Source organism: Pantoea vagans (assembly GCF_001506165.1).
GTDB classification, from domain to species: Bacteria; Pseudomonadota; Gammaproteobacteria; order Enterobacterales; family Enterobacteriaceae; genus Pantoea; species Pantoea vagans_C.
On record NZ_CP011427.1, the window covers coordinates 3390742 to 3448412 of the forward strand.

51 protein-coding genes, 3 tRNA genes and 1 other annotated feature (2 of these 55 only partly in view) are annotated in these 57671 nt (G+C 55.4%); of the genes, 21 read left to right on the forward strand and 33 right to left on the reverse strand.

Annotation, left to right across the window (positions count from 1 at the left end; translation table 11 throughout):
• The 12 genes from tssH to LK04_RS15820 form a co-directional block, all read right to left on the reverse strand.
• Nucleotides 1-559, reverse strand: partial view of a type VI secretion system ATPase TssH gene (gene tssH / locus LK04_RS15770; protein ID WP_039329460.1) — the beginning only. 2087 nt of this gene lie to the left of the window's left edge; the window shows 559 of its 2646 coding nt (coding positions 1-559); it begins with the start codon at nt 557-559; its stop codon lies off the left edge, out of view.
• 198 nt (nt 560-757) lie between these two features.
• Nucleotides 758-1249: an Hcp family type VI secretion system effector gene (locus LK04_RS15775; RefSeq protein ID WP_039329461.1), complete on the reverse strand. Its 492-nt coding sequence runs from the start codon at nt 1247-1249 to the stop codon at nt 758-760.
• Between the two features lie 16 nt (nt 1250-1265).
• A complete protein-coding gene (locus LK04_RS15780) occupies nt 1266-2963 on the reverse strand; it encodes an OmpA family protein (RefSeq protein ID WP_039329462.1) in 1698 nt (565 codons plus the stop codon).
• 10 nt (nt 2964-2973) lie between these two features.
• Nucleotides 2974-3636 carry a type VI secretion system protein TssL, short form gene (gene tssL, locus LK04_RS15785; protein ID WP_039329464.1) on the reverse strand — a complete coding sequence of 221 codons (663 nt, stop codon included), beginning with the start codon at nt 3634-3636 and terminating at the stop codon, nt 2974-2976.
• Nucleotides 3633-4982 (reverse strand): type VI secretion system baseplate subunit TssK, encoded by a 1350-nt coding sequence (gene tssK / locus LK04_RS15790; RefSeq protein ID WP_039329466.1) that lies wholly within the window; start codon nt 4980-4982, stop codon nt 3633-3635. The genes tssL and tssK overlap by 4 nt, the downstream gene beginning before the upstream one ends.
• Before the next feature lie 14 nt (nt 4983-4996).
• On the reverse strand, nt 4997-6529 hold the full coding sequence (gene tssC / locus LK04_RS15795; RefSeq protein WP_039329468.1) for a type VI secretion system contractile sheath large subunit: 1533 nt from the start codon (nt 6527-6529) through the stop codon (nt 4997-4999).
• Nucleotides 6530-6556: 27 nt separating this feature from the next.
• On the reverse strand, nt 6557-7051 hold the full coding sequence (gene tssB / locus LK04_RS15800) for a type VI secretion system contractile sheath small subunit (RefSeq protein WP_039329469.1): 495 nt from the start codon (nt 7049-7051) through the stop codon (nt 6557-6559).
• A gap of 769 nt (nt 7052-7820) precedes the next feature.
• Nucleotides 7821-9107, reverse strand: a complete 1287-nt coding sequence (thrC, locus tag LK04_RS15805; protein ID WP_039329471.1) for a threonine synthase — start codon at nt 9105-9107, stop codon at nt 7821-7823.
• Nucleotides 9108-9110: 3 nt separating this feature from the next.
• Nucleotides 9111-10040 carry a homoserine kinase gene (gene thrB, locus LK04_RS15810; RefSeq protein ID WP_039329582.1) on the reverse strand — a complete coding sequence of 310 codons (930 nt, stop codon included), beginning with the start codon at nt 10038-10040 and terminating at the stop codon, nt 9111-9113.
• Between the two features lie 2 nt (nt 10041-10042).
• Complete coding sequence (gene thrA / locus LK04_RS15815) at nt 10043-12505, reverse strand: bifunctional aspartate kinase/homoserine dehydrogenase I (RefSeq protein ID WP_039329473.1); 2463 nt, start codon at nt 12503-12505, stop codon at nt 10043-10045.
• Nucleotides 12506-12531: 26 nt separating this feature from the next.
• Nucleotides 12532-12654, reverse strand: a sequence feature (Thr leader region).
• A complete protein-coding gene (gene thrL / locus LK04_RS20805) occupies nt 12590-12661 on the reverse strand; it encodes a thr operon leader peptide (RefSeq protein ID WP_128601299.1) in 72 nt (23 codons plus the stop codon). (Overlaps the previous feature by 65 nt.)
• Before the next feature lie 202 nt (nt 12662-12863).
• On the reverse strand, nt 12864-13553 hold the full coding sequence (locus LK04_RS15820; RefSeq protein ID WP_039329474.1) for a tRNA/rRNA methyltransferase: 690 nt from the start codon (nt 13551-13553) through the stop codon (nt 12864-12866).
• A gap of 608 nt (nt 13554-14161) precedes the next feature.
• Between LK04_RS15820 and arcA the strand changes: the two genes are divergently transcribed.
• The gene (arcA, locus tag LK04_RS15825) at nt 14162-14878 is read left to right on the forward strand and encodes a two-component system response regulator ArcA (RefSeq protein WP_039329476.1); all 717 of its coding nucleotides are present in this window, start codon (nt 14162-14164) and stop codon (nt 14876-14878) included.
• Nucleotides 14879-14926: 48 nt separating this feature from the next.
• On the opposite strand, the gene creA is transcribed toward arcA, so the two are convergent.
• On the reverse strand, nt 14927-15400 hold the full coding sequence (creA, locus tag LK04_RS15830) for a protein CreA (RefSeq protein WP_039329478.1): 474 nt from the start codon (nt 15398-15400) through the stop codon (nt 14927-14929).
• Between the two features lie 194 nt (nt 15401-15594).
• On the opposite strand from creA, the gene robA reads away from it, so the two are divergent.
• Nucleotides 15595-16476, forward strand: coding sequence for an MDR efflux pump AcrAB transcriptional activator RobA (gene robA, locus LK04_RS15835; protein WP_039329480.1), 882 nt, complete (start codon nt 15595-15597; stop codon nt 16474-16476).
• Nucleotides 16477-16608: 132 nt separating this feature from the next.
• Here the strand turns inward: robA and gpmB are convergent, their stop codons facing one another.
• The gene (gene gpmB, locus LK04_RS15840; RefSeq protein WP_039329482.1) at nt 16609-17256 is read right to left on the reverse strand and encodes a 2,3-diphosphoglycerate-dependent phosphoglycerate mutase GpmB; all 648 of its coding nucleotides are present in this window, start codon (nt 17254-17256) and stop codon (nt 16609-16611) included.
• A gap of 51 nt (nt 17257-17307) precedes the next feature.
• On the opposite strand from gpmB, the gene yjjX reads away from it, so the two are divergent.
• Nucleotides 17308-17826 (forward strand): inosine/xanthosine triphosphatase, encoded by a 519-nt coding sequence (yjjX, locus tag LK04_RS15845; RefSeq protein WP_039329483.1) that lies wholly within the window; start codon nt 17308-17310, stop codon nt 17824-17826.
• 1 nt (nt 17827) lies between these two features.
• Here yjjX and trpR read toward each other — a convergent pair whose 3' ends face one another.
• The 3 genes from trpR to LK04_RS20575 all read right to left on the reverse strand — a co-directional run bounded on the left by trpR (nt 17828) and on the right by LK04_RS20575 (nt 21548).
• Nucleotides 17828-18151, reverse strand: coding sequence for a trp operon repressor (gene trpR / locus LK04_RS15850; RefSeq protein ID WP_039329485.1), 324 nt, complete (start codon nt 18149-18151; stop codon nt 17828-17830).
• Between the two features lie 44 nt (nt 18152-18195).
• The gene (gene sltY / locus LK04_RS15855) at nt 18196-20115 is read right to left on the reverse strand and encodes a murein transglycosylase (RefSeq protein ID WP_039329486.1); all 1920 of its coding nucleotides are present in this window, start codon (nt 20113-20115) and stop codon (nt 18196-18198) included.
• Between the two features lie 60 nt (nt 20116-20175).
• A protein-coding gene (locus LK04_RS20575) for an IS3 family transposase (RefSeq protein ID WP_102136018.1) occupies nt 20176-21548 on the reverse strand; the annotation gives its coding sequence in 2 pieces (ribosomal slippage) (nt 20176-21047 and nt 21047-21548; 1374 coding nt in all).
• A gap of 277 nt (nt 21549-21825) precedes the next feature.
• Between LK04_RS20575 and atzF the strand changes: the two genes are divergently transcribed.
• The 8 genes from atzF (at nt 21826) to urtE (ending at nt 33482) form a co-directional block, all read left to right on the forward strand.
• Nucleotides 21826-23622: an allophanate hydrolase gene (gene atzF, locus LK04_RS15870; RefSeq protein ID WP_039329489.1), complete on the forward strand. Its 1797-nt coding sequence runs from the start codon at nt 21826-21828 to the stop codon at nt 23620-23622.
• Nucleotides 23623-23624: 2 nt separating this feature from the next.
• The gene (gene uca, locus LK04_RS15875; protein WP_039329491.1) at nt 23625-27242 is read left to right on the forward strand and encodes an urea carboxylase; all 3618 of its coding nucleotides are present in this window, start codon (nt 23625-23627) and stop codon (nt 27240-27242) included.
• A 9-nt stretch (nt 27243-27251) separates the two neighbouring features.
• Nucleotides 27252-27950, forward strand: a complete 699-nt coding sequence (locus tag LK04_RS15880; protein ID WP_039329493.1) for a GntR family transcriptional regulator — start codon at nt 27252-27254, stop codon at nt 27948-27950.
• Nucleotides 27951-27978: 28 nt separating this feature from the next.
• Complete coding sequence (urtA, locus tag LK04_RS15885) at nt 27979-29247, forward strand: urea ABC transporter substrate-binding protein (protein ID WP_039329495.1); 1269 nt, start codon at nt 27979-27981, stop codon at nt 29245-29247.
• Between the two features lie 109 nt (nt 29248-29356).
• Complete coding sequence (urtB, locus tag LK04_RS15890) at nt 29357-30922, forward strand: urea ABC transporter permease subunit UrtB (protein ID WP_039329497.1); 1566 nt, start codon at nt 29357-29359, stop codon at nt 30920-30922.
• Nucleotides 30922-31998: an urea ABC transporter permease subunit UrtC gene (urtC, locus tag LK04_RS15895; protein WP_039329499.1), complete on the forward strand. Its 1077-nt coding sequence runs from the start codon at nt 30922-30924 to the stop codon at nt 31996-31998. Before urtB ends, urtC begins: the two co-directional genes overlap by 1 nt.
• Nucleotides 31991-32782 carry an urea ABC transporter ATP-binding protein UrtD gene (urtD, locus tag LK04_RS15900; protein WP_039329501.1) on the forward strand — a complete coding sequence of 264 codons (792 nt, stop codon included), beginning with the start codon at nt 31991-31993 and terminating at the stop codon, nt 32780-32782. Before urtC ends, urtD begins: the two co-directional genes overlap by 8 nt.
• A gap of 1 nt (nt 32783) precedes the next feature.
• Entirely contained in the window at nt 32784-33482 is a 699-nt protein-coding gene (gene urtE / locus LK04_RS15905; RefSeq protein ID WP_039329503.1) for an urea ABC transporter ATP-binding subunit UrtE, read from the forward strand.
• Between the two features lie 70 nt (nt 33483-33552).
• Here urtE and LK04_RS15910 read toward each other — a convergent pair whose 3' ends face one another.
• From LK04_RS15910 to rbsK, 4 genes are all read right to left on the reverse strand, one after another.
• Nucleotides 33553-35139 (reverse strand): methyl-accepting chemotaxis protein, encoded by a 1587-nt coding sequence (locus LK04_RS15910; RefSeq protein ID WP_039329505.1) that lies wholly within the window; start codon nt 35137-35139, stop codon nt 33553-33555.
• 209 nt (nt 35140-35348) lie between these two features.
• Nucleotides 35349-36362 carry an aldose 1-epimerase family protein gene (locus LK04_RS15915; RefSeq protein ID WP_039329507.1) on the reverse strand — a complete coding sequence of 338 codons (1014 nt, stop codon included), beginning with the start codon at nt 36360-36362 and terminating at the stop codon, nt 35349-35351.
• Complete coding sequence (gene fucP, locus LK04_RS15920; protein ID WP_039329509.1) at nt 36359-37684, reverse strand: L-fucose:H+ symporter permease; 1326 nt, start codon at nt 37682-37684, stop codon at nt 36359-36361. Before fucP ends, LK04_RS15915 begins: the two co-directional genes overlap by 4 nt.
• A 9-nt stretch (nt 37685-37693) precedes the next feature.
• Nucleotides 37694-38611 carry a ribokinase gene (rbsK, locus tag LK04_RS15925; RefSeq protein ID WP_039329511.1) on the reverse strand — a complete coding sequence of 306 codons (918 nt, stop codon included), beginning with the start codon at nt 38609-38611 and terminating at the stop codon, nt 37694-37696.
• 362 nt (nt 38612-38973) lie between these two features.
• On the opposite strand from rbsK, the gene deoR reads away from it, so the two are divergent.
• On the forward strand, nt 38974-39738 hold the full coding sequence (deoR, locus tag LK04_RS15930) for a DNA-binding transcriptional repressor DeoR (RefSeq protein ID WP_039329513.1): 765 nt from the start codon (nt 38974-38976) through the stop codon (nt 39736-39738).
• Nucleotides 39739-39740: 2 nt separating this feature from the next.
• Here deoR and LK04_RS15935 read toward each other — a convergent pair whose 3' ends face one another.
• Nucleotides 39741-40688, reverse strand: a complete 948-nt coding sequence (locus LK04_RS15935; protein WP_039329515.1) for a 2-hydroxyacid dehydrogenase — start codon at nt 40686-40688, stop codon at nt 39741-39743.
• A gap of 184 nt (nt 40689-40872) precedes the next feature.
• Between LK04_RS15935 and ettA the strand changes: the two genes are divergently transcribed.
• A complete protein-coding gene (gene ettA / locus LK04_RS15940; protein WP_071885751.1) occupies nt 40873-42540 on the forward strand; it encodes an energy-dependent translational throttle protein EttA in 1668 nt (555 codons plus the stop codon).
• Nucleotides 42541-42593: 53 nt separating this feature from the next.
• Here ettA and nadR read toward each other — a convergent pair whose 3' ends face one another.
• The 3 genes from nadR to serB form a co-directional block, all read right to left on the reverse strand.
• On the reverse strand, nt 42594-43820 hold the full coding sequence (gene nadR / locus LK04_RS15945) for a multifunctional transcriptional regulator/nicotinamide-nucleotide adenylyltransferase/ribosylnicotinamide kinase NadR (RefSeq protein WP_039329519.1): 1227 nt from the start codon (nt 43818-43820) through the stop codon (nt 42594-42596).
• Nucleotides 43821-44010: 190 nt separating this feature from the next.
• Nucleotides 44011-45393 (reverse strand): DNA repair protein RadA, encoded by a 1383-nt coding sequence (radA, locus tag LK04_RS15950; RefSeq protein WP_039329521.1) that lies wholly within the window; start codon nt 45391-45393, stop codon nt 44011-44013.
• Between the two features lie 13 nt (nt 45394-45406).
• Nucleotides 45407-46384, reverse strand: a complete 978-nt coding sequence (serB, locus tag LK04_RS15955) for a phosphoserine phosphatase (RefSeq protein ID WP_039329523.1) — start codon at nt 46382-46384, stop codon at nt 45407-45409.
• Between the two features lie 107 nt (nt 46385-46491).
• Between serB and LK04_RS15960 the strand changes: the two genes are divergently transcribed.
• Complete coding sequence (locus tag LK04_RS15960) at nt 46492-47163, forward strand: YtjB family periplasmic protein (protein WP_039329525.1); 672 nt, start codon at nt 46492-46494, stop codon at nt 47161-47163.
• Here LK04_RS15960 and yjjJ read toward each other — a convergent pair.
• From yjjJ to LK04_RS15980, 4 genes are all read right to left on the reverse strand, one after another.
• Nucleotides 47160-48482, reverse strand: a complete 1323-nt coding sequence (yjjJ, locus tag LK04_RS15965; protein WP_039329586.1) for a type II toxin-antitoxin system HipA family toxin YjjJ — start codon at nt 48480-48482, stop codon at nt 47160-47162. The two genes, LK04_RS15960 and yjjJ, sit on opposite strands and share 4 nt — an antisense overlap.
• A gap of 115 nt (nt 48483-48597) precedes the next feature.
• Nucleotides 48598-49281, reverse strand: coding sequence for a pyrimidine 5'-nucleotidase (gene yjjG / locus LK04_RS15970; RefSeq protein WP_039329526.1), 684 nt, complete (start codon nt 49279-49281; stop codon nt 48598-48600).
• 11 nt (nt 49282-49292) lie between these two features.
• Nucleotides 49293-49733 (reverse strand): ribosomal protein S18-alanine N-acetyltransferase, encoded by a 441-nt coding sequence (gene rimI, locus LK04_RS15975; protein ID WP_039329528.1) that lies wholly within the window; start codon nt 49731-49733, stop codon nt 49293-49295.
• Nucleotides 49705-50115 (reverse strand): DNA polymerase III subunit psi, encoded by a 411-nt coding sequence (locus tag LK04_RS15980; RefSeq protein WP_039329530.1) that lies wholly within the window; start codon nt 50113-50115, stop codon nt 49705-49707. Before LK04_RS15980 ends, rimI begins: the two co-directional genes overlap by 29 nt.
• 254 nt (nt 50116-50369) lie before the next feature.
• Here LK04_RS15980 and rsmC point away from each other — a divergent pair, with 254 nt between their 5' ends.
• The 4 genes from rsmC to LK04_RS16000 all read left to right on the forward strand — a co-directional run bounded on the left by rsmC (nt 50370) and on the right by LK04_RS16000 (nt 51870).
• Nucleotides 50370-51401: a 16S rRNA (guanine(1207)-N(2))-methyltransferase RsmC gene (gene rsmC, locus LK04_RS15985; RefSeq protein WP_039329532.1), complete on the forward strand. Its 1032-nt coding sequence runs from the start codon at nt 50370-50372 to the stop codon at nt 51399-51401.
• Nucleotides 51402-51545: 144 nt separating this feature from the next.
• A tRNA-Leu gene (locus tag LK04_RS15990) sits at nt 51546-51632 on the forward strand.
• A gap of 30 nt (nt 51633-51662) precedes the next feature.
• A tRNA-Leu gene (locus LK04_RS15995) sits at nt 51663-51749 on the forward strand.
• A 34-nt stretch (nt 51750-51783) separates the two neighbouring features.
• Nucleotides 51784-51870: transfer RNA gene (locus LK04_RS16000), tRNA-Leu, on the forward strand.
• 98 nt (nt 51871-51968) lie between these two features.
• Here LK04_RS16000 and LK04_RS16005 read toward each other — a convergent pair.
• Nucleotides 51969-52253: a DUF1435 domain-containing protein gene (locus LK04_RS16005; protein ID WP_039329534.1), complete on the reverse strand. Its 285-nt coding sequence runs from the start codon at nt 52251-52253 to the stop codon at nt 51969-51971.
• A gap of 229 nt (nt 52254-52482) precedes the next feature.
• Here LK04_RS16005 and LK04_RS16010 point away from each other — a divergent pair, with 229 nt between their 5' ends.
• The 3 genes from LK04_RS16010 to LK04_RS16025 all read left to right on the forward strand — a co-directional run bounded on the left by LK04_RS16010 (nt 52483) and on the right by LK04_RS16025 (nt 55101).
• Nucleotides 52483-53577, forward strand: a complete 1095-nt coding sequence (locus LK04_RS16010; RefSeq protein ID WP_039329536.1) for a GGDEF domain-containing protein — start codon at nt 52483-52485, stop codon at nt 53575-53577.
• Between the two features lie 169 nt (nt 53578-53746).
• Nucleotides 53747-54541, forward strand: coding sequence for a siderophore-iron reductase FhuF (fhuF, locus tag LK04_RS16020; RefSeq protein WP_039329539.1), 795 nt, complete (start codon nt 53747-53749; stop codon nt 54539-54541).
• A 95-nt stretch (nt 54542-54636) separates the two neighbouring features.
• Complete coding sequence (locus tag LK04_RS16025) at nt 54637-55101, forward strand: YbaK/EbsC family protein (protein WP_039329541.1); 465 nt, start codon at nt 54637-54639, stop codon at nt 55099-55101.
• Here LK04_RS16025 and LK04_RS16030 read toward each other — a convergent pair.
• The 3 genes from LK04_RS16030 to LK04_RS16040 form a co-directional block, all read right to left on the reverse strand.
• Complete coding sequence (locus tag LK04_RS16030) at nt 55098-56318, reverse strand: MFS transporter (protein WP_039329544.1); 1221 nt, start codon at nt 56316-56318, stop codon at nt 55098-55100. The genes LK04_RS16025 and LK04_RS16030 overlap by 4 nt on opposite strands.
• A gap of 226 nt (nt 56319-56544) precedes the next feature.
• Entirely contained in the window at nt 56545-57528 is a 984-nt protein-coding gene (locus LK04_RS16035) for a nucleoside hydrolase (protein ID WP_039329546.1), read from the reverse strand.
• Between the two features lie 12 nt (nt 57529-57540).
• Nucleotides 57541-57671, reverse strand: the 3' portion of a protein-coding gene (locus LK04_RS16040; RefSeq protein ID WP_039329547.1) for a LacI family DNA-binding transcriptional regulator. Its footprint extends 892 nt past the window's final position; the window shows 131 of its 1023 coding nt (coding positions 893-1023); its start codon lies beyond the right edge, outside the window — the gene reads right to left on this strand; the stop codon is at nt 57541-57543.

Here is a 57671-nt window from a genome sequence, read left to right on the forward strand (position 1 = left end):
CAGACAAGGTCTGTTTGCCGTTCAATGCGGGTGGCGCGTTGTCATCCGCCAGCACCGTTGCACTCTCCGCCAGCGCCTGCTGTTCGGGACGCTCTTCTGACTGAGCGTCCAGCAGCGGACGCAGTCGTTGCAGTTGGGTAGCGCTCAAACTCAGTAGCGGCCAGGCCTGTTGCGCGTGCAGCCAGGCCGGTTGGGTGATCAACGCCTGCAACAGATGTGCAGAGCGAATCGATGTCGCATTCTCTTCCAGCGAGGCCACCAGCCAGGCGGATTGCAGCAGGCCACTGAGCGCGGAAGAGAGCTGAGGACGCTGGGTGACGCTGTGCGGCAAGGTCTCAAGATGGCTGAGCAGCGATTGCCACAGCCCATCCAGATCCCACTCATAGCGGCGGGCTACGGTGACGATATCGCCTTCACCGCTTTCCAGCAGTTTCAACAGCCAGTGCTCCACGGTAATTTCCCGGTGTGCGCGGGTTTGGCAGAGCGCGGCGGCGGCGTCCAGCGCCCGAGCGCAAAAGGGGTTTAGTCGGCGAAGTAAAGCAGGTGAAGAGATGTCCATAATAGTCCCGTCCTATGGCAAAAAATCGGGGCATTCATCGTGTTGCGCCATGGCTACCGCACGACCGAGGATCGTTCGTTGGGTAGAACAGCAAGTTGTGCGATGAATCCAGTCACTGACGCATCGATGTCAATGAGGTACGTAACAGCAGAACAGGCGCCCCACACGGGGCGCACTGAGATTACTCACGCAGCGGCATTACGCCTGTGCGCGCTCATTCCAGGAATCGGAGTGAATGATGTTGCCGTCTTTGTAGGTCCAGATAACTTTTTCATAGCGCAGCTCAACCACTTCCAGGTGGTTGTGCTTCTCTTTGGCGGGATCTTTGATGTCATGCATCAGCGGAGCCACTTTCACCACCTTCACGTTTTCCAGCTTGGTGTTGAAATACTCTTTTTCCTGACCGGCATCGTCGATTTTGTACCATTTGAATTCAGCTGATTTCAGGGTCTGGCCTGAAGTCACCGCCTTATAGAGATACGGGGTTGAAGAATCGACTTCTTTAGTAAACACTAACGGCGCGTGCACGCGGGTTCCGGTCAGCTTGCCAGTGTTGTTGTCCGTTGGGATGTACAGCGCATGGTCCAGTGCCACGACTTCGATGCTGCCTTCACGGTTCTGTACAGTAACGGAACCTTTGATATCAGCACCGCCGTCGTCCTTCAGCCAAAGGTATGCTGGAATAGCCATGATTAACTCCTGTTGTTTATGGGTTTTTGTCACCTGATGGCGACGAGAGTGATAAGTCTGATTGCCGTGCAGCTGGCTGGCAGGCCGCTGCGTTCGGTACCAGACTGATCTCAACCCTGCGGTTAGCAGCCCGCCCCGCAGAGGTTGTATTGGTGGCGACCGGCCGCGTTGCACCATATCCCTGAATCGCAAAACAGGTTTCAGGGATATCGCTGGTGGCGATCATCCAGTCGCGCACGGCGGCCGCACGAGCCAGCGAAAGTTGCTGGTTCGCGTGCGTATCGCCGGTACTGTCGGTATGCCCGGTGACTAACACCATCCAACCGGGCTTGGCTTTGATATCTATCAGGGCATCCACCAGCACTTTGGTCGATCCCGTTTTCAATGCGGATTTCCCCACCTCGAACAGCGACATGCTGTCCAGACGGACCAGACGTGGCACCCCTTTTTCAGGCGGTTTCGCCGGAGGAACGTAGCCGCGAATCTCTGCCATAACCGGCGGATAGAGCTGCTCTCCCGGATAGAGCCCCAGCGCTAAATGCACGGGCGCGCCGTTGCGCTGATACTTCTCCAGCAGTCGCGCATCGCTCTGTAACTGGTTTAATGCCGGGACTTTTAGCGCCGTGTTGGTCATCGCAATCGCACGATAGCGTGCGACATCACTGGCGATAGCGCGCAGCAGACGATGGTTGTTCCACGATGAGCACGCCAGCGCGATCACGCTAAATAGCGTCACCAGCGCCAGGGCATACACGGCGGCACGTTGGGGGGGAGAGTAGCCACGACGTACCGGCAACTGAGCCAGAAGAAAGTCGGGGAAGCGGCCATGGCTGGAAACTGTATCGGTTGCCAGCGACCGCAGCGTGGTGCGTTGCTGCAACCACTGCTGCCACAGGTTACGCGGAACTGATGCCACCTCGGGCTGCCAGCTCATCGCCATCGCGTGCAGATGCAGTGGCGCACTGGCTTGCTCAGTGCCACTGAACTGCGGCAGAACCTGCTCACGCAGCCAGGCAATCTGGCTGCTTAGCATCACGCCCTGCGCCAGTCGCGAGGCTTTTTCACTGTCATCCGCATTCGCTACCCAGCGACTCAGCGGCGTGCCCTGTTGCTGTTCATCCCACACGCGCACGCCGGCCTGTGCGGCCTCCACGCTAAACCACGGCGAAGGCGCGCCCTGTAGCAGACAAGCCAACATTGCGGGTAGCACATGGCCGCTGTGTTGTGCACAGCGCTGTACCTGAAAACGAAATTCGCGCAGCTGTGCCGCCAGTACCGGCTGGTCATGGTGCTGCTCGGGTTGCAGCACCAGCAGCGCACTCAGTTGTGTGCTCCAGCCGGGACGTATCGCCAGCAGCATCTCGCTGTAATGTGCCAGTTGATCCGGCTGAGGAATGAGGATGTAGCATCCCTGCGCGGTTTCACGCACCGCTTCGCCAGCAAACAGCGCCTCTGCACATTCGCCCACGGTCAACACTACCGGCAGACGATAGTCCACGTCCGGCAGGGCGGCGACCAGTTGTTCACCTAAAGGCGCATGGCGTAAGGCCTGTGCGGCGCGACCTGTGCGCCACCAGGCAACGGCAGCGACCAGCACGGCAGCTACCGCACCTGCCCAGGCCGCACTGCGGCTCACAGGCAGGAAAACCACGCAGATGATCAACGCAGCGAGGCAGCTCATCAGCCATAGCGTGCGTTTCAAGAGGATACTCAACGGCTGCTCCTTAGCCCTGTGATTCCTGTAACCAGTCACTCAGTGACTGTTGAAGCTGGTAATGCAGGCCAAACCACACCACGGCAACGATGACTACCGCGCTCGCTGCCCAGAACCACAGCGAACGGCCGCGCCACAGTCCGGTTGAACGGCGGCCGACATGGGCGAGAATTGGCGTCTCTTCTGCAACATCAAACGGCGGCACCCGCGCAGCCAGTTCGGCGATCAACGCCTGGCGCTTCTGCTGCGGCTGATTCCGATAGCGCCCCTGGAAGCCGAGCATCAACACACGATGGAAGCAGCTCAGTACCAGTGGGTTTGGCGCGGGCTGCGCCAGCACCTGCTGCATACGCTGATAGAGCAACTCGCCACCTTGCAGCGTATTGAAGAAACGCGCCTGCAGTGGTGTACGCATCCAAAAGGCATAGCCGTTGTCATCTAGCGGGCGATTGAGCACTGTCTCATCCAGCAGCACACACTGCGCATAAGCAATGTGGTCGCTGTCTTCGCTGACAATCCCCTGCCCGGCCAAACGCTGGCGTGTCTGTTCAACCAGTTCAACGCCGCGCTGATAGAGCGCTTCGCCCTCTTCCGCCACATCGCCGTTGCGCAGGGCAACCACCAGCAGCCAAGTGTCGCGCAGCAGTTCATCAATGGAGAGTTGTTGTTTCATGAGCGCAGCACCGCATAGAGTTCTAATTTAATGCCCGGCAACACACCTGGAACGTAAATGGCACAGGTGCCTGCCGTGAGCATCGCGACCGCCGAGGGATGCGCCAGATCCAGCGCAAAGTATTGGTTCTCCAGCCGCAGTGGGATCGCTGCTGGCACGTGGCTCAGCGGAATGAGCGGCACGCCGTTCAGTGCGCCATTGATGATGTTGTTCACTTCATCTGGCGTACCGATTTTGCACAGCGGCGGGAACTGACTCTGCAGCTGATGCGCAGGCAAGTCGGAACGCACGGAGAGGTAGAAATCAGCCTCTTCACGCAGGCGGCTATCGGTCAACTGGGCGCGCCACTGGTTCTCACGCACCAACTCCAGCTCCACGGCCACCACGCGCGATGGCAGGCTCGCCTCCAGCAGCGTGCTGATCAGGGTAAACAGTGGGGGAAAGACGTCGGCTGGCCTGGCGTGGTCATAACGCGGGATGGCATCCATGTCGTGCTCCAGCGAGAAGGTCAACATGCTGCCCGCCAGCTTGACCAATTCGCGATAAACCAGTTCAGGATGAATCATCGGTGAGGTTTCAAAATCCAACAACACCGGTTCGTAAGTGTTAAGCGCATTCAACAGCCAGAACAGCGAAACATCCGCGACGGCAAAATCAGCCATGCGCTGATTATTCTCGCGGCGCATGCCCATCAAACGCATACGTTTGGCACGTAACTGCGCGACACGCAGGCTCAGTTGATCCTGCAATAACTCACTGCTACCAAACGCCAGCAGTGGCGGGATAAACGCGTTGTCGATCTGCCATCCGTTCTGCCCATCGCGCTGTAAGCGCACCAGCGGACAAGTGAAGTATTCGTCATTATTGTCGATGTCAAAACGCAGCGAGAGTGCGTACCGCTCAACGGCGATCGACTCTTGCTCGGTGCCGAACACATCCTGCACTGACACCCACTCCTGCTGATAACGCAGTGGGCGCTCGGAAGCTTGCGTACCGGTCTGGCAGTTGCCGCCGTTGGCGTGTTCCAGTGGCAGCGCCAGCAGCACCGTCACCTGATGACAGTCCGCGGGAATCGCCCGCTGCAGATCCACCGCCGCAGGCAGCGCGTCGGCACGGTCGCTGTCAATCAGGGTGCCATCCTGCAAACGCACCGCCAGATGTTGTGCATTCAGGCGATTGACGCGCAGCGCCTCCCCATCGAAGCGCGCGTTCAGCACGCCCCACGGGTGTGTCAGACTCAACTGTGCAATGCACTGGTTGGTGAGCGCTTCCCAGCGCGCCTGTTGCTGGAACTGATGCGGCGCAAGGAATGCGCCTTCAATCCACAGCGGGCGTGAAACCTTCATTGTTGCTCCCTGACTTACGCTTTCGCCTTCGGCATTTGAGAAACCAGCGACAGGTTGACATCCAATCCTTCAACCTGGAAATGCGGAACTGCATAGAGTTTGACGCGGAAGAAACCGGGGTTATCTTCGATATCTTCCACCGTCACACGGGCTTCACGCAGCGGATGCGAGGCTTGCAGATCGTCCGAGGGATCGGTCATCTCCGTGACCAGCGTGTTGATCCAGTTATTCAGCTCCAGCTCCAGCATGCGACGATCTTTGGTGGTGCCGATGTTTTCCCGTTGCAGCAGCTTGAGGTAGTGCGCGATGCGCGACAGCAGGAAAATGTAAGGCAGACGCGCATTGATGCGGCTGTTAGCCGTGGCTTCGTCGGTGTCATACAGCGCCGGTTTTTGTGCCGAGTTCGCTGAGAAGAAGCAGGCGTAATCACGATTTTTGTAATACGACAGCGGGATAAAGCCGAGGTTAGCGAACTCAAATTCGCGCGTTTCCGGAATCATCACTTCAGAAGGAATTTTTACCTGATTACCGGTGCCGAGATCGTAAAGATGAATCGGCAAATCCGTTACCGCACCACCCGCCTGTGGGCCGCGAATCTGTACGCACCAGCCGTTGTTCACAAAGCTTTTCACCATGTTAGCGGCGAACGCAAAAGAGGCGTTGCTCCACAGGTAGCTGTCGTGATCCGGGCCTTTGACCTCTTCGACGTAGTTGAAACTGCGCACGGGCACGGTATCGGGACCATAAGGCAGGCGCCCTAATACGCGCGGCAGCGTCAGACCGATGTAGCGCGCATCATCGCTGTCGCGGAATGACTTCCACTTGATGTATTCCGCGCGGTCAAAGTAGTTGGCGATATCTTTGATGCCCGCCACTTCTTCCATGGTTTCTTTGCCGAAGAAGGCTGGTCCCACGGAAGCCACAAACGGCATATGCGCCGACGCCGCCACTTTGGAGATGTTACGCAACAGCGCAATATCCTGTGGGCTACGATCAAACTCGTAGTTGGCGATGGTAGAACCAATCGGTTCGCCGCCCGGCGTGTCGTACTCTTGGGTATAGGTGTGGTGATAGAAACCGCTTTGCACGATTTCTGGCGCGTCTTCAAAATCCAGACGCAAGTCGTCTTTCGAGACATCCAGCACTTCAATCTTCACGTTCTGACGGAAGTCAGTACGGTCCACCAGGAATTTCAAACCGCGCCACGCAGACTCCACTTTCTGGAATTCTGGATGATGCATCACCGCATCCAACTGGCGGCTAATCTGATTATCCAGTTCGCTGATGTGATTATCGAGCAGCGTCTTATCCAGACGCTCGACTTTCTGCGATGATTGCTTGAGCAGATTGAGGAACACGCTGACGGCGGCGGTCACGCGCTCATCGGCAGAGGTATCTGCCAGTGCATCGTTATCCTGGAATGCATCAATGCCGTTTAATTGGCTGACCGGGTTGAGGTTGATCTTCTCGAAAAGCGACTGATAGACGCCACCCTCCAGCGTTGCATGGCCTGGGCTGGCGGTCGCCTGAGTTTCTCGTTGTGACATAGTTAGCTCCTTGCTGATAACGGACGTTTACGCTTGCGGTGCCAATGCGGCCAGCTCTGCGCGCAGCTCATCACTGAGTGCTTCGTCTTTGAGAATATTTTCCAGTTCGCGGCGGAACGTGGCGTTATCCAACAGGTTGGACTTCAAATCGCGTAGCAGATTGCGCATCGAGAGCAGTGCACGCAGTTGAGGAATTTGGCGGGCGACCTGCTCGGGTTCAAAATCAGCCATCTCTTTAAAATCCAGCTTCACTGCCGCTTCACTGCCATCCGCTGCCAGCGTATCGGCAACGGTGAGATTCACCTTTGGGTTGTACTCCGCCAGTACCTGGTTGAAGTTGTTTTTGTTAATCGAGATTTTTTCACGTTCTGAAACGGCGCGATCGTCCTGACCGTTGCTGTAATCCCCCACCACCATCAGCTTTAATGGCAATTCCACTTTTTTCTGCGCACCACCGGTGTGCAAATCGAGTTTGATATTGACGCGTGCTGCGGGTACTTCGTCCTGAAAGCTATTAGCCATGTGAATACCTGTTTTTTGTCTTTTGACCGAGCGCGTCCCTGACGGAATAAAGTCGCCATGTCATCGAAGAAAGAAAAAGTATCCGGCTCTACCGTGAGAGTGAGCAGGTAATGCTATTACCTGGCGGTGATAGCCGAAATTGTTGAGGGCTGAACTTTAACCAGATTGAAGAGTGCTGTCTGTGGTCGGAGGAGGACAACCTGTTACAAAATGTGAAAAAAAATAAGTGACAGGTTCTATTAATTAATTTGTCGTAGCGCCAACGATAATAAGAGATCCATAAGAAACGAAGCGACAAAATCACAGGAAATCAATTTTACATTTAGTAACACTCTCAGCATTTATGGAAAATATCCTTTAAAATGAGATCATTGCAATATTAGCTGATATATAATCACCACCAGAAAGCAATCTCACTTCAGTAAATATATTAAGATTTATCTGTATTCCATTGCAGAAAATGGCTTTAAAACACCTGGTTAATGGCCATGGCGTTAAGCTTTAATAAGCAAAATTTCACTTATCTCCTGCTTGGTTAGTGATTTCTTTAGTGACTAAAGTGCGTTTTTTCATGCGTTAGGACGTTTAGTAACATGAATTCATAACGATAGTTAAATTTAATTAATGTGATCATGCTAAGCCAATTTCCAGTCTGATAATGTAAATAAACATGTAACTACGCTATCTCCCGCTGTCGTCACGTGGAAAAAAGACAAAAAAAAACCTGCCGTAATATCCGGCAGGCTTTTTTTCAACGAACGGACGTGGATTAAGCTTTTAGCAAGAACTTACGCAGCTCTGCGAAATCCGCTTTCAAGTTGTGTGACAACAATGGCAGCTCAGCGCGCTCTGCCAGTTCTGGCGGCAGTGGCAGTTCCTGGCCCAGAATCTCATCCACGCTCTCTTTGAATTTGGCCGGATGCGCGGTGCCGAGGAACAGACCGAATTCGCCTTCCTGCAGGTTGTCGCGCAGCATGCGGTAAGCAATCGCCGCGTGCGGTTCTGAGATGTAGCCAATCTCCGCCAGCTCGCGCATGGTGGATTTGGTGGTCTCATCGGATACCGCGCCAGACACCAGATCGGTCAGACGCCAGGTTTTGCGGCGGAACAACTCTTCCACGCGCGGCCAGTTGTTTGGCTGGCTGACATCCATCGCATTCGACAAGGTTGCCACGGTCGCATTCGGCTGCCATTCACCGTTACCCAGGAAGCGCGGCACGGTATCGTTGGCGTTGGTGGCCGCGATAAAGCGCTTGATCGGCAAACCGAGTGATTTCGCCAGCAGGCCAGCCGTCAGGTCACCAAAGTTACCGCTTGGCACCGAAACCACCAGCTGATTACGTTGCTCTTGCGGCAACTGCGCCACGGCTTCAAAGTAGTAGCAGATCTGCGCTAACAGACGGCTGATGTTGATGGAGTTCGCCGAGTTCAGGCCAATCGCCTTCTTCAGCTCTTCATCATCAAACGCCTGTTTCACCAGCGCCTGGCAGGCATCGAAATCGCCTTCCACCGCGATGGTTTCAATGTTGCCACCCAGCGTACAGAACAGTTTCTCCTGCAGCGGGCTGATTTTGCCCTGCGGATACAGGATCACCACGCGCACGTTTTCCATGCCGTAGAACGCATGGGCCACCGCTGCGCCGGTATCACCGGAGGTCGCGGTCAGAATCGTGATCTGCTCATCGGCACCGGACACATAAGAGAGCATCTGCGCCATGAAACGGCCGCCGAAATCTTTGAATGCCAGCGTTGGGCCATGGAACAGTTCAAGGCAAGCCACATCGTCACTGACTTTCGCCACCGGTGCCGGGAAGGCAAAGGCGTTTTTCACGCGCTCAGCCAACTGGTGTGCGGCAATCTCATCGCCAATGTATGCAGAGAGAATTTTGCTGCTGCGGCTGACGAAATCCATCTCCAGCATCGCATCGATGTCGGTCAGTTCGAATTCCGGCAGTTCGAGCGGGAAGAACAGGCCTTGCTGCGAGCCGAGGCCCTGCTTAACGGCCTGAGCAAAGCTCACCTGCTCGTTGTGATCCTTAAGGTTGTAGAGTTTCATGCGTTATCCCAAGTTACGTGCGCCAGCCGTATCAAGACGGCAGATATGGACGAAGCCTTCATCATTTTGCAGATAGTGCTGGCTCAGCCAGTCTGCCATCCGCTGTGCCGTTGCCATCTCGTTGCAAACAGCGAAAAGTGTCGGGCCTGAGCCCGAAATACCGCAAGCCAGCGCGCCAATATCGGCTGCGGCTTGACGCGCCTCGGCAAAGCCTGGCAGCAGTTTGGTGCGGTAAGGTTCGGCAATCACATCCTGCATCAGTTTAGCCGCCAGCAGCGGCTGGCGGGTATGGCAGGCGTGAATAAAGCCCGCTAACAGGCGACCATGCTTGATGGCATCGTCTTTGCGATATTGCGCAGGCAGAATCGCACGCGCTTCCGCAGTTGAGACCTTGATGCCCGGATAGGCCATCACCCACAGCCAATCGTCAAAGCACGGCACCTCCTGACTGATGATGCCGTTCTCTTCAATCATCAACTGCACGCCGCCGAGGAAGCAAGGTGCGACGTTGTCGTAATGCACGCTACCCGAAATACGCCCTTCCAGCTCGCCCATCAGCGCCAGCAGTTCGGTATCATTCAGCGGCTTGCCGCAGAATTCGTTCATCGCCATCAAACCGGCCACCACGGAACAAGCGCTGGAACCCAGACCTGAACCGATCGGCATGTTCTTTTCCAGCGTCATCGCTACCGGCACTTCTTTGCCAATCGCCTGGCAGAAGCGCTCCCAGCACTGATACACGATGTTCTCATGCGGATTGGTCGGCAGCTTGCTGACAAAACGCCCGGTGTTGACCAGGCTAAAGCTCTCAGCCGCTTCTACTGATACGCAGTCACCCAACAGGGTGCCATCCACCGGCGAAACCGCCGCGCCCAGCACATCAAAGCCGACGCTGACGTTACCTATCGAGGCCGGTGCATAAATTTTTACCATCATCAAACTCCCAACTTCCACGACAGTGTACGCAGCAGATCGGCAAATACGCCGGCCGCTGTGACATCATTCCCCGCGCCATATCCACGCAGAACCAGCGGGATTGGCTGATAATAGCGGCTGTAAAACGCCAGCGCGTTCTCGCCGTTCTTCACTTTGTACAGTGGATCGTTACCGTCCACCGCATCGATTTTCACTTTGCAGACGCCACCTTCTTCAATCGCGCCGACGAAGCGTAACACTTTACCTTCATCACGCGCTTTGGCAACGCGGGCGGCAAAAGCATCATCCAGTTCCGGCAGGCGAGCCATAAATTGCTCAACGTCGGCGATGTCAGTCAGTTCGGCGGGCAGCAGCGGTTCGATCTCAATATCGCTCAGCTCTAACTGATGACCGGCTTCACGGGCCAGAATCAGCAGTTTACGCGCCACATCGGTGCCGGAAAGGTCGTCACGCGGATCCGGCTCAGTAAAGCCCATCTCACGCGCCATCTTGGTGGCTTCTGACAGCGAAACCCCCTCGTCCAGCTTACCGAAGATAAAGGAGAGCGAACCGGAGAGGATACCGGAGAATTTGATCAGCTCGTCTCCAGCGCTCATCAGATTTTGCAGGTTTTCGATCACCGGCAGACCGGCACCAACGTTGGTGTCATACAGGAACTTGCGGCGAGACTTGGCGGCGGCTGCACGCATCTGCTGATAGTAATTCCAGGATGCAGTGTTGGCCTTTTTGTTTGGCGTCACCACGTGGAAACCTTCTGCCAGGAAGTCAGCATATTGATCGGCCACGGCCTGGCTTGAAGTACAGTCCACAATCACCGGGTTAAGCAGGTGATACTCCTTCACCAGACGAATCAGGCGACCGAGATTAAACGGCTCTTTAGCCTCGCTCAGTGCAGATTTCCAGTTGCTGAGATCGATGCCGTGGACGTTAGTCAGCAAGGCACGTGAATTGGCGATACCGCACACGCGCAAATCAATGTGCTTCTCTTTCAGCCACGCCTGCTGACGGTGCAGCTGCTCCAGCAATGCGGCACCGACACCGCCCACGCCCACCACAAACACTTCGATCACCTGATCGGTGGCAAACAGCATCTGATGCACCACGCGCACGCCGGTAGTGACTTCATCGTTACTCACCACCACCGAAATGGAACGCTCGGAAGAGCCCTGTGCAATCGCCACGATATTGATGTTGGCACGGGCCAGCGCCGAGAAGAATTTCGCGGAGATACCGCGCAGGGTGCGCATACCATCACCGACCACCGAGATCACCGCCAACTGCTCCAGCACATCGAGCGGATCCAGCAGGCCATCTTTCAGTTCGAGGTAGAACTCCTCTTCCAGCACGCGACGCGCACGCGCCTGCTCGCTCTGCGGCACACAGAAGCTGATGCTGTATTCAGAAGAGGATTGGGTGATCAGTACGACAGAGATACCGGTGCGAGACATCGCGGCAAATACGCGCGCCGCCATGCCGACCATGCCTTTCATACCGGGACCCGAGACGTTAAACATCGCCATGTTGTTAAGGTTGGTGATGCCTTTCACCGGATTCTCATCCAGCTCGCCTTCACCACCGATTAAGGTGCCGGGCGCTTGCGGATTGGCGGTATTTTTAATCAGGCAAGGGATCTGGAACTGAGCAATCGGGGCGATGGTACGTGGATGCAGCACTTTCGCGCCGAAGTAGGAAAGCTCCATCGCTTCCTGATAGGACATCGACTTCAGCAGGCGAGCATCTGGCACCTGACGCGGGTCGCAGGTGTAAACGCCGTCTACGTCAGTCCAGATTTCGCAGCAGTCGGCGCGTAAGCACGCTGCCAGCACCGCCGCCGAGTAGTCGGAGCCATTACGGCCCAGCACCACCAGTTCGCCCTTCTCGTTACCGGCAGTGAAACCGGCCATCAGAATCATGTGATCGGCAGGGATTTGGCTTGCGGCGATACGGCGGGTGGATTCGGCGATATCAACAGTGGATTCGAGGTAGTGACCCACCGCCAGCAGTTTCTCAACCGGATCGATCACCGTCACTTTGTGGCCACGTGCCTGCAGCAGCGCTTCCATAATGGCGATAGATAGCTTTTCACCGCGGCAGATGATGGCAGCATTCACGGCATCCGGGCATTGACCGAGCAGGCTGATACCGTGGAGCACCTGTTTCAGCTGCGCGAATTCCAACTCGATACGGGTTTTCAGTCCATCGAAGTCAAAACCCGGCTGGGCTTCTGTCAGGCCTTGCAGCAGTTCGGCAAAAATACGTTCGGCATCGCTGATATTCGGCAGCGCGTCCTGGCCACTGATGGTTTTCTCAATCATCGCCACCAGATGATTGGTGATTTTCGCTGGCGCAGAGAGCACGGTGGCAACCTGTCCCTGTTGCGCGTTGCTTTCCAGAATATCTGCCACGCGAAGAAAACGTTCCGCATTGGCTACTGAGGTTCCGCCGAATTTCAGCACTCGCATGATTGAAGCTCTCCTGAATTTTTGCCGAAAAAAAAGCCCGCACTGTTTAGGTGCGGGCTTTTTTCTTTGTTTTTCCTGTATGCGTCAGCCCGCACCGTTACCTGTGGTAATGGTGGTGGTAATAATAATTGTGGTGTTCAGGCTGTGATTACGCATTGAGATTTTTTCTGTCTGTCTTTGTCTTGTCCGTCTGCCTTCCAGAAGTAAAGCAAAGCGCACGTTAAGTCAACGAATTTGTCTTAGCCGCGATTTTACGGCTGCTGCGCAGAGTTCGGTTTCTGCGCGCAAATCATATTGGGATCGTTCAACAGATCGCCTGGTTTCCCGATCTGTCACTAAGAACCCGCATATTCACCGATTATTTATCTATAAGTTTTTTTTCTACATCATGCAGCAACCGATGCAGCATGGCGCTATCACGCTGTTCCAGTAAGCCGATACGTTGATCGATCCAGTCCGCCATTTTCGCATCGTCACTCACCTCCAGCTTCACCAGCAGTTGATGGAAGCGTTCACGTAAAGCCTGCAACTGATGTTCATTTGCCGCTTCATTGCGTTCAACCGCAACCTGATTGAGCGCAGATAACTGATAGCAGTACACCATCACCGCCTGGCCGAGATTGAGCGAGGGATAATCATTGGCCATCGGAATACCGGTCAGCAGATCGACCTGCTCCAGCTCTTCATTGGTTAACCCGCTGTCTTCACGACCAAACACCAGCGCGATGCGACTCAGCCATTGGCGCTTCTCCTGCAGGATGGTTTCTACCTGGGTTGGCGTCGCGTAGTAGCGGAACTTCGCGCGGCTGCGTGCAGTGGTGGCGACAGAGAAATCCACGTCTGCCAGCGCTTCACTCAAGGTGCCGTAGGTTTTAACGTTATCAAGGATCTCACCGGCACCGTGCGCCACACGGCGCGCGGCGGGATCTTGCCAGGCATCGCTGGCCACAATGCGCAATTCGCTAAAGCCCATGGTTTTCATGGCGCGGGCTGCCGCGCCGATATTCTCTGGACGGGCGGGTGAGACAAGGATCAGGGGGAAATGCATGATTTTTCCATCGAACTGTTAACAACTCGCCCTATGTTGGCATGCAGTGGCAAAAATACCAACCACACGGGTGAGAGAAAATAAGATGTTAAGGATGTTAAAAGAGGATAAAAGCCATGGGGAGAAGAATACGTGGCATATAAGCGAAATTTCTACGTTTAATTAATATAAAATCATTGTTTTTCATATTATTGAAATATTATTTCCTGCAGGTTTTAGTTTTAATGTTATGCAGCCAAAATGTAGCAAAAATGCTGCTTTTTGTGAGCTAAGCTTGCATTCCTGGAGAAGTTTTTCATAAAAGTGTTAACGTGCTACACTTGCATTTGATATAAGTCAACGAAGCGTTGTTTTTATGCTTATCGGTTGTTGTTGGTGCTGTTAGGTTGCTGTTAATACGGTTAGGATAAGCGCCAGTCCGATACCCACGGGGCACGCAAATATTCATCCTGACTGGCTGAGCTAACACTGAAGTTGACGTTGATGGATGGTGTATTCCGAAGATTATTTCGTACACCGGTTGCGAAAGATATTCTGTTCAGGTGAACAGTGTGCGCAACCCGGTACGCCCTGTTTTCGATTTGTTGGCAAATTTTAGGTAGCGAAACATGCAGACCCCGCACATTCTTATCGTTGAAGACGAACTGGTCACGCGTAACACCCTCAAAAGTATTTTTGAAGCGGAAGGTTACGTGGTCTATGAAGCCACCGATGGTGCTGAGATGCACCAGGTTCTGACGGAAAATGACGTCAATCTGGTGATTATGGACATCAACCTCCCAGGTAAAAACGGTTTGCTGCTGGCGCGCGAGCTGCGTGAACAAGCAAACGTTGCGCTGATGTTCCTGACAGGCCGTGATAACGAAGTGGATAAAATCCTCGGCCTGGAAATTGGCGCCGATGATTACATCACTAAGCCGTTCAACCCGCGCGAACTGACGATTCGTGCGCGCAACTTGCTGTCGCGTACCATGAATCTGGCGATGCCGAGCGAAGAGCGCCGCACGGTGGAAAGTTATCGCTTTAACGGCTGGGAGCTGGATATCAATAGCCGCTCACTGGTCAGCCCGAATGGCGAACAATACAAACTGCCTCGCAGTGAATTCCGCGCCATGCTGCACTTCTGCGAAAACCCGGGCAAAATTCAAACCCGTGGTGACCTGCTGAAGAAGATGACCGGCCGCGAGCTGAAGCCGCATGACCGCACGGTGGATGTCACCATCCGCCGCATCCGTAAGCATTTTGAATCTACGCCGGACACGCCAGAAATCATCGCCACTATTCACGGTGAAGGTTACCGCTTCTGCGGCGAATTGCAGGATTAAGTTTGCTGCGGTAAAAGAAAAACGCCCAACAGGGCGTTTTTTTATACCTTATTTCCACGGCATAATCGGCACGGCGCTCAATGCATTCTTCGGCGAGCCCTCAACCACCTTATCGGAATAGCTTAGATAGATCAGCGCATGGCGTTTCTGGTCAAAGAAGCGCACCACCTGTAGTTTCTTAAACACCAAAGAAGTGCGTTTTTGGAATACCACTTCACCCTGCGCCTTGCCTTGTGCGATTTTATCGCTAAGCTCTACGGGCCCAACCTGCTGACATGAGATGGCCGCGTCGGAAGTGTCTTCTGCCAGACCCAATCCGCCCTTGATCCCACCGGTTTTTGCCCGGCTGATATAACAGGTTACATTTTTTACATCGGGGTCATCGAAGGCTTCCACCACGATCTTATGATCGGGGCCAAACATCTTGAATACCGTGTCAACTGAGCCGATCTCTTCGGCCTGGACGCCCGCGCTGAACACACAAGTTGCAAGCGTGATTATAAGAAAGCGAGTTATTGTCATTGAGTTACCATTGGCAATCGAATAGATGAGACTGTAATGTACTGTCAATCGAACCCGGAACCAAACCTAAACGGGTTGTAACCCGCATTGATTTAGCACAGCCGATTGACAAACCGCCCCCACGCCTTTGTGCATTTCGTGCTATTATTCGACGACTTCATAGTTGCGCCACCAGAGAGTTATGAGGATGTTTTATGGACCAAGCCGGTATCATTCGCGATTTGCTTGTCTGGCTGGAGAGCCATCTGGATCAACCCCTTTCACTCGATAATGTTGCGTTGAAAGCGGGCTACTCCAAGTGGCACCTACAGCGTATGTTTAAGGAAGTGACAAGCCACGCCATCGGTGCTTACATCCGCGCGCGTCGTCTGTCGAAAGCCGCTGTGGCCCTGCGCCTGACCAGTCGCCCGATCCTCGACATCGCTCTGCAATATCGCTTCGATTCGCAGCAAACCTTTACCCGTGCGTTTAAAAAACAGTTCAATCAAACGCCTGCCTGGTATCGTCGTTCATCGGAGTGGAACTCCTTCGGCATTCGCCCGCCGATTCGTCTTGATGATCACCACATGCCTGAAGCGAGTTTTGTCACGCTGCCGGAAACCGTGTTGGTCGGACAAACGCAAAGTTATACCTGTACGCTGGAACAAATTTCCAGCTACCGTGACGAGATGCGCATTCACTTTTGGAAGCAGTTCTTGCTGGAAACCGACACTGTACCGCCGGTGTTGTACGGCCTGCATCAGGTACGCGCCAGCCATGAAAAAGATGATGAGCAGGAAATTCTCTACACCACGGCGGTGCCTGCCGATCAACAGGCGTTGAGTATGCAGTCGAATCAGAGCGTAATTCTGGAAGCCGGTGATTACGTGCAGTTTACCTATAACGGTCCACGTAGCGCACTGCAGGAGTTCATCCTGCTGCTGTACGGCACCTGTATGCCAACACTCGGACTGGTGCGCCGTCAGGGCCAGGATATCGAACGCTTCTTCACACACGGTGGCAAGAAACGCAGCGAGCCGCCAACGGAGATCCGTTGCGAATATCTGATTCCTATTCGCCCACAAGCGAGTCGCTGATATGAAAATGCCGTCATGATGACGGCATTTTTTTTGACTCGATAACTTGCGGTCGCCATAAATGACGACCCTACAATGTCCGGTGCGATTTTCGCAGAGTGCGCATTTATGCGCACCGGAATCGAATGACAATTAACGCTGTAACTCATCCAGCGCAGGCGCATCCAGGTGCGACACATCGCCTGCTGTTTCTACCACCCATCCTGCTGCCAGCCACGCGCTTTGTTGGTGATCCACGCGTGAGATAGAGCAGTTGCGCAAGCGCAGACGACGTTCAGCATGCGCCGGTAATCCCAGCAGCGTGCTGACCAATACACCCAATGCCATACCGTGGCTGACAATTAACGGGCGGCTGCCTGCGGGCAGTTCCAGCAACGCGTTCAGCGCTTCATGCATGCGCGTAGCCATCTCCAGCATCGATTCACCACCCGGAATACGACCGCCTTCCGTGCCATCGACCAGCGTTTTACGCCAGCTCTCCTCTTCCGGCGTCAGACCGTCGAGTGGGCGCTGTTCCAGGCAACCCATATTCAGTTCGCGCAAGCGAGCATCAACTGACACCGTGACGCCACACGCATCGGCGATAATCTCTGCCGTGCGGCGCGTACGCCCTAAATCGCTGGCAATCACGTGAGTAATGCCCAGCGATTTCACGCGTTCGCCCACTTGTTGGGCCTGTTGCTCACCTTTTTCCGTCAGCGGACTGTCGGACTGCCCTTGAATGCGTCGGGCCGCATTCCATACCGTTTCGCCGTGACGAACAAGATAGACCTGTAGCATGCTTAATTTCCGTTATACTGCGACAAATTTGCCTTGAGGGTTCAAACAATTATGTACCACGTTGTCGCAGCCACCATCAACCCGGCAAAAATTCGCGCGATTGCTCAGGCGTTCAACGACGTCTTTGGCGAAGGATCCTGCCACATTGAAGGGGTCGAGGTCGAGAGTGGCGTTGCCGCTCAGCCGCTGAGTGATGTCGAAACGCGAACTGGCGCACGTACCCGCTTGGCGAACGCGCGTCAACTGCGCCCGCAGTCTGACTATTGGGTAGCGATTGAAGCCGGTATCGAAGGCGATTGCGCCTTTGCCTGGATGGTGATTGAAAACGCCCAGCAGCGCGGAGAATCACGCTCTGCCAGCTTCACCTTGCCGCCGATTGTGTTAGCGGGTTTAGCCGATGGGCACGAATTAGGGGATGAAATGGCGCGTCTGACCGGGGTGGACAATATCAAGCAGAAAGGCGGCGCGATTGGCGCCTTCACGCACGGTTTGTTAAGTCGTTCCAGCGTCTACCATCAGGCGTTGATTCTGGCACTCTGTCCGTTCACTCATCCGCTATACACTCAATAAGTTAACGACGTCCTAAACGCGCTTCCAACCAGCGTTTCAGCTCGGGAGGCGCCTCTTTCAGGCTGTTGGAGCCACGCGTGATGGTGGCGATCCCCACGCCAAGCTCATGTTTCAACTCACGCTGACTCATTTCACCGTTCATCAACTCTTCAATAATACGCAGGCGGGTGCCGTAGGCTTCGCGTTCGTCGGGTGTCATCATCAAGTGCAGTAAAGGCAAGGAGACGCCGTCAGCAAAGGCGTTTTGCATCAAATCAATAAAACGCAGCCAGTTATCTTCAACAGGCTGAGCCGAATCCGGCTGGGATGAAAGGGGTTGGCTCATGAAGGGCTTCCGTACTCATTGACGAGTACGGAAGCATAGCACAGCTAGTAACGGCGATTCCACTCACCATCGGCGAGAATCTTATCCGGCTTGCCCATGAAGTAACGGTAGTAGGCATCATACGCCAGCACGTTTTTCACATAGCCGCGCGTTTCCGAGAATGGGATGGTTTCGATAAAGGCCACCGCATCCAGTTTGCCGCCGCTGTTGTTCAACCAGCTACGCACGCGTCCCGGTCCGGCATTGTACGCGGCCGAAGAGAAGATACGGTTCTGGTCGAACTGCTGATAGACATACTCCAGATACTGCGTGCCAATCTGGATATTGGTTTGTGGATCCAGCAACTGGCTGCTGTTTACGTAGCCAGGAATGTTATACATCTTCACCGTGTGCGTCGCCGTGCCCGGCATCACCTGCATCAGACCGCTGGCCCCGACCGGCGAGCGCGCTTTCGGATTCCAGGCGCTTTCCTGGCGAGAGATCGCCATGGCATAGCTCTGCGGAATGCCTTTGTCGCTGGTGTATTGCTGATACAGATTGCGCCACGCCAGCGGGAAACGCTCTTTCAGGCTGTCCCACATTTTCGCGGTAATCGTGGCCTGCACGCTAAGATCCCACCAGTCCTGCTCATTGGCATAACGCGCCAGCATCTGCTGCTGCACATGCGTTTTACTGGAGATGAGATTGGCCCACTCGCTGCGCGCCAGATTATCCAGCCCCCAGTACATCAGCTCTCGCACCCGCGCCAGTTCTGGCCCCTGCACCACTGAACTGTCAGCAGCCGGTGCCTGGTCAACCTGTAACGGGTATTCCACGCCCAGACGCTGCGCCGCCACCATCGGGTAGAAACCACGCGCCTGCATTAGTTTACGCAGAATCTCATCGGCTTCTTCTTTACGTCCTTGGGAGATCAGTAAATCAGCCTGCCAGTATTGCCACTCGTCTTTCTCTTTGGCTTCCACCGGCAAACGGGCGATCCAGGTATTCAGCCCACGGCGATCGTTCTGGCTCAGCGCCAGACGTACCCGGCGCTCGATAAGTGCGGTGGATTCGCTGTTCATCACTACCGCATCGCGCCAGCGCGCCTGTTCCGAGGTGAGATCCGCGCCCATCATGCGCCACACCACCGTTTCTTTCAGATCCTGCTCTTCCGCGGGGCCCATTTTCTGCGCCTGCACCAACTGCGGGATCATCATGCGGGCATTATCCATATCTTCACGCGCTACGCGGGCGAAGGCATAACTGGTGGCCATGCGCGTGAAATCAGTAGGACCGAGACTGCTGGCAAAGGTGGTGACGGTCTGCGGGTTCTGCTGCAGCGCAATCAAGGCGCTGGCAGTGGTCTGGTAATCCGCAGGCAACATTTTAGCGAGGTAGTTAACCAGACTGTCGTTACCCGCTTTCATCGCCAGACGGATGCGTTCGAGGATGGTGATCGGCGACAGTTGTCCAGAAGCTTGCCATACGGAGAACAGCTGGTCGCAGTCGTTCGGCAGCGCTGAACCGCGCAGCCAGATAGCTTTAGCACCATCAAATGCCGCCTGCTGCTGGCCGGTCGCCCATTTGGCGTAATACCAGTTGCAGCGCGCCTGTACGGGTTTCGGCTCATCCGGGCTGAAGCTCAGCACGCCCTGCCAGTCCTGACGATGCGCCAGCACGTTCACAAAGCGAGTAGAGAGCGAACGCGCGGGCGGCAACGTTGGATATTGCTGAATAAAATTCTTCACTGCCAGCGGCGTTTCCTGATCCAGGTCCTGCGCCAGCAGACGGTACTGTAAATAAGGATAGAGCGGATAGTCCTGCAGCGTGGGCATCAGCTGCGAGACCTGGTCCATTTGATTGTTATCCCAAGCCTGTTTGATCTGTGCATAGCGCTGCCGTTGCTGATCCAGCGAGTCGGCCCACACGCTGCTGGCCGTGCTGACCAGGCAGATTCCTATCATCCAGTTACGCCACTTCTCCACTCTGCTCTCCTCTCTGCTGCGGTCCAGCTCATATGAACTGAACCCCTTAACCTGGACTCTTTAAGTCAGCTTAATTTGATTATGAGTCCGGTACTCCACCGGACTCAGTCCGCCCAGTCCCATCTTTATCCGCTTGTCGTTCCAGAAGTCTATGTACTCACCGATCGCAGCACTCAGTTCGCTCACACTTCGGAACGTCTTCAGATAAAACATCTCTGTTTTAAGATGCCCAAAGAAGTTCTCTATCATCGCATTGTCCAGACAGTTGCCTTTCCTGGACATACTTTGCTGTATTCCTCTCTCTGCGAGTTGACGCCGGTAATATGGCCGCTGGTAATGCCACCCCTGATCACTGTGCAACAACACGCGGCTCAGGCTACTCAGGTGACTGAACGCCTTTTTCAGCATGCCATCTATCAATGATGCCGTTGCCTTCTGTGAGCCTTCCCAGGCCACGATTTCATCGTTGTACAGGTCCATTATGGCTGACAGGTAATATTTATCCTCTCCCACTCGGAACTCCGTCACGTCTGTTACCCATTTCTCTTCAGGCGCTGAAGCAACGAAGTTTCTTTGTAGCAGGTTAGCCACTGTCGGATTCACGCCTCCCCGGTAGGAACAATATTTCTTCCGCCTTACCGGACACTCCAGCGACAGAGCTTTCATCAGCTTAAGGATAGTTTTACCACTGTGACTGTAGCCACATTGTCTGAGAAGCTCGTTAAGCCGCCGGTAGCCATACAGGCTTCTGTGTTCACTGAACAACCGGAGCATCAGCACCTTAACCTCAGCATATTTATCCGGTATCTGAAGGCGAGCCAGATGATAAAAGAAGGTGCTCCGGGCCAGTTGAGCCGCTTTCAGCAGCACCGGCAGGCGATGTTGCGTACGCAACAGGTTTACCGCCGCTGCTTTTTCAGCGACTCCAGCCGCTTTTTTTCAAGGAGTATCCCCTGCAGCGTCTTCAGATAGTCATTTTCCGCCCGGAGATATTCGAGCTCCTTCAGCAGTTCTTCAGGCGTTTTATCATCTGCTTTACGAGGCTTGTCTGGATTAACTGGCATAGATACGCTCCGCTCCGGTTGTGTCGGACAAAAGGCACTGTACCCCTTTAGTCTGAACCGTTTGAGCCAGTTATCAACAGTGGTATGGGAAGCAATACCAAATCGGGCCGCGAGCCTTGCCGATGTCTCAGGATGGTTGATGGCATAGGTGACAACCTCTCGTTTGAACTCCGGTGAATACATCTGAGAGCGGGAGCGGGAACGGGGACGCAGTGCTTCCTCACCGTGGTGAAGATAAAGCTGTATCCAGCGGATAGCATGCGTCCTCGAAACCCCGAAATGTTGTGCTGTCCCGCCCTGACCGGCATGACCGTCGAGAAAGTAACGCACGACCTTTAACTTGAATTGAGTGGAATATTTGGGCTTCATGATTTATCCCCATTATGTCGTTTTACAGTCCAACATTATGGGTTCAGTCCAATATCAGACCCCCTTCATGCTAACTAAGCCCATCCACTCTTGCCATGTTCTTCACAAAATTTACGCAGGCGCACCGCGATCGCACAACTTCTGCGCTTTGATTGTGCAATCTTTCATCACAAAAACTTATTACACGTGAATTAATTATTAAAAATCATCATGTTATAAAAATGGCACGCGCTTTGCTCTATTGAATTCCATCTTGTATACCAGTTGGAATTCACTCATGGCATCAACCTTCGGCTACACGCTTCAGGATTGGCAACACCGCTACCAGCAGGACCCGCAGAGCATTACCTCACTGTTGGCCGCGCACCTCGACGCTCTCGACCAGCAGGATAACGCGTGGCTTTACCTTGCCACGCCGGCGCAATTGCAGGCACAAATCGAGCCGCTACTGGCCAGCTACCTGCGTAATCCTGCGGCGCTGCCTTTGTTTGGCGTGCCCTTTGCCGTGAAAGACAATATTGATGTCGCTGGCTGGCCCACCAGCGCGGCCTGCCCAGCCTTTACTTACACCGCCGAAGCCGATGCCTTTGTTGTCGCACAGTTAAAAGCCGCAGGTGCGGTGGTTATCGGTAAAACTAACCTCGACCAATATGCGACAGGTTTAGTGGGCACTCGTTCCCCGTATGGCGCGGTGAGCAACACATTTAATCCAGAATATGTCAGTGGCGGATCAAGTTCGGGTTCGGCGTCGGTGCTGGCACGCGGTCTGGTCGGCTTTTCACTTGGCACAGACACCGCCGGATCGGGCCGCGTACCGGCTGGTTTTAATAACATTGTCGGGCTCAAGCCCACCAAAGGCTGGTTCTCTGCCAGCGGCGTGGTGCCCGCCTGCCGCCTGAACGATACCATTTCCGTTTTTGCATTAACGGTAGAAGATGCCTTCGCTGTCGCCACCGCCGCAGGTGGCTACGATGCCGGGGATGCTTATTCGCGCAGCAACCCGCATACCGCGCCCGCCAGCTTCAAAGCGCAGCCAGATTTTGCTATTCCCGCTTCGCCAGAGTTCTTTGGCGATAAACAGGCTGAAGCGGCCTGGGATAGCGCCCTTGCGCAGTTGCAAGCGACTGGCGCCACTTTGCACGCCATTGATTTCACGCCATTCCACCAGTTAGCGGAGCAGCTCTACTACGGCCCGTGGGTCGCCGAGCGTACCGTCGCGGTGGGTGAGATGATCAACCGCCCGGAAGAGATGGATCCGGTGGTGTATGGCATTGTCAGCAGCGGCCTGAAATACACCGCGGTCGAAGCCTATCAGGCCGAATATCTGCGCGCCGAACTGACGCGCCAAATCCAGCAAACGCTGGCGCAGTTTGATGCGCTGGTGGTGCCAACCTCCCCCACCATCCATACGCTGGAAGAGATGAAACAGGAGCCGGTGCACTACAACTCGCAGTTCGGCACCTACACCAACTTCACCAACCTCGCCGATCTCAGTGCCCTGGCCCTGCCCGGCCCGTTCCGTGCCGATGGTTTGCCTGCTGGCATCACCTTGATTGCTCCCGCCTGGCAGGATCGCGCACTGGCGGGCTTTGGCATGCATTGGCAGCAGCAGATGGCGTTGACGCTGGGTGCCACCGGCAAACCACAACCTGCTCAGCACTCATCCTTACCAGTCTCAGCCGATCACGTGCGCGTGGCGGTGGTCGGTGCGCATCTCACTGGCATGCCGCTCAATTTCCAGCTCACCACCCGCCATGCGGTGTTAGTGGAAGAGACGCAAACCGCCAGCAACTATCGCCTGTTTGCCCTGCTCGATGGCCCGATTAAGAAGCCTGGCCTATTGCGCGGCGACAGCGGTGCAGCGATTACCGTTGAGCTGTGGGATATCCCGCTGGCGCGCTTTGGTGAGTTTGTGGCAGAAATCCCGGCCCCGCTCGGCATCGGCTCACTGACGCTGGCTGATGGCCGCACGGTGAAAGGCTTTATCTGCGAACCGGCGGTGCTGGCACAGGCGCTGGAAATCACTGAATTCGGCGGCTGGCGTAACTGGCTGGCCTCCCAGGGGAGTAAATAAACATGTTCAGCACCGTACTGATTGCCAACCGTGGCGAGATCGCCTGCCGTGCCATTCGTACCCTCAAGCGCCTCGGCGTGAAGAGCGTTGCAGTGTATTCAGATGCCGATCGCAATGCGCGCCACGTTAAAGAAGCCGACGTGGCGATTGCGCTGGGCGGTGATAAGGCCAGCGACAGCTATTTACGCATCGATAAAATTCTGGCGGCGGCCAAAGAGACCGGCGCAGAAGCCATCTGGCCAGGTTACGGTTTCCTCTCTGAAAGCCTGCCGTTTGCCGCCGCTTGTGAAGAGGCCGGTATCGCCTTTGTCGGCCCTACGGCGCATCAGATTGGTGAGTTTGGTCTGAAACACCGTGCACGTGAACTGGCTGCCAATGCCGGCGTACCGATGACACCGGGCACACCGTTATTGAACTCGCTGGAGGAAGCACTCAGCGCGGCGGAAAACATTGGTTATCCGGTGATGTTGAAAAGCACGGCGGGCGGCGGCGGCATTGGTTTAACCCGCTGTGATGACGCCGAAGCGCTGCGCAATGCGTGGGAAAGTGTGCGTCGCCTCGGCGAACAGTTCTTTAGTGATGCCGGCGTGTTCCTTGAGCGCTTTATCGACCGCGCACGCCACGTCGAGGTCCAGATCTTTGGTGATGGCAGCGGTAAGGTGATCGCATTGGGCGAGCGCGACTGCTCGCTGCAACGCCGTAACCAGAAAGTGGTGGAAGAGACCCCAGCACCGAATCTTCCGCAGGCCACACGTGAAGCGTTGCTGGCCTCAGCGGTGCGCCTTGGTGAGCTGGTGAGCTACCGCAGCGCGGGTACGGTGGAATATATCTATGATGCCGAAAAAGACGCCTTCTACTTCCTCGAAGTGAATACCCGTTTGCAGGTGGAGCATCCGGTCACCGAATGTGTCACCGGACTCGATCTGGTCGAATGCATGCTGATGGTCGCAGCGGGCGATGCCATCGACTGGGCACGCCTGCAACAGGCGCCACAGGGTGCCTCGATTGAAGTGCGTATCTACGCCGAAGATCCGCTGAAGAACTTCCAGCCAAGCCCTGGTGTGCTGACCGGCGTCTCCTTCCCGGACGATGTGCGCGTGGATGGCTGGATCGATACCGGTACTGAGGTATCCGCGTTTTACGATCCCATGGTGGCCAAACTTATCGTGCAGGCGGATACCCGAGAAGCGGCTCTGGCGAAGATGCAACAGGCGCTGGATGCCACGCAGTTGCACGGCATTGCGACCAACCTTGATTACCTGCGCCAAATCATCGCCACTGAAGCCTTCCAGAGCGGCAAGGTGTGGACGCGCTTCCTCGACAGCTTCACGCCATCTGCCAGCGTGATTGAAGTGCTGCAGCCGGGCACCTTCAGCAGCATCCAGGATTTTCCTGGCCGTCTCGGCTATTGGGATATCGGCGTACCGCCTTCTGGCCCGATGGATGACTTTGCATTCCGCCTGGCTAACCGCATCGTCGGCAACCACGATAGCGCCGCGGGACTGGAATTTACCCTGCAAGGGCCGACACTGCGCTTCCACAGCGATGCGGTGATTGCCCTGACCGGTGCAGATTGCCCGGCGGAACTGGATGGCGAGAGCCTGACCTACTGGCATCCGATTCAGGTCAAAGCGGGCCAGGTGCTGACTTTGGGTCGCGCGCAGAGCGGCTGCCGCACCTATCTTGCGGTGCGCAACGGCTTTGACGTGCCAGAGTACCTCGGCAGCCGTTCTACCTTCTCACTCGGCCAGTTTGGCGGGCATGCCGGACGCACTTTGCGCGTGGCCGATATGCTGCCCATCTCCCAGCCGTTGCTGGCGGCTTGCACCACGCCTGCGCCGGTCAGCGAACCGCAAGCACTCGATCATGCCTTGGTGCCGCATTACGGCACCGAGTGGCGTATCGGCGTACTCTACGGGCCGCATGGCGCGCCGGATTTCTTCACCCAAGCCGCCATCGACGAGTTCTTTGCCAGCGACTGGCAGGTGCATTACAACTCCAACCGTTTAGGCGTGCGTCTGGTGGGGCCAAAACCGACCTGGACCCGCGCCAACGGCGGTGAAGCTGGGCTGCACCCTTCCAACGTCCATGACTGCGAATACGCAATTGGCGCGGTGAACTTCACTGGTGACTTCCCGGTGATCCTGACCCATGACGGCCCAAGCCTCGGCGGGTTTGTCTGTCCTGTGACTATCGCAAAAGCGGAATTGTGGAAAGTCGGCCAGGTCAAACCGGGCGACACCATTCGCTTCCATCCAATCAGTGCGGATGAAGCGGTCGCGCTGGAAAAAGCGCAAGCGCAGAGCGTTGAGACGCTGCGCAGCCATCATGCGACCACCTTTGACGTGCCTTCCTTAGCGGTCACTGAATTCGGCTCCGCGACCTTGCTGGCAGCACTCCCAGCGACAGAAACCACGCCAACGGCGGTTTATCGCCAGGCGGGCGACAAATATGTGCTGATTGAATATGGCGACAACGTACTGGATCTGGCGCTGCGCCTGCGCGTGCATCTGCTGATGAACGCTCTGCGCGAGCGCGCCGTTCCCGGTGTCGAGGAGCTTTCACCCGGCGTGCGTTCACTGCAGGTGCGCTATGACAGCCTGATCCTCAGCCAGAAACAGCTGATGAACCTGCTGCTGGAGCTGGAAGCCGGACTGGGCGATGTGAGCCAGCTAAAAGTGCCGTCACGTATCGTCTGGATGCCAATGGCTTTCGAAGACAGCGCCACACTCGGTGCTGTGGAACGCTACAAAGAAACCGTCCGTGCCACTGCGCCATGGCTGCCAAACAACGTTGATTTTATCCAGCGCATTAACGGCCTGGAGAGTCGCGAAACGGTACGTGACACGATCTTTGACGCCAGCTATCTGATTCTGGGTCTGGGGGATGTGTACCTGGGCGCGCCTTGTGCGGTGCCGATCGATCCGCGCCATCGCCTGCTCAGCTCTAAATACAGCCCGGCGCGTACCTTCACTGCCGAAGGCACGGTGGGCATTGGCGGCATGTACATGTGCATCTACGGCATGGACTCCCCCGGCGGTTATCAGCTGGTGGGCCGCACGCTGCCGATCTGGAACAAATTCCTCAAGAACGATCAGTTCGCGGCGGATGAGCCATGGCTACTGCACTTCTTCGATCAGGTGCGCTTCTATCCGGTCACTGAAGATGAGTTAACCCAACTGCGCGATGACTTCCGTGAAGGCCGTGCGACGGTACGCATCGAAGAGACTCTGTTTGATTTCGCGGCCCATCAGCAGTTCCTGAACGATAACGCGGATTCGATTGCTGCCTTCCGGCAGCGCCAGTCAGCGGCCTTTGAGCAGGAAGTGACGCTGTGGGCGCAGGAAGAGCAGAACGCGCCACTCACCAGTGAAGAGACACTGATTGCACCCGAAGCCGATGACGATGCGCTGGCGGTGTGCGCCGACATGAACGGCAACATCTGGAAAGTGCTGGTGCAGCCGGGTGACGCGGTCGAAGCCGGTCAGACCATCATTATTGTCGAAGCGATGAAAATGGAACTGGCGATTGTCGCGCCGCAAGCCGGCACGGTGAAACGCATTGCCTGCCAGGCAGGACGTCCGGTGAGCCCGGGCGACACCCTGCTGTGGCTGGAATAAGGAGCTGACATGAACCCAAGCCCACGCAGCAAAGGCCGTCCAGAAGCGCTGGCGGAGAAGGTCTACCAGGCACTGAAACAGGACATATTTGAGTTCCGTTTAATGCCTGGAGACCGCTTCAGTGAAAACGAAATCGCCGAACGGCTGGAGGTCAGCCGTACGCCAGTGCGTCAGGCGCTGTTCTGGCTGGAGCGCGAGGGCTATGTCGAAGTGTGGTTCCGCAGCGGCTGGCAGGTGAAGCCGTTCGATTTCGAATATTTCGAAGAACTGTACGACTTCCGTACCGTGCTGGAGCGCGAAGCGGTGCGCCGTTTGTGTGCACTGCCGCCGCTGGCCTGTGCTGAAGTCCTCACCACTTTGAAAAGCTTCTGGATTGATGCACCACGTCTGGAGGACGGCAAGGCTGTATCGGCGCATGACGAAGCCTTTCATATGGCGCTGGTGGCGGCGGCCGGTAATCAGGAAATGGCGCGCATCCACGCCGAGTTGACCGAAAAAATTCGCATTATCCGCCGCCTCGACTTCACGCGAGATGACCGGGTAGACGCGACTTACCGTGAACATGCCCAGATTTTACGGGCGATTTTCCAGCAACAAACCGAGGAGGCACAGCGCATTTTAACCGACCACATCGCCGTCAGTAAGGCAGAGGTCAGAAAGATCACATTGCATATGTTACAGCAGGCCCGGCTTCAACCCATTGAATAAAAACACTAACACATTTAGAGGGTTAACGATGAAAAGACGTTCGTTGCTTAAAGCTTTTGCGCTCTCCGCCACCGTGGCCAGTTTGGGCTTTACCTTTGGTGCCCAAGCCGCTGACACCATCAAAGTCGGCATCATGTCTTCACTCTCCGGCACCATGGCGATCTCGGAGACACCGCTGAAAGACGTGGCGTTAATGACCATCGATGAGATCAACGCCAAAGGCGGTGTGCTGGGCAAAAAGCTGGAGCCGGTGGTGGTGGATCCCGCCTCAAACTGGCCGCTGTTTGCCGAGAAAGCACGCCAACTGCTGACGCAAGATAAAGTCGCGGCGGTCTTCGGCTGCTGGACCTCGGTATCACGCAAGTCAGTGCTGCCGGTGTTTGAAGAGCTGAACGGCTTGCTGTTCTACCCGGTGCAGTATGAAGGTGAAGAGATGTCACCGAACGTGTTCTACACCGGCGCGGCACCGAACCAGCAGGCGATCCCGGCGGTGGAATACCTGATGAGCGAAGACGGTGGCAGCGCGAAACGCTTCTTCCTGCTCGGTACCGATTACGTCTACCCACGCACCACCAACAAAATCCTGCGCGCCTTCCTGCACAGCAAAGGTATTCAGGATAAAGACATCGAAGAGGTCTATACGCCGTTTGGTTACAGCGACTATCAGACCATCGTGTCCAACATCAAGAAATTCTCCGCTGGTGGCAAAACCGCGGTGATCTCCACCATCAACGGTGACTCTAACGTGCCGTTCTACAAAGAGCTGGCGAACCAGGGCATCAAAGCGACGGACATTCCGGTGATTGCTTTCTCTGTCGGTGAAGAGGAGCTGCGTGGTATCGACACCAAACCGCTGGTCGGTCAGTTGGCGGCGTGGAACTACTTTGAATCCGTTGATAACCCAACCAATGCCAAGTTTGTTGCGGATTACCGCGCCTACGCGAAAGCACACAACCTGCCGAACGCCAACACGGTCGTGACCAATGACCCAATGGAAGCGACCTATGTCGGCATTCACATGTGGGCACAGGCGGTGGAGAAAGCGGGTACGACCGATGTCGACAAAGTGCGCGCAGCGATGGCAGGACAGACCTTTAAAGCACCAGACGGTTTCACCCTGACCATGGATAAAACCAACCACCACCTGCATAAACCGGTGATGATTGGCGAAGTGGAAGAGAACGGCCAATTCAACGTGGTGTGGCAGACCGATAAGACGGTACGTGCACAGCCGTGGAGCCCGTACATCGCGGGTAACGATAAGAAGCCTGACTATCCGGTGAAATCGACGCAGTAAGTGGGTGGTCGCCATCAATGGCGACCCTGGATTATTTGCGCGGACTCCGTAGGGTCGCCAATTTTGGCGACCATTTTCAACGCCGCTTCAGTTCAACAGGATCATCACCATGACAATCCGCCGTTATCTTTGCTGTCTGCTGCTGCTCCTGCCTTGGCTGGCTCAGGCGGGCGATGGCGCTGACTTCGCTGCCGCCAGTCGCACCGAACAAGCCACGCTACTGCAAAAGTGGGCCGCTGCACCGCAGGCGAGCCGCGTGCCGCTGCTGCAGGCACTGCGCAACGAAAGCGTGGTCATTGACCAGGACAAACAGCCGTTCAGCCAACAGGCTAACACCTTCACCCCGCTAGACAGCGCGCAACACCCCAATGGTGACACCAAAAAGCTGTTTATGAACAACCGTCTGCGCGTGCTGATCGCCAGCGCCCTCGCCGCCCACCAGCTGGTGAGTGATGACCCGGCCCTGCGCCTGCGCGCCGCACAACAGTTACAAAACGACGGAGCCGCCGATCAGCTTCCGCTGATTGAACAACGCCTCGCCGTCGAAAAAGACGCACAGGTACATGCTGTATTAGCCATGGCCGCGGCCAACCTGCAACTGGCCAGCCCGGATGCCGCCGTGCGCCTCAAAGCAGTTACGCTACTTGGGGAATCCAGCGATCCCAATATGCAGGCTAGCCTCAATCGTTTAACGCAAGCCAGCAATGAGCCGGATGCCCAGGTACGCGCGGCAGCAACCGCCAGCCTGCAACAGATCAAACATCGGCTGATGTGGGGCGATCTGCTGGGCCAGGCCTTTACCGGTCTCTCTCTCGGCTCGATCCTGCTGCTGGCTGCTCTCGGTCTGGCGATCACCTACGGCCTGCTCGGCGTCATCAACATGGCGCACGGCGAGATGCTGATGCTGGGTGCCTATGCCACCTGGTTTGTGCAGAACCTGTTCCAGCAGTTCGCGCCACAGTGGCTGGCGTGGTATCCGCTGCTGGCCCTGCCGGTGGCATTCCTGGTCACTGCGGGCATCGGTATGCTGCTGGAGCGCACCATTATCCGTCACCTGTACGGCCGCCCACTGGAAACGCTGCTCGCCACCTGGGGCATCAGCCTGATGCTGATCCAACTGGTGCGCATGCTGTTCGGCGCGCAAAACCTCGAAGTGGCTAACCCAGGCTGGCTCTCTGGCGGCTTGCAGGTCCTGCCCAACCTGGTGCTGCCGTACAACCGTATCGCGGTGATCCTGTTCGTGTTTGCCGTGTTAGGCCTCACCTGGCTGCTGCTGAACAAAACGCGCTTGGGCCTCAGCGTGCGTGCCGTGACGCAAAACCGCGCCATGGCCGATTGCTGCGGCGTGCCCACCGGGCGCATCGATATGCTGGCATTCGGCCTCGGTTCTGGCATTGCAGGACTCGGCGGCGTGGCGTTATCGCAGTTGGGTAACGTCGGCCCCGAACTCGGCCAGGGCTACATCATCGACTCGTTCCTCGTGGTAGTGCTGGGTGGTGTCGGGCAACTGGCGGGCACCGTGGTGGCGGCCTTTGGCCTCGGCATTCTCAACAAAGTACTGGAACCGCAAATTGGTGCGGTGCTGGGTAAAATCCTCATCCTCGTGTTGATCGTGCTGTTTATTCAGAAACGTCCACAGGGCCTGTTTGCCTTTAAAGGGAGGGTCATCGACTAATGAGCCAACCCATCACCTTAACGCTGGCGCGCAAAGCGCCGCGCCTCAGCATCGGCCTCGGCATCGTGGTCACCGCGCTGCTGTTGATCATGCCGTTCTGCGCCTTGTTGCCCGCCACGCACCCGTTGGCGATCTCCACCTACACGCTGACGCTGGTGGGGAAAATTCTCTGCTATGCCACCGTCGCGGTAGCACTGGATTTGGTGTGGGGCTATGCCGGATTACTGTCGCTCGGGCACGGCCTGTTCTTCGCGTTGGGCGGCTATGCCATGGGCATGTACCTGATGCGTCAGGCCTCTGGCGAGGGCTTACCGGCGTTTATGTCATTCCTGTCGTGGAACGAGCTGCCGTGGTTCTGGGCCGGTACCCAGCACTTTGCCTGGGCGCTGTGTCTGATCATGCTGGTGCCCGGCTTGCTGGCGCTGGTGTTTGGCTTCTTCGCCTTCCGCTCAAAGATCAAAGGCGTTTACTTCTCGATCATGACGCAAGCGCTGACCTACGCGGGCATGCTGCTGTTCTTCCGCAATGAAACCGGCTTCGGTGGCAACAACGGCTTCACCGGCTTCACCACCCTGCTCGGCTTTAATGTCACCGCCACCGGCACCCGCATCGGACTGTTTATCGCCACCGTGCTGTTGCTGCTGATCAGTCTGGGGATTGGCTTCGCGCTGGCACGCAGCAAGTTTGGCCGTGTACTCACCGCAGTGCGTGATGCAGAAAACCGCCTGATGTTCGTCGGTTATGATCCTAAAGGATTCAAGCTGTTTGTCTGGACGCTCTCCGCCGTACTGTGCGGGCTGGCTGGCGCCCTGTATGTGCCGCAGGTGGGCATCATTAACCCCAGTGAAATGTCCCCCACCAACTCGATTGAGGCGGCCATTTGGGTGGCGCTGGGCGGTCGCGGTACCTTGATTGGCCCGCTGTTAGGTGCGGCGATTGTCAACGGAGCCAAAAGTTGGTTTACCGTTGCCTTCCCGGAATACTGGCTGTTCTTCCTCGGCCTGATGTTTATCCTCGTCACGCTGTTCCTGCCGCGTGGTGTGATTGGCCTGCTGCGCCGGAGGCGTGATGACTGAGCAACTGTTTACCCAACCCCATCCAGCAGACCGCCACCGCGATCAGAGCGATCCGGTGCTGCAGCTGGAGAAGATCAACGTCTCATTTGATGGCTTCCGCGCCCTGACCGATCTGTCACTGAAGATCGGCGTTGGCGAACTGCGCTGTGTGATCGGCCCCAACGGCGCGGGCAAAACCACCTTGATGGATGTGATCACCGGCAAAACCCGTCCTGATAACGGGCAAGTGATCTACGACCAGGACACCGATCTCACCAAAATGTCACCGGTGGAGATCGCGCGCGCTGGCATTGGCCGTAAGTTCCAGAAACCCACGGTGTTTGAAGCGTTAACGGTGTTTGAGAATCTGGAGATCGCGCTGAAAAATGATAAATCCGTGTGGGCCAGCTTGCGGGCAAAGCTCAATGGCGAGCAGCAAGACCGCATTGATGAAGTGCTGAAACTGCTGCGACTCGGAGGCGAACGCCAACGCAAGGCGGGTTTGCTGTCGCACGGCCAGAAGCAGTTTCTTGAAATCGGCATGCTGCTGGTGCAAGACCCCCATCTGCTGCTGCTCGACGAACCCGCAGCGGGCATGACCGATGCAGAAACTGAGTACACCGCCGAACTGTTTCGTAGCCTGGCAGGCAAGCACTCGCTGATGGTGGTCGAACACGATATGGGCTTTGTGGAAACTATCGCCGATCATGTCACGGTGTTGCATCAAGGCCAGGTGCTGGCGGAGGGATCGTTACGCGAAGTGCAGGCGGACGATCGCGTTATCGACGTTTATCTGGGGCGTTAAGATGCTACAAGTCTCCGAACTGAACCAATATTACGGCGGCAGCCACATTCTGCGCGGTCTCTCTTTTGAGGCTAAATCAGGCGAGATTACCTGCCTGCTGGGTCGCAACGGCGTGGGGAAAACCACACTGCTGAAGTGCCTGATGGGGTTGATCCCCGCGAAGTCCGGTGAAATTCGCTGGCAGGATAAAGTGATCAATAGCCGTAAACCGCATCAGCGCGTGCAGTCTGGGATCGCTTATGTGCCACAGGGGCGTGAAATTTTCCCGCGTCTGACGGTGGAAGAGAACCTGCTGATGGGGCTGGCTCGTTTTTCCGGATCGCAGGCCAAAACGGTGCCAGAGGAGATCTACCAACTGTTCCCGGTGCTACGAGAGATGAAAGCACGACGCGGCGGCGATCTTTCTGGCGGGCAACAACAACAGTTGGCGATCGGGCGTGCGCTGGCCTGTAAACCGCAGTTATTGATCCTCGATGAACCCACCGAAGGGATCCAACCGTCGGTGATCAAAGAGATCGGCGCGGTGATCCGCCAGTTAGCACAGCGCGGTGACATGGCGATCCTGCTGGTGGAGCAGTTTTACGATTTCGCCGCCGAGTTGGCCGACAGCTATCTGGTGATGTCGCGCGGGGAGATTGTACAACGTGGCGCAGGTGCCAATATGGAAGCCGAGGGCGTACGCGGGTTGGTGGCGATTTAATATATTGAAACGCGCGATGAATCGCGCCGCTACAGCCCAGTGCCGCAGCGGCGCCATTTATTACCAGAAATTAGTGCGCCGGTTTTGTATCCAGTTGGAACACGCTGATATTCTCCACCAGCGAGCCGACCTGTTGATTCAGCGCACGTGCTGACTGTGCTGATTGCTGTGACAGCGTGGCATTCTGCTGTGTCGCCGCATCCATATGCGTCACCGCCAGATTCACCTGCTCGATCCCCACGCTCTGTTCCGCGCTGGCTGCCGAGATATTTTCCATCAGCTCACACAACTGCTTCACGCTTTCGACAATCTCCTGCATTGACGATCCCGCCCCTTTAACCAGCGTGTTGCCCTGCGCAATCAGATTCACCGATCGATCGGTGAGGCCACGAATATCACGCGCGGCGGAGGCCGATCGCTGTGCCAGCGCCCGCACTTCTGAAGCCACCACGGCAAAGCCACGGCCATCGTTGCCAGCTCGGGCCGCCTCGACAGCAGCATTCAATGCCAGAATATTGGTCTGGAACGCGATGCCATCGATCACCGTGACGATCTCGTTGATCTCACGCGAGAACTGGTGAATTTCCCCCATCGCCACCACCACTTTTTCCACCACCTCACCGCCTTCTCCGGCGCGCTGGCGTGTATCCCGGGCGATGTCGCTGGCATGACGTGCATTCTCGGCGTTGTTTTTGACCACCGACGTCAACTGTTCCATGGAAGCCGCCGTCTCTTCCAGTGCGCTTGCCTGCGCTTCATTGCGCGCCGACAATTCACGGCTGCCATGCGCCACCTGATCGGTGGTATCCGCAATCGCTTCGGTGCCGGATCGCACACCAGTGACGATGCGCGTCAGGTTGTGGTTCATGTCGCGCAGTGCCGCCATCAGTTGCGCGGTTTCATCGCGTCCTGATACTTCAATTTGCGCACGCAGATCTCCAGCGGCCACGGTTTTTGCCACGTTGATCGCCTGCTTCAAAGGGCGGGTGATGCTTTGCACCAGCCAGGCGGTGATGCCGATACCCACCAGCAGAATACAGACCATGGCGATGAGCAGCAGCATGCGGGTTTTCTGGTAGTGGGCGAGGTTATTCGCCTCGATCTCCTGATGCATCTGCTGCGCGCGCTTCAGGGTGGCAGCCACCAGATCGTCGATTTGCTGCGTGGGTGCGCGGTCAATCCCTGTCACCAGATGGTCAACGCGGGTGGCGCTGCTACTGTCGCTGATGCGGTAGTTTTCCAGCGCCGCCAGATATTGGCTCTCCAGCCCTGCATGCACCTGGCGTGCCTGCTCAACTGGTGCATTAGGCAGCCCCAGCGCTGTCTGGATTTGACTTAACTTACTCAGCAGCGCCTGCGTTTGCTGGCTCTCTTTCAAAAACGCCTTTTTGTACTTATCGAAGGTCTCCTGCCCTTGCGTGCCGCGTAACAGGGTATTTTTCCACTCCTGCACTTGTATCTTGAACTGCACCTGCGCACTGCGCGCGGTGTCGATGCTGTCAGCAATCAAGACTTCACGTGCCATCACGTCTTGATTGTTTTCCAGCGCCTGCATATTGACTTGCAGTCCATGCAGTCCCATCAACAACGTTGCGAAAAGCAGCAGCGTGGCGAGAAACCCCAGCCGCTGGCCAATTTTAAACTGGTTGAGCTTCATAAATCTGAACCCTGGTAAAAAGAGAGGAGAACGACTGTGACGAATGTCGCAGGAGTTATCGTCCAACAGGGGGATGGGCTTTATACGATTGGCGAGGATATTGCGTGACAGTTTTATGACAGCACGCACGAGGACCGCCAGCCTCTGTGCGGTCCCAGACGGCGTTACCGCTGGGCCTTCATGCTTCAGGCCCCCCGCCGTCAAAAAAATTACAGAATTCCCGTCTCCACGCTAAAGTGGCGCTTCTCACCTGGAGCCAATTCAATCAGCGTGCCGGCACGCTGCGCCGCCTTAAATCCTTCCGGTCGGCAGGTGGAGGGCAGCACATAGGCCGCGACCTGCTGATCGTGGTTGTACAGCATCCAGCGCGTGGCATGCGGGAACTGGCGGCTATCGAAGCGGGTCATCAGTGCGAAGCCTTCCGGCGCATGCAACTCAAACTGCACTTCGTTGCCGTACTGCGGCAAATTATCGGCAAAGAACACAATCTCAGGATCGCACATTTCCGGCTGACCCAACTGCTGGAATGCTTGCGGATCGCGCGCCAGTTGATCGGTATAGGCGCTCCACTGCGGTGTCGGCTTCACATGGGCTGGAATCGACGTCCGTAACTGAAAGGCATCCTGTGGGATCGACTGCTTAAAGCGGCCATTTGCCAGCCAGGCGCTGTTCAGATGACACATATACTGTAGCGGCATCGGTGCTCCCGCCAGATTGGTGACGTTCATTTCAATCTGCAGGCGCGGCGTGTCGGCATGCAACCGCACCGCCGGAGAGGCTAAGTAGTGATGGCCAAAACCTTTCACATACTCAGTTTCGCCTTCCAACGACACACGATCCTGCTCCAGCACGATCCATGCGCTGTCCATGCGGGCGCAGGCCATTTCACCGTGCAGCGGATGGTCATCCTCCGGGGCCGGGCAACCGTTGGCCAGCAAACCCGAATGAAAGGCAAAACAGCCATAGGTATCGATAATCGAGCTGCCGAGCAGCGGCTGTTTGAAACTGTGCCCCATGGTCAGCGAGTGGCCATCAAAGCTGGCATCCCACACCATCTGCCCGTAAAACGGCAGCACAATCACCGTACCGCGCAGGTTGCTGATGCGTACCGCTTCAACACCCGCCGGATAGCGGAATAACTCGACGTGGAAAGTCGCATTGTGCAGCAGCGTGCTGGGCGTTTCATGGAACTGCTCCCGGCGCAACGGTAAACGGGTTTTCATGGCATCTCCTCCACTAAACGGCCTGCCTGAATCGCCTGGTTTTTATGGCGCAGCTCGCCCCAGAAGTAGAAGCCGACCCACGCGAAACACAGCAGCGAAACGCCGAACGCCAACTGCATCGATCCCAGATGATCGGAAACAAAGCCCTGAATGGCCGGAATAAAGGCGGCACCCACAATCGACATCACGATGAAAGCACCCGCGACTTCCGTGTACTTGTTATCCACCGTAGCCAACGTGCCGGCATAGATGGTGGCCCAGCATGGTCCGAACAGCACGCTCACAAATACCGCCGCGTACACCGCAGTAAAGTTGGGGACAAACATCACCCACGCGAGGGTGATGACACCGAGGACTGAGTAGGCAATCAGCACTTTCTCTGCACGGAAGCGCGTCATCAGGAAGTTAGCGACAAACTTACCAATGAAGAAACAGATAAAGCTGTAAATCATAAAGTTAGAGGCATGACGTTCGTTGGTCGCCCCCAGCGTCAAGGCCAGACGAATGGTAAAGGACCAGACGGCTACCTGCATCCCGACATACAGGAACTGCGCGACGATACCGCGCTTAAAGTGACGATTCCCCGCCAGATAGCGGAAGGTCTCACCCAGTGAAGGCAGCGACTTTTCGCTCGACTGAGGTTTGCAGCGGGGATAGCGAGTGAACAGGAACAGCAACATCACCACCACTAACACCATCACCAGATATTTATAAGGTTCCAATGTATGTTCCAGCATGCTGAGACGGAAAGCATGCGCCTGCTCCGCGTTCATGCCCGCCATTTGCGCATGCAGGCTTTCACCGTCCTGGAACACCAGATACTTGCCCAACACGATGCCCATCAGCGCGCCAATCGGATAGAACGTCTGGCTGATATTGAGACGCAGCGTGGCGTGATCGCGATGCCCAATCATTGAGCTGTAGGTATTAGCTGCGGTTTCGAGGAAGCTTAAGCCAATGGCGATGGCGAAAATCGCCGCAAGGAACATGGTGTAAGTGGCCATGTGCGAGGCGGGATAAAACAGCACGCAACCCACAATGTAGAGCACAAGACCCATCAGGATCGCCAGCTTGTAAGTGGCTTTGCGGATCACCAAAGAAGCCGGGATCGCAATCAGAAAATAGCCGCCGTAAAACGCACTCTGCACCAGTGCGCTGGCAAAGTCGCTCAACGCGAACACGCTTTTGAACTGGGTGATCAGGATGTCGTTCAGGCTCGCAGCACAGCCCCACAACGGGAACAGGCACGAGAGCAAAATGAACTGAAACAGCGGCGTCTTATTCAGATAGCCGTCAGGTTGCTGAACAATGTTCGGTTGCATAGCTCGACCTCAGTGTACGTTGAGAAAACGCTGGAAGGTTTCCGCGTCAGGATAGGAACGCTGCGTACCGCGACCGGTCACGCTGCAAGCGGCGTAGGCCGAGGCTTGCGCCATCGCCGCCGCGACATCACCGCTGTTCACCAGGACATGCGCAAAGCAGCCGATAAAGGCATCACCTGCACCGCTGGTGTCCACTGCCTTCACTGGCGTGGGGGCCACATGGTGCAGAGTGTCACCCGCCATCCATAGTGAACCGCGCCCTCCGAGGGTAATAATCAGGTTTTTCAGACCGCGCTTAAGCAGCGTCTGCCCTGCCCGTTTCACCTCATCATCAGTGCCCACCGGCATGCCCGTGAGGATCTCCAGTTCGGTTTCATTGGGCATAAAGAAGTCGCACTTGCAGGCATATTCAATATCGAGATTCGCCACCGCTGGTGCCGGGTTAAGGATCACTTTGATATCGTGCTGGCGCGCAAAATCGATGGCGTAATAGACGGTTTCCAGCGGGATTTCTAACTGCAGGATGATCAGCTTGCAGGCTTTCAGCGCCTCAGCGGCCTCATCGATGTCGGCTGGTTTGAGCAGCTGATTGGCACCCTTGATAATCAAAATGCGATTCTGTGATTGATCATCAACGAAGATGGGCGCCACGCCGCTGGACGTTCCCGCTGCGGTGGTCACATATTGGGTATCCACGCCCTGCTGTTTGAGGTTCGCCACAGTGTTAGGCGCAAACAGATCGTCGCCCACTTTGCTCACCATCATCACGCGACCGCCCATTTTCGCTGCTGCCACCGCCTGATTTGCCCCTTTCCCTCCGCAGCCGATAGCGAAATCGGGAGCTTCCAGCGTCTCCCCGGCTTTCGGTAGCTGATTGGTGTAGGTAATAAGGTCCACCATATTTGACCCAATAACCGCGATATCCATTGTTAACTCCCCGGTGAATTTTTAACCTTATAATGTTATTAAATTAACAATAACAGTTAAATTAAGGTTGTAATGTGACAAAATTCACACCTCAACATCATCAACAAAAGCGATATAACGCCACAGATTACCGAGCGAGAGTGTTATTATTCTAACAATGTAACATCATCGTGTTGCAGAGATAGCGTTAAGCGAAACGGCCATCACGGACCGGAGAGAGAGGTTTGCGGGCCGATCCCATTACAGGTAATATTGAAAATCGGTGTGCTGAATGTGTCGCAAATTATTAAAATTTTTATCATTTATCGTGATTTCACCTTCAGCATCCTCGACCTCAGCCTACTCAATTAATAGAGATCATCATGGAAACCCGGCGCGACGAACGAATTCACAAGCTGGCACAGGCGCTGAAGCGTACCGACAAGCTGCACCTGAAAGATGCGGCTCAATTGCTGGGTGTATCAGAGATGACGATTCGCCGCGATCTGACGGAACCGGCTTCGGCGGTCGTACTGTTGGGGGGGTATATTGTCAGCGATCCGAAAAGCCACGCCGGACACTATTTTATCTCCGACCAACACAGCCAAAACGCCGCACGTAAACAACGTCTGGCGCAGGTGGCGGCAAGTTTGATCAGCGAAAACGATACGGTGTTTTTTGACTGCGGTACCACCTTGCCCTACATCGTGGATGCTATCCCGGACGCCTTGCCCTTCACCGCGATTTGCTGCGCCATGAATACCTTTCTCGCGCTGAAAGAGAAACCGGCCTGTAATGTGATCCTGAGCGGCGGAGAGTTTCATGCCGATAACGCGCTGTTCACGCCGATCGGTGCCCACTCGATCCTCGACGATCTCTGCCCCACGCTGGCCTTTATCTCGGCAGCGGGCATCGATCAGGAACAGGGCGCAACCTGCTATAACATCAATGAATTAGCCATGAAGCATCACGCCATGTTACGGGCGCGCACCCGTGTGTTGGTGGCCGATAGCAGCAAATTTGGCAAAGTACTGCCCGCCCGCATCGGTGAGCTGCGTCGTTTTGATCTGCTGGTGAGTGACAGTGCGCCAGAAGCGGCGCTGAAAAACTGGCTGGCGCAACAGAATATCCCACTGCGCCTACCTTGAGATCAGGCTTTACGATCGATCACCGCGTCGCCATCGCGCAGACGGCGCAGGTTATCGCAGATCCCTTTGATGTTGCCTGCCAGGGAAATGTCCGTCACGCCACCAATGTGCGGGGTGGCGATCACGTTATAGCGGAACACCGGATCCTGCGGATCGGGCGGCTCCTGCCAGAACACATCCACCCCGGCCCCAGCTAATTTTTTGCTCTCCAGCGCCGCCAGAAATGCCTGTTTCTCTATCAACCCACCGCGTCCGAGATTAACCAGGAAACTGTCCTGTTTCATCTGCGCCAGCGCATCCGCGTTGATGATGTTATGAGTATCGGCGTTGTCTGGCAGGCTGAGCACCACAAAGTCCGCCTGCTGCAGCAGTTCCGGTAGCTGCGACATTGTGCCGAGCCAGTCGAGCTGATGCTGACGCGCAAAGGCTTCATCCGCCTCGCGTTTTACGCCAATCATACGCATACCAAACGGGGCAAGGCGCTTCGCCAGCGCTTTGCCGATGCCACCTAATCCCACCAGCCCGACGGTTTTGCCCATCAGTCCCAATCCAATTGGCTGTCCGAGCCTCTGCTGTGCAAGGCAATCGGCAATCTCATGCTGGCGACGCGCCAGCCCAATCATCATCCAGATACCCAGCTCCGCCACTGAATCGGCATTGCCTGAATTATCGGAAGGGACATTCGCCACCATAATGCCGGCTTGCTTTGCCGCCGCAAGATCAACACCTTCCAGCCCGACGCCCGCCTGCTGAATCAGCTTTAGTCGATCGGCAGTGGCGATTAACCGTGCATCCACACGACACATGCCGGGGATCAGCGCATCGAAACCGGCCAGGCTCTCCGCCGCATGGCCCGCCGAGGCGATAAATTCCATATCAGGTAACGTCTGGCGGATCGCGGGAATCAATCCACCCCAGGCATGTTCATCTGCTGCAATCAGCACTTTCATCGAACTCCCTCCGTTTTCAGGCAAAAAAGCAGCATAGCGACTGTTGAGTGAGAATCAATCAGTTATCGGCTCTGTTACCCCACTCCAGAAGATTCAACGCCATGCGGCTGTGATTGCCGGGTGAAAACGGCTAAACTTCACCATCTGAAGTTCCACCATTCACAGACCAGAGGCTCATTACAACGTGGCTCAATTCGTCTATAGCATGCATCGCGTCGGCAAAGTGGTTCCGCCGAAGCGTCACATCCTGAAGAACATCTCTCTTAGCTTCTTCCCTGGCGCCAAAATCGGTGTACTCGGCCTGAATGGCGCGGGTAAATCCACCCTGCTGCGCATCATGGCCGGTATCGATACCGATATCGAAGGGGAAGCACGCCCACAACCGGGCATCAAAGTGGGCTATCTGCCACAGGAACCGAAACTTAACCCAGAGCACACCGTGCGTGAATCTGTGGAAGAAGCGGTTTCTGAAGTGGTTGGGGCGCTGAAACGTCTTGATGAAGTGTACGCCCTGTACGCTGATCCGGACGCGGATTTCGACAAGCTGGCGGCAGAACAGGGTCGTCTGGAAGAAGTGATCCAGGCACACGATGGCCACAACCTCGACACCCAGCTGAACCGTGCTGCTGATGCGATGCGTCTGCCAGACTGGGATGCCAAAATTGGCAACCTGTCCGGTGGTGAGCGCCGCCGCGTCGCGCTGTGCCGCCTGCTGCTGGAAAAACCAGACATGCTGCTGCTGGATGAACCGACTAACCACCTGGATGCAGAATCCGTGGCCTGGCTGGAACGCTTCCTGCACGACTTCGAAGGCACCGTGGTAGCGATTACGCACGACCGTTACTTCCTGGATAACGTTGCAGGCTGGATTCTGGAGCTGGACCGCGGTGAAGGTATTCCGTGGGAAGGTAACTACTCCTCCTGGCTGGAGCAGAAAGATCAGCGTCTGGCGCAGGAAGCCTCTTCTGAAGCGGCGCGTCGCAAGTCGATTGAGAAAGAGCTGGAGTGGGTTCGTCAGGGCGCGAAAGGCCGTCAGTCTAAGGGCAAGGCCCGTCTGGCGCGCTTCGAAGAGCTGAACAACACCGAATACCAGAAACGTAACGAAACCAACGAACTGTTCATTCCACCTGGTGCGCGCCTTGGCGATAAAGTGCTGGAAGTGACCAACCTGAACAAATCGTATGGCGATCGTGTCCTGATTGATGACCTGAGCTTCTCTGTGCCGAAGGGTGCAATTGTTGGCATCATCGGTCCAAACGGTGCGGGTAAATCCACGCTGTTCCGCATGATGTCCGGTCAGGAACAGCCAGATTCCGGTACCATCGAGCTGGGCGAAACCGTCAAGCTGGCGTCAGTGGATCAGTTCCGTGACGCCATGGACAATTCGAAAACCGTGTTCGAGGAAGTCTCGGGCGGTCAGGACATTATGCGTGTCGGCAACGTTGAGATGCCAAGCCGCGCCTATGTCGGTCGCTTCAACTTCAAAGGTACCGATCAGGGCAAACGTGTTGGCGAACTGTCTGGTGGTGAGCGTGGTCGTCTGCACCTCGCGAAACTACTGCAGGTCGGCGGCAACCTGTTGCTGCTCGATGAACCGACCAACGACCTGGACATCGAAACCCTGCGCGCGCTGGAAAACGCCCTGTTGGAATTCCCAGGCTGTGCCATGGTGATCTCGCATGACCGTTGGTTCCTTGACCGTATCGCCACGCACATCATCGATTATCAGGATGAAGGCAAAGTGGAGTTCTTCGAAGGTAACTTTACCGAATACGAAGAGTACAAGAAACGCACCCTCGGCGCTGACGCGCTGGAGCCAAAGCGTATCAAGTACAAGCGTATGGCGAAGTAATGGTTATGATGTGAAAAAGGCGCCGATTGGCGCCTTTTTTATGGCTGTGAAGATCATCCCCCCAGCATCTGTTTCACCAACTCAACGCAGCGCAGGAAGCGTGCATCGTAGTCATCCTCTTTGACGTGGACGAACTCAATGTTGTTTTCACGCAGCATGGTGACCAGCATCGACTGAAACTCACGGCGATCCATTGAGCTGCCGAGGCTACGCAAGCCATCCGCCACCCAAGGCACATTGTTCTCCAGCAGAATCACCAGATCGAAACGATACTCATCAATCAGCGCCTGCACGAACGGATGCTCACGCCCTTCATACTTCAGGCAAAACGCCTGGGTGGTGATGAAGTCGGTATCAATAAACGCGACTTTGCTGGCGTATTTCACCGCGAAATCGATGTACTGCGCCTGCCCCAGTGCGATTTTGTCGTAGTCGGAGTATTGCAGCGCCATCTCATCCCCACCCAAGTGTGAGAAGACATAATCACGGCCATACTCCCAGGCACTGGTGGTATTAAAGATATTCGCCAGCTTGTTCACCAGCGTCGATTTGCCGCTGGATTCCCCACCAAGGATCGCCACGGTGCGCACAAAGAACGGCTTCACTTCGGTGGGGATGTACTCCCAGTAACGGAACGGATCCTGACGAATCTGCCCGCCGCTGATGTTCATAAAGGATCGGTTAGGATCCACCACCACGGTAGGAATGCCGAGGTGCTGCTGATACATCGCCGCGTCAGGCTCTTCACTGGTATAGATGCAATCGGGTTCAATCCCCTGTTCTGACAGGAATTTTTTCACCCCTTCACTCCACACATCCCAGCCATGCGGATAGGGTTCGATCCCCTCTTCATCAAAGGAGTGAATACGGATATTTTTCTGGTATTTGAAGGTCTGTAGCAGCCAGCGCAGACGGTCGCTGATGGTTGGCTGCTGCGACATGGCGCTGTTTTCAAACAGTTCACGATCGCGCGGATCGTCATGGCCCATGATGATGTGCAACTCATCGACCTGGCTACAGGCGCGCTGAATCAAATAGATATGCCCGGTGTGCAGCGGGTAGAACTTACCGAACACCACGCCGACGGTTTTGTCACGGCGTGGGAATTCCAGTCCGAGAAAACGGTGCAGTGCTTCCAGCTTCTGCGCGCTCGGGCTTTTAATTTTGGCATTCAGCAACTGGCTTAAGTAGCCTTTGGTCATCCCGCTGGCATCTGCAACCTGCTGCAGCGTATGGCCCTGCTGGCGTATGGCTGTTTTCAGGTAGTCGAATGATGACATTTGGTGCCTCCTGCGTGGAAAAAAATGGGGTGTGGTGCGCGTTGGCCCTCACCCCGGCCCTCTCCCGCAAGCGGGCGAGGGAGAAATCTGTGCATCTTGCAAAAGCGTGACTCTGAATGCGAGCTCACAGCCCCTGCTTTCGGTTCCCTCTCCCTGTGGGAGAGGGTTAGGGTGAGGGCATCAGACCACTTTACAGCTCATCCAATATCGCCAGCGCATCCGCCAGCTTCTTGGCGCTGTACACCTTCATGCCATCAATGGTCTTCTTCGGCGCATTCCCTGCCGGCACAATCGCACGTTTGAAGCCGTGCTTGGCCGCTTCAGAAATACGCTCCTGACCGCTCGGCACCGGGCGGATCTCACCGGCTAACCCCACCTCGCCGAAGATCACGAGATCCTGTGGCAGCGGGCGATCGCGCAGGCTCGACACCATTGCCAGCAACAACGCCAGGTCAGCACTGGTTTCCGTGACTTTTACGCCACCCACCACGTTGACGAACACATCCTGGTCCGCCATCTGCAAGCCGCCATGACGGTGCAACACCGCCAGCAAGATCGCCAGACGGTTCTGTTCCAGACCCACAGCAACACGGCGCGGGTTGCCCATCATCGAATGGTCCACCAGCGCCTGGATCTCCACCAGCAACGGACGCGATCCTTCCCACACCACCATCACCGAACTGCCGGACGTCACTTCGTCACCGCGCGACAGGAAAATAGCTGACGGGTTACTGATTTCACGCATGCCCTGCTCGGTCATGGCGAACACGCCTAACTCGTTCACCGCACCAAAGCGGTTTTTATGGCTGCGCAGGGTGCGGAAGCGAGAATCGGCATCACCATCCAGCAGCACCGAACAGTCGATACAGTGCTCCAGCACTTTCGGACCGGCCAGCGAGCCATCCTTGGTGACGTGCCCCACCATCACAATGGCCACGCCGCGCGTTTTGGCGAAGCGCGTCAGGTATGCCGCGGTTTCACGCACCTGCGCGACGCTGCCCGGCGAAGACTGGATATCCGCCATATGCATCACCTGGATTGAGTCGATCACCATCAGCTTTGGCTGCTCTTGCTCGGCGATCAGACAGATCTGCTCGATGCTGGTTTCCGACAACATATTCAGGTTTTCGGTGGGTAATCCCAGACGATGGGCACGCATTGCCACCTGTTGCAGTGATTCTTCACCGGTGACGTACAGGGTTTTCATCCCTTCTGCCAGCTTACACATCACCTGCAGCAACAAGGTGGATTTACCGGCACCGGGATTACCACCAATCAAAATCGCACTGCCCGGCACCACGCCGCCACCGAGTACGCGGTCGAACTCTTTAAAACTGGTGGAGAAACGCGGCAAGGCTTCAAGGCTGATTTCTGACAGCTTCTGCACCCGACTGGCACCGGCATTCCCGGCATAGCCCGTCAGACGGTCGTTGCGCGCAGCCGCGGGCGAGGCGGCAATGCGCACCTCGGTGATGGTGTTCCACGCCTGGCAGGCGCTGCATTGCCCCTGCCAGCGCGGATAATCAGCGCCACATTCGTTACAAACGAAGGCGCGTTTTGCCGCTTTGGCCAAATCAAATCCTCTGTTAACGCTCTTCGTGAATCAGGCTGCCGGTCAGGATGCAGAATACACCCATCAAATCGGCATGGCGGATGATGATCGACGCCTGCTCATTCACTTTCGGTTTAGCATGGTAAGCAATACCCAGACCCGCCGCTTTAATCATCGGCAGATCGTTCGCGCCGTCGCCAATCGCCACGGTTTGCTCTGGGGCGATCTCATAACGTTCGGCGAGATTTTTCAGGGTATCGGCTTTAAATTGGGCATCCACAATCTGCCCCAGCACTTCGCCGGTCAGCTTGCCATCGCGCATTTCCAGCTCATTAGCCACCGCTGCCGTCAGGTGCAGCGTCTGGCGCAGATAATCGGCATAGTAGGTAAAGCCGCCTGAAGCAATCGCCACCTGCCAGCCCAGCGCCTGCAGTTTCTGCACCAGCGTGGTCAGGCCCGGCATCAGCGGCAGCGTGTCACGCACCTGCTTGAGGATGTTGGCATCAGCACCCGCCAGTTTCGCCACGCGTTCACGCAGGCTGGCTTTGAAGTCCAGTTCGCCACGCATCGCGCGTTCGGTGACTTCCGAAACCTGCTCGCCGCAGCCCGCCAGTTTAGCGATCTCATCAATGCATTCGATCTCAATGGCGGTCGAATCCATGTCCATCACCAGTAACCCAGGGGTTTTCAGATGCGGGATTTTGCCGAGCGGTGCCACATCAAAACCGGCATCATGCGCCAGTTTAGCGGCACGCGGTGTCAGTGAACCGGCCAGACGAATCACCTGATATTCATCGACGTTCCACGCGCTGACGATCACCATCGCCGCACCCAGCAGATGCTGATAATCGGTCAGTTTTTGTTTATCGAGCCCACGCCCATACAGCAACCAGCCAGTTCGACCGGCACGGTAATCCAGCGGCATCACTTCATCACCGCTGAGGGAAAGGGGTAGACCCGGCCAAAGTGAAACATCGGCGGGCAGATCGCACCAGGTAAGACGATTTGGCATTACAGCTCCTGTAGGGACAACAAAACCACGCAAGAGGCTACCTTGTCTGCGCGGGTTCTGGCAACATAATTGCCAGCCTTTCTGCTGTTACGTCACACGGGTTCCTGATGGTTAAAACCGCACTGAAATTTCGCCTGCATCGCACGGTGATTGTTCTTATCTCGCTGGCCCTGTTAGTGGTGCTGATGCAAGGGGCATCCTGGTTCAGTCTCGGCCATCAAATGGCGCGCTCTGAACAGGTGGAAGAACTGGCGCACACCTTGACACGTCAGGTGGCGTTTAGCCTGAAACCACTGATGGACAACAGCGACGATAACCGCACGCAGATCGAAGCTATCCTGGATCAGATGACGGATAACAGCCGCATTTTGGATGCCTCAGTGTATGCCGATGATGGCAGTCTGGTGGCCCACAGCGGCGAAAGCATTAACGTGCGCGATCGTCTGGCGCTGGACGGCAAACGTGCCGGTAGCTATTTCAATCATCAAATTGTGCAGCCGCTGGAAGGCAAAGAGGGACCACAAGGTTTCCTGCGCGTCACCCTCGATACCCACGTACTGGTCACCGAATCGCGCCAGGTGGATAACACCACCAACATCCTGCGCCTGATGATGCTGCTGGCGCTGGCGATTGGCATCATCCTGACCCGTACCTTGCTGCGTGATCGCCGCACCCGTTGGCAGCAGTCGCCGTTCTTGCTCACCGCCAGCCGCGCAGTGAAAGAGGACAAAGAGGAAGAAGAAGCGGTCGCAACCGCTGAGAATGAAAAAAAGAGTTAAGCCATTTTGTTCAGCGTTGCAGCTAACGCAGTTAACTGCTGCAAGGCATGTGCAGCAATTTGCCGAAAATCGAGGCTGAACTGTTCATCACTTTCAATTGCCTGCCAGTAGGTTTTTGCCATTGCGCTGGCAGCGCGCCATACTTCAGCGGACAACGAGAAATCCAACGTCAGTTTGACTTCCATACGCATGTGCCCCTGCGAATTGGGCGCCAGAGCCATCGGCAGCATGTCGTAAGCTGGAGTCAGGCTAAAAGGCTCATGCCCGGTGAAGAACGACAAATTACCTGCATGCATATCGCTATTGGCAATAAGGCGACCAAATGCCCATTGCAAGGTGCCACGATGTTGCGACTCATCGTCAATACGACGTTGCTGATGTAACTCTCGAAGCGCATCAGGCCAGTGCTGTGGGTGGCCGATAAATTCCGCACTGACCGCTTCCAGTGAAGCCATCTCGTGCCGACCGCGCTCACCCGTACGGTCAAAACGCTGCACTTCGAGAAAAAGCTGATCTTCACTTTCAATTAACTGGCTATCTGCCGCGGCCAGGCCACCGGCATTTAAATGCCGTAGTGCCAGATGCTCAGCGCGCACTAAATCACGCCATCGTTGAGCATTATCGCCTTGCCGTGAGGCAGTGAATTTCACCAGGCAGTGGCGGGCGCCGTTTGGAGTATCAGCAAAGCAGAGAAATTTGGGATGTTCCCCCCCTGCTGACGATCCTGGCTCGTCACCGCTCAACGCATGCTGCGCCAGCTGCGGATAGCGATTAACTTTCTCCACTTCGCGAATGGGTTGCGGAGACGCCTGCAGCAACCAGCGTTGGTAAGGGCGCTCACCGATGAGAAACGCACCCGGCATATCGATTCCACCGTTTGCCAGCGCCATTAAGCACTGCTCATCACTCCATAACCGAATGTCATCATTTAATCCCAGCTGTGCTGCATGTTCTATGCCCCATTGACGACCAATAAATCCCTGCGGTCGCAAGTCCTGTAAGAACCAGGGTAAACCATCATAGAAATGACCGCGTTCATGCTGGTCAAGATACAGGCAACTGCCTTGTGGCCATGTCGGCAACAGATAACCGGCTGACATGGCCTGCCCTTGAGCGGAAATGCAGTAGAGCGGAAATTGATTTTCACCCTGAATCGGACGAAGCAAAGCATAACGAGTGGCGCGTGCCCGGCCCCATTTAATGATGTGCGGCTGTTGCCGCAACTGACGCGATAATGTCGCCTGGCTCACGCCCGACCGTTGTAGCAGCTCGGCGGCACTCAGCGGTCCTGCTAGCAAGAAGTTCTGCAAATCCACCATAACCATCATCTCATGAATAGATTCATGAATAGATTTATGCATAGATACTTTCAAAAAAAAAGCCCGCACGGCGGGCTTTTTACGATAAATGCACATCAACAGTGAATAGATACTTTTAGCTATTAGTCAGCAACGCCTGCAGTTCCGCCAGGTTTTTGACCTGCCAGGTTGGCGTGATGTGTTCCGGCAGCGGGCGTGTGCCGTGATCGATCCAGCAGGTTTTCACTCCCGCGTTCATGCCACCCAGAACGTCGGATTCTGGCGTATCGCCCACCATCAGCACGCGGCTACGATCTGGGTTGCCGAGTAACTGCAATGTATGATCGAAAATCGCCACATCGGGCTTGGGTACACCGACCTGCTCCGAAATGATCAATTCATCAAAGAAGTCACGGAAACCGGTGCGTTCCAGGCGTGCCTGCTGCAACGCGGTAAAGCCATTGGTGATGATGGCGATTTTCACCTTGCCTTTCAGCGTGTTCAGTAACTCGGCAGCCCCTTCAAGCGGCAAGCAGATCTCCGCCATGGCTCCGAGAAAATCACTGTTCAGCACTTCTGGTGCCACGCTGAGTTTCTCACCCCATAGCGTGAAGCGGCGAGTCTGTAGCTGTAAGGCTGAAATGGTGCCGTTTTGGTAATCCACCCACAGCGGTTTATTGATCGCCTGGTAATCCGCGTAATCCTGGTCGCTGAACTGCACGTCATAACGGGCGAACATGCGTTGCAAACCGGCATAGGCGTCAAAATGAAAAAGTGTGTCGTCTGCATCGAACAGGATGCATTCCCAGTCGTTTAGCATAATGTCCCTTTTTACAGCGTTAGCGCCATGATGATGGCATCTTCACGCCCATTGGCGGTGGGATAATAGTTGGGCCTGATACTGACCTGATGAAAATCGAGCAGTTCGTACAGTGCAATCGCCGGATGATTCGAGGCCCGCACTTCCAGCCACAGCGTCATCACTTCGCGCGCTTCCAGCTCAGCAATCAAATGCTGTAACAGCTGGCGTGCATAACCGCGGCGCTGAAAATCGGGATCGACGGCGATATTGAACAACGAGGCTTCATCCAGCACCACTTGGGTGATGGCGAATCCCGCCAGTTTACCCTCGGCTTCGAGGCGAAAATTAACAAAACGTTCGCCCTGATTGCTGGCAAAAGTTTGCTCGCTCCATGGGAAAGCGTGGCTACGGCGTTCAATGGCCAGCAGTAGCGGCTGGTCTTCAGGGGTGACTAAAGAGATGGTTGTCATGGTTACACATCTGTTGCCACAGGGCGCGTTTTGCCGCACCGCTGCTGATCAATTCGTTGAAAACGGCAGTGGTAAAGGTGATGCCGTTAAAGGGATGTTCGCTCTCCACGCCCATTAGCCAGCCGGCACAATCGACCTGCTCGGGCAGCATGGGCAGCTGTTCTGGCGTCAGCGTCATGACCTGAGCAGGCTGGATGTTCAGCACGCGCAGCACGTCGCGAATCAGCGGTTCTTGCAACTCAGGAGCCTGTTCAGTCACCATCACCAAACGTGTACCCGGCGTCAGCGTGACAGCAATTTCGCCCTGTAGCACGCGTGGACGCCGCAATTGGTACTGCGTAATCCCCATTTGCTGTAGGAGCCAGTCGCGTCTTGTACTCATGCTGTTACCCGTTATGCTGCCAGAATGCGACGCTATGCTAGCAAACCCATCGAACATGCGCCAACAATGCACAATACCCAAAATAATTCGAGTCCCCTCATGGGGCCTACTCTTGGTTCAGGAAGGAGGGGAAAGGAGTGAGTCCGATGAGCTTACTTTAGGTAAGTGATTCGGTGAGCGAGAGTCGCCAACGCACCTGTAACTTGAAGTATGACGTGTATATAATCGCTGCTCTGATTTAACAGGAGTGTTCCATGTCTGCTTTTACCCCGGCCAGCGAAGTCATTCTGCGCCACAGTGATGAATTTACCACCCGCCATGTGCTTTTTGCTGGCGACCTGCAGGATGACCTGCCTGCCCAGCTGGAAACGGCCTCTACACGTGTGCATACCCAGCAGTACCATCACTGGCAGAACCTGAGCCGTCGCCTCGGTGAACGAGCGGTTTACAGCATGGTAGCGACTGCTGATGATGTCGCTGGCTGCGATACGCTGGTTTATTACTGGACGAAAAACAAGCCCGAAGCGCAGTTCCAGTTGCAGAACTTGCTGTCATTACTGCCTGTTGGCTGCGATATTTTTGTCATCGGCGAAAACCGCGCCGGTGTGCGCAGCGCAGAAGGCATGCTGGAAGCGTGGGCAACGCTGGAGAAAGTCGATAGCGCTCGCCGCTGCGGACTGTATCATGGTCGTCTGGATAAGCAGCCAAGCTTCGATGCCAGCAGCTATGGCAACACTTACATGATTGAGCATCTCACTATCCATACGCTCCCTGGCGTGTTCAGCCGCGATGGTCTGGATATCGGCAGCGATCTGCTGCTCTCGACGCTGGAACCGCATGCACGCGGTAAAGTGCTGGATATCGGTTGCGGAAGCGGCGTGCTGGCGACAGTACTGGCACAGATCTCACCGCGCGTGCGCCTGTGGTTATGTGATGTTCATGCAGCAGCGATTGAAGCCAGTAAACTCACACTGGCTGCTAACGAGTTAGAGGGTGAAGTCTTCGCCAGTAACGTCTTCTCGGATGTCACCGGTCGTTTCGATATGATCATCTCCAACCCGCCGTTCCACGATGGCCTGCAAACCAGTCTGGACGCGGCCAACACGCTGATTCGCGGTGCACTGAAGCATCTGAACAGCGGCGGCGAACTGCGTATCGTCGCCAACGCCTTCCTGCCCTATCCGCAGATTCTGGATGAAACCTTTGGTAACCACGAAGTGCTGGCCCAAACCGGACGCTTTAAGGTGTACCGCGCGGTATACGGTCGTGGTGCCAAAACGCGTTAATGGCGCGATTGCATCAGCGCGACGGTGAAAACGTTGTTTTTTGCAGCAATCGTTTCATCGTCGCGAAATATGTATTGACGCAATGAGTAAAATCTCTAGAATGCGCCTCCGTGGTTAGCAATACTTTAGGGTGTTGCACGGTACGCGATGGTGGCGGAATTGGTAGACGCGCTAGCTTCAGGTGTTAGTGTTCTTACGGACGTGAGGGTTCAAGTCCCTCCCTTCGCACCAATAATCACAAAGTTTATATCATAGCACTGAGCGATGGTGGCGGAATTGGTAGACGCGCTAGCTTCAGGTGTTAGTGTTCTTACGGACGTGAGGGTTCAAGTCCCTCCCTTCGCACCAATGCGATGGTATAAACAAAAAAAGACAACACAATGCGATGGTGGCGGAATTGGTAGACGCGCTAGCTTCAGGTGTTAGTGTTCTTACGGACGTGAGGGTTCAAGTCCCTCCCTTCGCACCACGTTGTCTTACTTATCTGGCAGTAAAATCCCCTATTTAGAAAATGAAAATATCACGCCTTTGCGTGATGTTGTCGTTTCTGCCGTTCAGCAAACGGCATTAGATGATATGGAAGTTCACCGTGATGGCAGCCGCGCCGCCCGCCAGTGCCAGACAAGAAGGCAGCAGTAAATAGTGACGTAAACGATGGTGGAACAGCATGACCACCGTGAGCAGCAGCGCAACAATCATTACCACGCGCCACTGACTAAAGCTCGGTTCCCACAACGCAAAAATCGGCAGTGCCGCACACGGCAGTAACACACCCCAGCCACTGTCCAGGCGTTTACCCATCATCCAGCTCACACCCCATAAGCCGCAGGCGGCCATCATCGCCATGATCATCGCGCAACCCTCAAATGATAAATATTCGTATTATCATATGACAACATTTCTCATCTTGCAGCGATTTTTTTTAGCTAAGTGACGTTGGATGACAGATTTACTGAAAAATGCTAAATTGCCGCCGATAACATTTTCAATAACACAACAATAACGTGCTCACTATCCGGTTTGCGGGATTAATTCCCTCGGGTAGCGCTTTGATATTTCAGGGCTGTCACGAGTAATAATAATGAAATTACAATCTTATGATGAGTTGAAACACAGCAAATATCGGCTTTCGCTGATGCTTTTTTTGTTTTTAAATGTCGCCGTTTCGCTTTTTTGCCTGTTACCTTTTTTAGGCACAGATAGCCCGGTAAGTTCGCTGCCAGTGGGGTTGGTCGCCGCTTTTAGCCTGACATTACTGACAATCTGTTTAGTGATGCCAAAACAAAAATTACCGCTATTAAATCCTGTCGCCCTGATATTAGGTGCGCTGTGGGCCTGGCATATTAACCATAGATATCATCAGGTTTTTTATTTCGATGGCAGCTTTTTAATAATCAGCTTGTTAAGCGTGTTCTTTGTCAGTGCGATTGCGCTGAGTGATTATTTGATTGCATTCTGTTTACACATTACGCCGCCAGTATTAACTGTGCTGTTATTAGATGATGGCCAGCATTTAGTGATGATCATATTCACTATTGCCCTGCCATTAATCGGTTTCTCATTGCACCATTTAATGCGCCGCCGCTTTGATACGTTTACGCGACGCCTGGTGAGCCAACTGTATGAGGAAAAAGAGAGTTTCAGCGATTTGAGTATGCTGGACCCGCTGACGGGCCTCTACAACCGCCGCGGACTCAAGAATCGACTGGATACCATCATGGAAAACCATGCGGGTAGTCATTATGTGTTGTTGCTGGATATCGATCACTTCAAAGCCTATAACGACAACTATGGCCATGCGATGGGCGACCAGGCCCTGGCGCGCGTCTCCGTTGCCATTCGTGATGCGGTGCGTTCCCGTGATGTGGTGACACGTTACGGTGGGGAAGAGTTTCTGGTGTTGATGACCAACGTCAATGCCTCGATTGCGATGAAACTGGCAGAGCGGATACGTCAGTACGTGGTGGATTTAGAGATCCCCCACCGCTTTAACGAAAAGGTCTCTACCCATGTCACCATCAGTGCGGGCATCGCCCCGATTTTCGCTGAAGATTTTGATCAGGCGGTGTCGAATGCAGATCGTGCACTGTACGTGGCAAAAAATCAGGGCCGAAACACTATTCTGGCGTGGGAAGATTTGCCGAAACTGAGTTCGGTGAGCAGCGAGTTACAGTAAAATCAGACATATAACGAAGCAGCGCGATTTATCGCGCTGTTTTTTTATGCGTACGAAACCCGGCGGGTTAAATGCCAACGTTACGGTGGTTGTGCTGATGACACCTTGTCCATTAATCTGGTAACGATTATCATTTGTTTCTCGATTCCCGTTATCACTCAGGACCGGCATGCCGATTATCACGCATCAGGATCATCGCTACAGCGAGCATCCCCTGATCTTTATGCAGAGCGACCGCACTTTAGCGAGCGCGCTGGAAGATCTGATGCGCGATCAACGCAGCTACATGCTGGATAACGTGAAGCTTGGACAACCCGCCCCGGCCGGAACTTTGACGCTCGCCGAATGGTCGAAACCCGTGCATTATCGCCGCCTGACCCAGCGCTACAGCGATTACCTGTATCGCAATCACCCTGATGTGCAGCAGGAAGCCAAGCCGCTGCAATCACTGTGGGCGCAGTGGTATTTTGGATTGCTGCTCTCACCACTGATGCTGATGCTACTGCAGGAACCACGGGCACTGAGCTGCGCGCCACATCTGATTCATGTTGAGTTCCATGAGAATGGTCACCCTTGCGCCTTCTGGATTGATGTGCAGGAAGACAGCGAGGCTCGCTACCTCAGCGCACAGCAGCGTATCGATCGCCTGATCCAGCAATGTCTGATACCCGCCGTCAACGGCATGACGCAGCACGGTGATATCAATGCGAAACTCATCTGGAACAACATGGGTTTCTCATTTTACTGGTTCCTGGGTGAGCTGAAAAACCAACTGCCTGAGCACGTTATTGCGCAGTTGCAACAGGCGCTGTTCTTTACCCAGACACTCTTAGATGGCAGTGACAACCCACTGTACCGCACCATGATCCCGCGCAACGGTGAAATGGAACGTCGTAGTTGCTGCCAGCGCTATCGTATTCCTGATGTTGAACGTTGTGGTAACTGCACGTTAAAAGTGGTTTAACCTCCGCGCATTCTGTTACAGATTCTCTTTTTATCTCGTTTACACTTTTCCCCCCTTATGGCAGCTTTTAGTCTCTGTTTTTGCCGGAGAAAAAAATGAGCCTGGAGTCGGTACGGCACTTCTTTGCCGAACATGCACCTGATATCGATATCATCGAGATGCCAGAGAGCACCGCCACGGTAGAACTGGCCGCACGCGTTCATGGCGTGATGCCTGGGCAAATCGCCAAAACCCTGTCGTTGAAAGTGAAAGATGCCATTGTGCTGATTGTCACGCGTGGGGATGCCCGCCTCGACAACCGCAAGCTGAAAGCCGCGCTCGGTGCCAAGGCACGCATGCTCAGCGTCGATGAAGTGGTGAACTGGACCGGTCATCCGGTGGGTGGCGTTTGCCCGTTCGGATTAGAGAATCCCCTGACCGTCTATTGTGATGTGACGCTGCGCAGCTTTGAAGAAGTGTTGCCCGCTGCTGGCTCAATCCACAGCGCCGTGCGCATTTCACCGCAGCGAATGGCTGACCTCACTGCGGCGAAATGGATTGACGTCTGCGAAACGCTCTAACGTTGCTCGCGCGCCACAGCACCAGAGATTTCGATGCCGCGCGTCTCCCGTCCAAAGGCGACAAACACGCAAATCAGTACCGCCACCGTCCCTGCAACAATGGCCATCCCGAGGCCATAGTTGCCGCCGTGGGCCTCTGCAATCCGTGACTGCAAGGTCGCATTGACGGAGGCAATCAGATTACCCAGTTGATAAACAAAGCCAGGCAGCACCGCACGGGCGTTTGCCGGCACCAGCTCGGTAAGATAGGTAGGAACAACACCCCACGCGCCCTGCACCATGAATTGCATCAGGAATGCGCCGATGCCAATCATCCACGAGCCGCTTGAAAACGCCCACAATGGCAGCACCGGCAGCGCGAGGAAAGACGCCAGAATAATCGCTTTCTTGCGGCCAATACGTTCTGACAATGCGCCAAACGTGATCCCGCCGAGCATCGCCGCAATGTTGTAGCTGATAGCGATAATACTGACGGTATGGGGATCAAACTGATGCTGCACCTTCAGGAAGGTGGGATAGAGATCCTGTGTACCGTGGCTGAAGAAGTTAAAGCACGCCATCAGCAGCACCATATAGATACAGATCTTCCAGTGCTGACGAATGATTGGTAGCAGTGCCGTGCTCTCTTTTCTCTCACGCGCTGCCAACCACACCGGCGATTCCGGCACTTTGAAATAGATGAACGGCAGCAGCAGAATCGGCAACGCGCCAATCAGGAACATACCTCGCCAGCCCACCGCTTCGAAAAACAGCCCAAAAATAATCGATGCCAGCAGATAACCGCAGGGATAGCCTGCCTGGAAAATACCGGACATCAAACCACGTGAGCGGTCGGGGATGGTTTCCATCGCCAGAGACGATGCCACCCCCCAGATTCCGCCCATCGCCACGCCGTAAATCACGCGGAACGCCAGGAAGGCAGAGAAATTGGGTGACCAAGCCGACAGCAGTTCGAACAGTGAAAACATCACGATATTAAGCATCAGGATCGGGCGTCGGCCATATTTCTCAGCAAGACGACCAAAAATCAATGCGCCAATCGGTCGTACCGCAAGCGTGAGCATAATGGCAATGGAAACATCGGAGACGCTGGTGTTGAAATACTGGGCAAGATCGCTGAGTACAAACACCAGGATAAAGAAATCGAACGCATCCAGCGTCCAGCTGGCGAAACTGGCAAAAGCCACGTTTCGCTGGGTCGCAGTCCAGTTGAACATAGGGGTATCCTGTCTGATTGCTTCCGGTTCGTTGACCGGAATTTATTGGAACGTTATCCAGCAAATGGTTTCACTGGTTATTATTGTGTTAACCATTTGTATATAGCATGTCAGAAAGACCGGCTGCGGCGGGGAATTGTCAGGGAGTGATTCGCGGTGTAAGGAAGCGTGTCGGAGGGTGAGGATAGTGCACCGCAAGGTCGCGGTGCCTTTTATTGCACATCGTTCAGCGTTTCAACCGATTAAATGCCTGCTCGATCATCTCCAGCAGTAACGGATTATTCACGCTGTGCATCACATGCACCAACGCGCCGGTTTGCTCAGGCACGCCGATATCCAATCGCAAGGGTAAACGATAGCGCCAGCTTTTGCCCCGCGTGGCACCGGCACGCAGTTCAATATCGACATGATAATCGACCCCATCCGCCACTCGTTGATTCAGCAACCAGGCAATCACCAGCGCATCATGGATCCAACAGCCTGGCAAATGACGTGTACGAATGGAGTAGTCAATCCACGGGCGCAGCGTCTCGCGCACAAACTGCGGTAGAGGATGGTCATTGGCGGTAAGGCGGTTAAGATCCTGATGCGTCATCAGCGTTTGCGTGGTCGCATCCATCGGCACCAGGGTGATGGTGGCACCGCTGTGTAACACCTGGTGGGCCGCTTCCGGATCAAGGCCAAAATTGGTGTCTTTGATGTAATCATCCAACGCAAAGACGCCGCCCATGATGACAATCTCTGCCACCGATTCCGCCATCTGTGGGTATCGCTGCAGCGCCAGCGCCACATTGGTCAATGGGCCGATGGCTACCAGCGTAAACTCACCGGGGTTATCGCAAATCAACTGCCCCATCACGCCAGCAGCATCATTGCCATCAGCCGCAAGCACCTGGGGCTGACGCACGCCACGCCATAGTTCGCCGAGTTTTTCGTCCTGCACGCCATCAAGGCGGGCGCGCCACGGCGCCGGGTCTTCACGCAGCGCCTGCAATGCCCCCTGCACCACCGGAATATTGAGGCCAAGGCGTTGCAACAGGTCTTTAGCCACCTGCGCGCCCACGGCGCTCGGTGTATTACCGGTGACGGTCGTAATCAGCTCTACTGATAGCGAAGGTGAAGCCAACGCTAATGCCAGCGCAAGGCCGTCATCAGTGTTCGCACCTGCAATTCCATTCCCCGGATCACAATCAATAATCAGTCTTTTCATAATGTTATAAGTTTATTTTTGTTGGATAAGCTGGCAGCCGCAGGACTCACCGAGTTCGAGATAGTGAGGAAACTCTGCCAGTTGTGCGTCGCCATCCCAATTTTTCAGCATGGCAATAGCGCTGCGAGCCATTTCACGCAGCG

Excerpts from the sequence above, each read along its gene's own strand:
- creA (WP_039329478.1), bottom strand. The coding sequence starts at position 15,400 with ATGACAATAACTCGCTTTCTTATAATCACGCTTGCAACTTGTGTGTTC.
- rimI (WP_039329528.1), bottom strand. The coding sequence starts at position 49,733 with ATGACAACCATCTCTTTAGTCACCCCTGAAGACCAGCCGCTACTGCTG.
- rbsK (WP_039329511.1), bottom strand. The coding sequence starts at position 38,611 with ATGGATATCGCGGTTATTGGGTCAAATATGGTGGACCTTATTACCTAC.
- LK04_RS15960 (WP_039329525.1), top strand. The coding sequence starts at position 46,492 with ATGGTTAAAACCGCACTGAAATTTCGCCTGCATCGCACGGTGATTGTT.
- serB (WP_039329523.1), bottom strand. The coding sequence starts at position 46,384 with ATGCCAAATCGTCTTACCTGGTGCGATCTGCCCGCCGATGTTTCACTT.
- LK04_RS15775 (WP_039329461.1), bottom strand. The coding sequence starts at position 1,249 with ATGGCTATTCCAGCATACCTTTGGCTGAAGGACGACGGCGGTGCTGAT.
- LK04_RS16005 (WP_039329534.1), bottom strand. The coding sequence starts at position 52,253 with ATGATCATGGCGATGATGGCCGCCTGCGGCTTATGGGGTGTGAGCTGG.
- rsmC (WP_039329532.1), top strand. The coding sequence starts at position 50,370 with ATGTCTGCTTTTACCCCGGCCAGCGAAGTCATTCTGCGCCACAGTGAT.
- urtE (WP_039329503.1), top strand. The coding sequence starts at position 32,784 with ATGCTACAAGTCTCCGAACTGAACCAATATTACGGCGGCAGCCACATT.
- deoR (WP_039329513.1), top strand. The coding sequence starts at position 38,974 with ATGGAAACCCGGCGCGACGAACGAATTCACAAGCTGGCACAGGCGCTG.
- LK04_RS15980 (WP_039329530.1), bottom strand. The coding sequence starts at position 50,115 with ATGAGTACAAGACGCGACTGGCTCCTACAGCAAATGGGGATTACGCAG.
- gpmB (WP_039329482.1), bottom strand. The coding sequence starts at position 17,256 with ATGCTACAGGTCTATCTTGTTCGTCACGGCGAAACGGTATGGAATGCG.
- yjjX (WP_039329483.1), top strand. The coding sequence starts at position 17,308 with ATGTACCACGTTGTCGCAGCCACCATCAACCCGGCAAAAATTCGCGCG.
- atzF (WP_039329489.1), top strand. The coding sequence starts at position 21,826 with ATGGCATCAACCTTCGGCTACACGCTTCAGGATTGGCAACACCGCTAC.
- LK04_RS15880 (WP_039329493.1), top strand. The coding sequence starts at position 27,252 with ATGAACCCAAGCCCACGCAGCAAAGGCCGTCCAGAAGCGCTGGCGGAG.
- tssB (WP_039329469.1), bottom strand. The coding sequence starts at position 7,051 with ATGGCTAATAGCTTTCAGGACGAAGTACCCGCAGCACGCGTCAATATC.
- LK04_RS15915 (WP_039329507.1), bottom strand. The coding sequence starts at position 36,362 with ATGAAAACCCGTTTACCGTTGCGCCGGGAGCAGTTCCATGAAACGCCC.
- LK04_RS15935 (WP_039329515.1), bottom strand. The coding sequence starts at position 40,688 with ATGAAAGTGCTGATTGCAGCAGATGAACATGCCTGGGGTGGATTGATT.
- urtB (WP_039329497.1), top strand. The coding sequence starts at position 29,357 with ATGACAATCCGCCGTTATCTTTGCTGTCTGCTGCTGCTCCTGCCTTGG.
- LK04_RS16035 (WP_039329546.1), bottom strand. The coding sequence starts at position 57,528 with ATGAAAAGACTGATTATTGATTGTGATCCGGGGAATGGAATTGCAGGT.
- yjjG (WP_039329526.1), bottom strand. The coding sequence starts at position 49,281 with ATGCTAAACGACTGGGAATGCATCCTGTTCGATGCAGACGACACACTT.
- thrA (WP_039329473.1), bottom strand. The coding sequence starts at position 12,505 with ATGCGAGTGCTGAAATTCGGCGGAACCTCAGTAGCCAATGCGGAACGT.
- tssK (WP_039329466.1), bottom strand. The coding sequence starts at position 4,982 with ATGAAGGTTTCACGCCCGCTGTGGATTGAAGGCGCATTCCTTGCGCCG.
- yjjJ (WP_039329586.1), bottom strand. The coding sequence starts at position 48,482 with ATGGTGGATTTGCAGAACTTCTTGCTAGCAGGACCGCTGAGTGCCGCC.
- uca (WP_039329491.1), top strand. The coding sequence starts at position 23,625 with ATGTTCAGCACCGTACTGATTGCCAACCGTGGCGAGATCGCCTGCCGT.
- tssC (WP_039329468.1), bottom strand. The coding sequence starts at position 6,529 with ATGTCACAACGAGAAACTCAGGCGACCGCCAGCCCAGGCCATGCAACG.
- trpR (WP_039329485.1), bottom strand. The coding sequence starts at position 18,151 with ATGAGCCAACCCCTTTCATCCCAGCCGGATTCGGCTCAGCCTGTTGAA.
- nadR (WP_039329519.1), bottom strand. The coding sequence starts at position 43,820 with ATGTCATCATTCGACTACCTGAAAACAGCCATACGCCAGCAGGGCCAT.
- tssL (WP_039329464.1), bottom strand. The coding sequence starts at position 3,636 with ATGAAACAACAACTCTCCATTGATGAACTGCTGCGCGACACTTGGCTG.
- fucP (WP_039329509.1), bottom strand. The coding sequence starts at position 37,684 with ATGCAACCGAACATTGTTCAGCAACCTGACGGCTATCTGAATAAGACG.
- LK04_RS16030 (WP_039329544.1), bottom strand. The coding sequence starts at position 56,318 with ATGTTCAACTGGACTGCGACCCAGCGAAACGTGGCTTTTGCCAGTTTC.
- LK04_RS15820 (WP_039329474.1), bottom strand. The coding sequence starts at position 13,553 with ATGCATTTCCCCCTGATCCTTGTCTCACCCGCCCGTCCAGAGAATATC.
- LK04_RS16025 (WP_039329541.1), top strand. The coding sequence starts at position 54,637 with ATGAGCCTGGAGTCGGTACGGCACTTCTTTGCCGAACATGCACCTGAT.
- LK04_RS16010 (WP_039329536.1), top strand. The coding sequence starts at position 52,483 with ATGAAATTACAATCTTATGATGAGTTGAAACACAGCAAATATCGGCTT.
- thrC (WP_039329471.1), bottom strand. The coding sequence starts at position 9,107 with ATGAAACTCTACAACCTTAAGGATCACAACGAGCAGGTGAGCTTTGCT.
- fhuF (WP_039329539.1), top strand. The coding sequence starts at position 53,747 with ATGCCGATTATCACGCATCAGGATCATCGCTACAGCGAGCATCCCCTG.
- urtC (WP_039329499.1), top strand. The coding sequence starts at position 30,922 with ATGAGCCAACCCATCACCTTAACGCTGGCGCGCAAAGCGCCGCGCCTC.
- urtA (WP_039329495.1), top strand. The coding sequence starts at position 27,979 with ATGAAAAGACGTTCGTTGCTTAAAGCTTTTGCGCTCTCCGCCACCGTG.
- urtD (WP_039329501.1), top strand. The coding sequence starts at position 31,991 with ATGACTGAGCAACTGTTTACCCAACCCCATCCAGCAGACCGCCACCGC.
- arcA (WP_039329476.1), top strand. The coding sequence starts at position 14,162 with ATGCAGACCCCGCACATTCTTATCGTTGAAGACGAACTGGTCACGCGT.
- thrB (WP_039329582.1), bottom strand. The coding sequence starts at position 10,040 with ATGGTAAAAATTTATGCACCGGCCTCGATAGGTAACGTCAGCGTCGGC.
- LK04_RS15910 (WP_039329505.1), bottom strand. The coding sequence starts at position 35,139 with ATGAAGCTCAACCAGTTTAAAATTGGCCAGCGGCTGGGGTTTCTCGCC.
- robA (WP_039329480.1), top strand. The coding sequence starts at position 15,595 with ATGGACCAAGCCGGTATCATTCGCGATTTGCTTGTCTGGCTGGAGAGC.